Source organism: Citrobacter sp. Cpo032 (assembly GCF_030332975.1).
In the GTDB taxonomy this organism is placed as follows: domain Bacteria; phylum Pseudomonadota; class Gammaproteobacteria; order Enterobacterales; family Enterobacteriaceae; genus Citrobacter; species Citrobacter portucalensis.
Genome location: NZ_JAOWGU010000050.1, coordinates 88,731 through 139,698, shown reverse-complemented (window position 1 = coordinate 139,698; position 50,968 = coordinate 88,731). Strand labels below are relative to the sequence as shown.

Genomic DNA, 50,968 nt, shown 5'->3' with positions numbered 1-50,968 from the left:
TTCTTTAAGGTAAGGAGGTGATCCAACCGCAGGTTCCCCTACGGTTACCTTGTTACGACTTCACCCCAGTCATGAATCACAAAGTGGTAAGCGCCCTCCCGAAGGTTAAGCTACCTACTTCTTTTGCAACCCACTCCCATGGTGTGACGGGCGGTGTGTACAAGGCCCGGGAACGTATTCACCGTGGCATTCTGATCCACGATTACTAGCGATTCCGACTTCATGGAGTCGAGTTGCAGACTCCAATCCGGACTACGACATACTTTATGAGGTCCGCTTGCTCTCGCGAGGTCGCTTCTCTTTGTATATGCCATTGTAGCACGTGTGTAGCCCTACTCGTAAGGGCCATGATGACTTGACGTCATCCCCACCTTCCTCCAGTTTATCACTGGCAGTCTCCTTTGAGTTCCCGGCCTAACCGCTGGCAACAAAGGATAAGGGTTGCGCTCGTTGCGGGACTTAACCCAACATTTCACAACACGAGCTGACGACAGCCATGCAGCACCTGTCTCAGAGTTCCCGAAGGCACCAAAGCATCTCTGCTAAGTTCTCTGGATGTCAAGAGTAGGTAAGGTTCTTCGCGTTGCATCGAATTAAACCACATGCTCCACCGCTTGTGCGGGCCCCCGTCAATTCATTTGAGTTTTAACCTTGCGGCCGTACTCCCCAGGCGGTCGACTTAACGCGTTAGCTCCGGAAGCCACGCCTCAAGGGCACAACCTCCAAGTCGACATCGTTTACGGCGTGGACTACCAGGGTATCTAATCCTGTTTGCTCCCCACGCTTTCGCACCTGAGCGTCAGTCTTTGTCCAGGGGGCCGCCTTCGCCACCGGTATTCCTCCAGATCTCTACGCATTTCACCGCTACACCTGGAATTCTACCCCCCTCTACAAGACTCTAGCCTGCCAGTTTCGGATGCAGTTCCCAGGTTGAGCCCGGGGATTTCACATCCGACTTGACAGACCGCCTGCGTGCGCTTTACGCCCAGTAATTCCGATTAACGCTTGCACCCTCCGTATTACCGCGGCTGCTGGCACGGAGTTAGCCGGTGCTTCTTCTGCGAGTAACGTCAATCGCTGCGGTTATTAACCACAACGCCTTCCTCCTCGCTGAAAGTACTTTACAACCCGAAGGCCTTCTTCATACACGCGGCATGGCTGCATCAGGCTTGCGCCCATTGTGCAATATTCCCCACTGCTGCCTCCCGTAGGAGTCTGGACCGTGTCTCAGTTCCAGTGTGGCTGGTCATCCTCTCAGACCAGCTAGGGATCGTCGCCTAGGTGAGCCGTTACCCCACCTACTAGCTAATCCCATCTGGGCACATCCGATGGCAAGAGGCCCGAAGGTCCCCCTCTTTGGTCTTGCGACGTTATGCGGTATTAGCTACCGTTTCCAGTAGTTATCCCCCTCCATCGGGCAGTTTCCCAGACATTACTCACCCGTCCGCCACTCGTCACCCAAGGAGCAAGCTCCTCTGTGCTACCGTTCGACTTGCATGTGTTAGGCCTGCCGCCAGCGTTCAATCTGAGCCATGATCAAACTCTTCAATTTAAAAGTTTGATGCTCAATGAATTAAACTTCGTAATGAATTACGTGTTCACTCGTTGAGACTTGGTATTCATTTTTCGTCTTGCGACGTTAAGAATCCGTATCTTCGAGTGCCCACACAGATTGTCTGATAAATTGTTAAAGAGCAGTGCCGCTTCGCTTTTTCTCAGCGGCGCGGGGTGTGCATATTACGCCATCCCGCTACGAAGTCAAGCATTTAATTTCGCTTTCTTCGCCGGAGTTCTCAGTGGAACCCCGCTGACCCGGCGGCTTGTAATCCGTTGTTCCGTGTCAGTGGAGGCGCATTATAGGGAGTTATTTCAGGCTGACAAGTTAAAAATATAAAAAACTTATCAAGCGATTACTTTTCAATCAACACATCCATTTCTGCCTGGATTTTAAACAAAAACGAGCCCCGCAGGGCCCGTTTATTGTTGTTTTGTGACTTACTGCACTGCCACTATGCGATCGTCATTCACTTCCAGACGAATCGTTTTGCCTGGAATCAGTTCACCAGACAGAATTTGCTGCGCCAGCGGGTTTTCGATCTGCTGCTGGATAGCTCGTTTCAATGGACGCGCGCCATACACCGGATCGTAACCATTCGCGCTCAGCAGTTTAAGCGCCTCGTCAGAAATATGTATTTCATAGCCACGCTCTTCCAGACGTTTGTACAGACGCTGCAACTGGATCTGAGCAATAGAAGCAATGTGCTGCTCACCCAGCGGATGGAATACGACAACCTCATCTATACGGTTGATGAATTCCGGGCGGAAGTTATGGCTCACGACGCCCAGCACCATATCTTTCATGTGACCGTAATCCAACTCACCGAAGCGTTCCTGGATCAGATCGGACCCCAGGTTCGAGGTCATGATGACAACCGTATTACGGAAGTCGACCGTTCTCCCCTGTCCGTCAGTCAGACGACCATCATCAAGCACCTGCAGCAGAATGTTGAACACATCCGGATGCGCTTTCTCCACTTCATCCAACAAGATGACGGAGTAAGGACGACGACGTACTGCTTCCGTCAGATACCCACCTTCTTCATAACCGACATATCCCGGAGGTGCCCCGACCAAACGAGACACGGAGTGTTTCTCCATAAACTCGGACATATCGATACGCACCATTGCATCGTCACTGTCGAACATAAAGTTTGCCAGCGCTTTGCACAGTTCGGTTTTACCGACACCGGTTGGACCAAGGAACAGGAATGAACCAATCGGACGATTCGGATCGGACAAGCCCGCGCGGCTACGACGAATGGCATTAGAAACGGCTTCCACCGCTTCGTTCTGACCAATCACGCGGCTGTGCAGCTCCTGCTCCATACGCAACAGTTTTTCTCGTTCGCCTTCCAGCATGCGAGCAACAGGGATCCCCGTCCAGCGCGCCAGTACCTCAGCAATTTCCGCATCCGTAACTTTATTACGCAGCAGACGCATGGTTTTGCCTTCAGACTGGGTGGCTGCTTCCAGCTGTTTTTCCAGTTCAGGAATTTTGCCGTACTGCAGTTCAGACATCCGCGCCAGGTCGCCAACGCGGCGCGCCTGTTCGATGGCGATTTTTGCCTGCTCCAGCTCAGCCTTGATAGTTTGCGTTCCCGAGAGGGAAGCTTTTTCAGCTTTCCACTCTTCCTCTAACTCAGAATACTGGCGTTCTTTGTCGTCCAGCTCTTCGTTGAGCATATCGAGACGTTTTTTACTTGCCTCATCAGACTCTTTCATTAATGCCTGCTGTTCCAGTTTGAGCTGGATAATACGGCGGTCGAGTCTGTCGAGTTCCTCCGGCTTGGAGTCAATCTGCATACGAATGCTGGATGCCGCTTCGTCAATAAGGTCGATAGCTTTATCCGGCAACTGACGATCGGCAATATAGCGATGAGACAGCGTAGCAGCCGCAACAATCGCCGGGTCAGTAATTTGCACATGATGGTGCAGTTCATAACGTTCTTTCAGGCCACGCAAGATTGCGATGGTGTCTTCCACTGAAGGTTCAGCCACAAACACTTTCTGGAAACGACGTTCCAGCGCCGCATCTTTTTCGATGTACTGGCGATACTCATCAAGCGTTGTTGCGCCTACGCAGTGCAGTTCCCCGCGAGCCAGTGCTGGTTTCAGCATGTTCCCGGCGTCCATTGCGCCATCGGCTTTACCCGCCCCAACCATGGTATGCAATTCGTCGATAAACAGAATGACGTTGCCTTCCTGTTTCGAGAGATCGTTCAGCACACCTTTTAAACGTTCTTCGAACTCACCACGATATTTGGCCCCAGCCACCAGCGCGCCCATATCCAGCGCCAGTACACGACGGCCTTTTAAGCCTTCCGGCACTTCACCATTGATGATGCGTTGGGCCAGCCCTTCAACGATGGCGGTTTTACCGACACCGGGTTCACCGATTAACACCGGGTTATTTTTAGTACGACGTTGCAGCACCTGAATGGTACGGCGAATTTCTTCATCACGGCCGATGACCGGATCGAGTTTGCCCTGTTCGGCACGTTCAGTCAGATCGACGGTATATTTTTTCAAGGCCTGACGTTGGTCTTCAGCCCCCTGGTCATTCACGCTTTCACCTCCACGCATTTGTTCAATTGCCTGAGTGATATTGGCGGTCGTCGCGCCTGCTGATTTTAATAAGTCGGTCAGCGTACCGCGTGACTCAAGCGCCGCCAGAACGAACAGTTCTGACGAAATAAAGTTGTCCCCACGTTTTTGCGCCAGCTTGTCGCAAAGATTCAGTACACGCACCAGTTCCTGAGAAGGCTGCACATCGCCACCGGTACCTTCTACCTGTGGCAAACGGCTCAAAGCCTGGTCAATGGCTGTACGTAACTGGCCAGCATTAATGCCAGCAGACGTTAATAAAGGACGTACCGATCCCCCTTCCTGATTCAGCAAGGCGCTCATTAGATGAAGTGGTTCGATGAATTGATTGTCGTGCCCCAATGCGAGTGACTGGGCATCGGCAAGAGCAAGCTGGAATTTATTAGTAAGACGATCCAGACGCATAACTCCTCCCATAACAGGTCAAAATTGCTACTGGAGATTAAATGAGGTCATCCCTCAATTATTCAAGGTGAATGACCTGAATTATGTGAAAAGAAAATTACACGTACCGGATCGTCTTGATTCTTTAGGTTATATCAGCCAAATAAAACTTGCCATACGACCCGTGGTATTGTCGCGACGATAAGAGAAGAACGTCTCACTTTCGCTGAAGGTGCAACGGTCGCCGCCGTGGATGTTCTCGACTCCGACACTGGAAAGACGCTGGCGCGCAAGCTGGTAGATATCCGCCAGATACTTATCGCCGCGCGGTACAAATGCAAGGTCCGCTTGCGGATCTTTCGTCATGAACGCCTCGCGGACTTCTGGTCCAACTTCAAACGCGTTTGGACCTATCGCCGGGCCTAGCCAGGCAATAATGTTTTCAGGTTTGTCGGCAAAACACGCCACCGTCTCTTCCAGCACGCCGGCGCATAATCCGCGCCAACCCGCATGGGCCGCAGCAACTTCCGTTCCGGCACGATTGCAAAACAACACCGGCAAACAATCAGCGGTCATCACCGCACACACGGTGCCCGGCGTGTTGCTGTACGACGCATCTGCGCGTTTGCAGGCGTAAGGCTCGCCGGTCAGTTTCAGGACATCCTTACCGTGGACCTGCTCCAACCAGACTGGCTTTGACGGCAGATTGCCCGCAGCAAACAGTCGTTTGCGGTTCTCTTCAACATGCTCCGGGTTATCGCCGCAATGGGCGCCCAGATTCAGCGAATCGTAAGGCGGCATACTGACTCCGCCAATACGGGTAGAACTACACGCCGCGACACCTTGCGGTATCGGCCACTGCGGGACAATTAGCTTACTCATAGCCAGGCAATATCATCCTTATGTTCTTCGAAATCAGCGCGCATCACTTCAATCAACTGCACCATATCTTGTGGGATCGGCGCATGCCATTCCATTTCGATACCGGAAATCGGGTGATACAAACGCAGCATGGTCGCGTGCAGCGCTTGACGGTCGAACTTACGCAGTACGGAGATAAATTCGTCAGAAGCGCCTTTCGGTGGACGTGGACGACCGCCGTAAACCTGATCGCCCACCAGCGGATGAGTGATATGTGCCATGTGCACGCGGATCTGGTGCGTACGTCCGGTTTCCAGACGCAACCGCAGACGCGTGTGCACACGGAAGTGTTCCATAATGCGATAGTGCGTTACCGCCGGTTTCCCCATTGGGTGTACCGCCATATGCGTACGCTTGGTCGGGTGACGGCTAATCGGTTCCTCAACGGTTCCGCCAGCAGTCATGTGACCAATTGCCACGGCTTCGTACTCACGGGTAATTTCGCGCAGCTGCAACGACTCCACCAAACGTGTTTGCGCCGGAACCGTTTTTGCCACCACCATTAATCCGGTCGTGTCTTTATCCAGACGGTGCACGATACCTGCACGAGGAACATCCGCGATTGGCGGGTAGTAATGCAGTAACGCATTCAATACCGTACCATCGGGATTCCCGGCGCCCGGATGCACTACAAGGTCACGGGGTTTGTTGATGACAAGAATATCGTCATCTTCATAAACGATATCCAGTGGGATATCCTGAGGTTCAAAACGAACCTCTTCATCAATTTCTGCATTGATGGAGACACGCTCTCCACCCAACACTTTTTCTTTCGGTTTATCGCAAAGTTGGTCATTTACCAGTACGCGCTGGTCGAGGATCCATTCTTTTATGCGCGATCGCGAATAATCAGGGAACAATTCGGCCAAAGCCTGATCTAAGCGTTGACCGAGCTGATTTTCGGAGACTGTTGCGGTGAGTTCTACTCGTTGTGCCATAAACTGCTTCTTCGTTTAACGTTGGGTTTTACGGCTTTGCCGTTTAATATAGTGTGCTATTGTAGCTGGTCTTAACCGGGAGCAGGAACAGAGAATCTCCCGTATTACATTTTGAGGAAAGTCAAAACGTCATGACGCGCATGAAATATCTGGTGGCAGCAGCCACGTTGAGCCTGTTTTTGGCGGGTTGCTCTGGTTCAAAGGAAGAGGTGCCCGATAATCCGCCAAATGAAATCTACGCGACTGCTCAGCAAAAGCTGCAGGACGGTAACTGGAAACAGGCAATAACGCAATTGGAAGCGTTGGATAACCGTTATCCATTTGGACCGTATTCTCAGCAGGTGCAATTAGATCTCATCTACGCCTACTACAAAAACGCCGATCTGCCACTTGCTCAGGCTGCCATCGATCGTTTTATCCGTCTTAACCCGACACACCCTAACATTGATTATGTCATGTATATGCGTGGCCTGACCAATATGGCGTTGGATGATAGCGCACTGCAAGGATTCTTTGGTGTTGATCGTAGCGATCGCGATCCGCAACATGCCCGAGCTGCGTTTAATGACTTTTCCAAACTGGTGCGTGGGTATCCGAATAGCCAGTACACCACTGACGCCACCAAACGTCTGGTGTTCCTGAAAGACCGCCTGGCGAAGTATGAATACTCCGTTGCAGAATACTACACTGCCCGCGGCGCATGGGTTGCCGTGGTAAACCGTGTGGAAGGCATGCTGCGCGACTACCCGGATACTCAGGCAACACGTAATGCCCTGCCGTTGATGGAAAACGCTTATCGCCAGATGCAGATGAATGCGCAGGCTGAAAAAGTCGCGAAAATCATTGCCGCCAACAGCAGCAATACCTGATTTGCCTCAGAATGCAAAACGGCAGCCCAAGGGCTGCCGTTTTTTTATCCGTTAACGCCACAACTGAAGCGGTTTAGCTCCGACGCATCCCATCAAATATGGCCTGCTTTCAGGTATTCCTCAAGTAAAAAATCGCCTGTTCCTGCGGTGCCTCACAAAAAGGTTTTCTTGACAAAAAGCGACAAAATAATGTGATTTAGATCACACATTTTGACATTAGGAACGGTATGCTGGAATCACCAAGACGGGAAAGACAAGAGGTAAAATTTATGACAATGAACATTACCAGTAAACAAATGGAAATTACTCCGGCAATTCGCCAGCATGTCGCAGACCGTCTCGCCAAACTAGAAAAATGGCAAACTCATCTGATTAATCCACATATCATTCTGTCTAAGGAGCCACAGGGTTTCATTGCTGATGCCACCATCAATACACCGAACGGACATCTGGTCGCCAGCGCAAAACACGAGGATATGTACACAGCAATTAACGATTTGATCAACAAGCTGGAACGGCAGCTCAATAAAGTGCAGCACAAAGGCGAAGCCCGTCGTGCAACAACTTCAGTTAAAGACGCCAACTTCGTCGAAGCAGAAGAAGAGTAGTCCCTTACATTGAGTGTATCGCCAACGCGCCTTCGGGCGCGTTTTTTGTTGACAGGGTGAAAACAGTACGGGTACTTTACTGACGTAGCCAAAGGAAAATTACATGAAACTTGTCCCGTTCTTCTTCGCATTCTTTTTTACCTTCCCCTGAATGGGAGGCGTTTCGTCGTGTGATAAAGAATGCGAAGACGAACAATAAGGCCTCCCACAACGGGAGGCCTTTTTTATTGATAACAAGAAAGGCAACACTATGACATCGGAAAACCCATTGCTGGCGCTGCGCGATAAGATCAGCACGCTGGATGAAAAATTACTGGCCCTGCTGGCTGAGCGACGTGGACTGGCCGTAGAAGTTGGTAAAGCCAAACTGCTTTCGCATCGTCCGGTTCGTGATATCGACCGTGAACGTGACCTTTTGGACCGACTCATTCAGCTTGGCAAAGCACATCATCTTGATGCTCACTACATTACTCGCCTGTTCCAGCTCATAATCGAAGACTCCGTCCTGACTCAACAGGCACTGCTCCAGCAGCACCTGAACAAAATTAACCCACACTCCGCGCGCGTGGCCTTCCTTGGGCCAAAAGGGTCATATTCTCACCTCGCAGCACGTCAATACGCTGCCCGCCATTTTGAACAATTTATTGAAAGCGGCTGCGCAAAATTTGCCGATATCTTTAATCAGGTCGAAACCGGACAGGCTGACTATGCTGTGGTACCGATTGAAAACACCAGCTCCGGTGGGATTAACGACGTTTACGACCTGCTGCAGCACACCAGCCTGTCTATCGTTGGCGAGATGACCATTACGATAGACCACTGTGTACTGGTGTCTGGCACGACGGATCTTGAGACCATTGAAACGGTATATAGCCATCCGCAGCCGTTCCAGCAGTGCAGCAAGTTCCTGAATCGCTACCCGCACTGGAAGATTGAGTACACTGAAAGCACCTCTGCGGCGATGGAAAAAGTTGCGCAGGCTAACTCACCGCGTGTGGCTGCACTGGGGAGCGAAGCCGGAGGCGTACTGTATGGATTGCAGGTTCTCGAGCATATTGAGGCTAACCAGTCGCAAAACATCACCCGCTTCGTGGTGCTGGCACGCAAAGCAATCAATGTTTCCGATCAGGTTCCGGCAAAAACAACCCTGTTGATGGCAACAGGACAACAGGCCGGTGCGCTGGTTGAGGCGCTGCTGGTACTGCGTAACCATAATCTGATTATGACTAAACTGGAGTCACGCCCGATTCACGGCAATCCGTGGGAAGAGATGTTTTATCTTGATATCCAGGCCAACCTGGAATCGCCCCAGATGCAAAAAGCATTGAAAGAGCTGGGTGAGATTACGCGTTCGATGAAAGTACTGGGATGCTATCCAAGTGAGAACGTGGTGCCAGTCGATCCGAGCTAACGTTTGACAATGCCGGATGGCGCTACGCTTATCCGGCCTACGATTCATACGATTTTTGAAGGCCGGATAAGGCGAAGCCGCCATCCGGCATCTTAATTAAGGACGGCTATCATTCGCCTGGCGTAACAAAGTACGGCTTTCACTCTGGAAGCGTTTCGCATAATCGCCAAACCAATGCTCCACCTTACGGAAACTGTCGATAAACGCTTGCTTATCGCCCTGCTCCAGTAAACCGATCGCCTCGCCAAAACGTTGGTAGTAGCGTTTAATCAGCGCAAGGTTGCTCTCAGACGACATAATAATATCGGCATAGAGCTGCGGATCCTGGGCAAACAGACGGCCAACCATCGCCAGTTCAAGGCGGTAAATCGGCGAAGAGAGCGCCAGCAGCTGCTCCAGTTGAACGTTCTCTTCCGCTAAATGCAGACCGTAAGCAAAGGTCGCAAAGTGACGCAGTGCCTGAATAAACGCCATGTTCTGGTCATGTTCAACGGCGCTAATCCGATGTAGTCGCGCACCCCATACCTGAATCTGTTCCAGAAACCACTGATAAGCTTCCGGCTGACGTCCGTCACACCAAACGACGACCTGCTTGGCCAGACTGCCGCTGTCCGGACCAAACATTGGGTGTAACCCCACCACCGGGCCATCATGTGCAGCCAGCATCGCCTGTAAAGGACCATTTTTCACCGAAGCCAGATCCACCAGGATGCAGTCAGACGGCAGACGCGGTAGTTTGGCGATCACCTGCTCGGTGACGTGGATCGGCACGCTGACGATCACCATGCCGGCATCAGAGACGATCTCCGGCGCGCGATCCCAGTCCTGCTGTTCCAGGATCCGCACCTGGTAACCTGACAGGGTGAGCATTTTTTCGAACAGACGCCCCATCTGACCGCCGCCGCCGACAATCACCACCGGCCGCAGAGAAGGACAAAGCGTTTTAAACCCTTTGTCGTTCTCACTGGAGTAGGACTCACGCATAACGCGGCGTAGCACATCTTCAATCAGGTCCGGCGGCACGCCAAGGGCTTCCGCTTCCGCGCGACGAGAGGCCAGCATAGAGGCTTCCCGCTCCGGCACGTAGATCGGCAGCCCAAAGCGGCTTTTTACTTCACCTACTTCGGCAACCAGCTCCAGGCGGCGTGCCAGTAAATCCAGCAACGCCTTGTCGACTTCATCAATTTGATCGCGTAATGCGGTCAATTCAGCAACCATAACCAACCTCTTATGCTACACGCGCCGACAGCTGGCCGCTTAAATCCTGGCTAATTTCACGCAGCAGCGCATCCGTCATTTCCCAGCTAATGCAGGCGTCAGTTACGGATACGCCGTATTTCATTTCGCTGCGCGGCTGTTCGGAAGACTGGTTGCCTTCGTGAATATTACTTTCAATCATCAAGCCAATGATCGAGCGATTGCCATCTTTGATTTGTGCAATCACGGATTCAGCCACGGCAGGCTGACGGCGGTAATCTTTATTTGAATTACCATGACTGCAATCTACCATCAGAGAAGGTCGTAGTCCCGCCTGCTCCATCTCTTTTTCGCACTGGGCGACATCTGCCGGGCTGTAGTTCGGCGCTTTACCCCCGCGCAAGATCACGTGACCGTCCGGATTCCCCTGTGTTTGCAGCAGTGCAACCTGCCCGGCCTGGTTAATACCGACAAAGCGGTGCGACTGCGCAGCCGCACGCATGGCGTTAATGGCGGTCGCCAGGCTACCGTCGGTACCATTCTTAAAGCCAACCGGCATCGAAAGACCGGAAGCCATTTCACGGTGAGTCTGCGATTCCGTAGTACGGGCACCGATTGCGGACCAGCTAAACAGATCGCCCAGGTATTGCGGGCTATTTGGATCCAGCGCTTCAGTTGCCAGCGGCAGTCCCATATTTACCAGTTCAAGCAGCAGCTGACGCGCAATTTTCAGACCTGCTTCAACATCAAAAGAGCCATCCATATGAGGATCGTTAATTAACCCTTTCCAGCCGACAGTGGTACGGGGTTTTTCAAAATAGACGCGCATCACCAGGTAGAGGCTATCGCTGACCTCTGCGGCAAGGGCTTTAAATCGACGAGCATACTCAATAGCCATTTCAGGATCGTGAATGGAGCATGGGCCACATACGACCAGCAGGCGCGGATCGCGACCGGAGATAATATCTGAGATGGTTTTACGCGACTGGGCGATTTGCGCCTCTTGCTCATGGCTCAGCGGAAATTCAGCTTTCAGCTGCTCCGGAGTCATCAGAACCTGTTCGTCGGTAATATGTACGTTGTTCAGCGCGTCTTTTTGCATGATGGTGATCCTGTTTAGCTCGTTTGCGATAGTTGATCCTCAGCGAGGAGGAAATAACGATATCACAACAGGTAAAGATTTCAATCCACAATCCGTAAATTTTAATTTACATGATGTTATTTCAAGGCAAAAACAGCCCTTGCAAATGTACATTTAAATTTACACCACCGAATTTTCAGATCCACTATGCTTAAAAAAACGAAGGAGCACAGGCAATGAAGCAACTCATCAGCATCTTGTTTCTATTACTTCTTAGCGGATGTCAGATAGACCCCTACACCCATGCCCCTACCTGGACTGGTACCGACTGGTACGACGCCGGGATACAAGATGCCATTTCGGGTTATGCCGTTAAAGATAATGAAACGCTTGCCGACAACTACAATGACCCCGACGTCGATCGTACGGAATACCTTAAGGGTTACGCCGAGGGACAACGTAAAACCTGCCAGCAGGATTTTGTTTATGCCAGAGGCCTGACCGGGAAAACTTTTCCGCCCAGTTGCGATACTGTCGAAAATGTTGACCAGTTACACAGCGCCTGGCAGCAAGGGGCAAACGAGGGTGCTGCCTCGATAAGGTTAAATTAAACAATGGCTTATATTTTATAAACCATTAGGATTTAACTTAAATCACCAATAGCATTATTCCAGGAATAATGACGGCTTAGGAAAATAATGTTATTTTGTTGCAAACAATCTTGAATGTATTTCGACGTTTTACAGCAAACGCTGGTAGGTAACTATTCATGAGCTATTCTTACCGACTCATACTTCTACTGGCACTGCTCCTGACCGGATTACCGCTGTATGCCCAAAGCGTTACGGAAGAAGCAAAATCGGTACGCGCTATGGTTTCCGGCATCGTCAGTTATACACGCTGGCCTGCACTTTCCGGGCCCCCAAAACTGTGTATTTTCTCTTCATCGCGTTTTTCCAGTGTCCTGAAAGATACCAGTGCAGGCGCATTACCCTATCTTCCCGTCATCATCCGTACGGAACAAGAAATATTAGTTTCGCAGTGTGACGGTTTTTATTTTGGAAAAGAATCCCCTACTTATCAGGTGGAATTAAAGAATAAATATCCGACTAAGGCATTGTTATTAATTGCTGAACAGAACCCCGAATGCGTTATTGGCAGCGCCTTTTGCCTCATAATTAAAGACGAAGATGTGAGATTTTCCGTAAATATGGATTCCCTTTCACGCAGCGGCGTAAGGGTCAGTCCAGACGTATTGATGCTTGCACGGAATAATAAGCATGGATAAGGGCCATTCTCCCATAGCACGCCCGACGTTTAAGCGAACATTACGGCGTATCAGCATAATCAGCGTTCTGGTAACCATGATGCTGATCTGGCTGCTGCTCAGCATTTCTTCCGTGCTGGCATTAAGACAGTATGCGCAAAAGAATCTGGATCTGACTGCCGCTACCATGACCCGTACGCTCGAAGCTGCATTAGTCTTTTCTGATAGTGTTGCAGCAACTGAAACGCTGGCGGCACTGGGTCAGCAGGGGCAATTTTCCGTTGCAGAAGTTCGTAATAAAAACCAGAAGGTGATCGCCACCTGGCGCTATAACGCGCAGGATACCACTGAAAAGATCAGCGGGATGATCAGCCACTGGCTGTTCCCACAACCGGTCACTCAGCCGATTTTGCACAATGGCAACGTCATCGGTGAAGTACGATTGACTGCGCGCGATAGCGTTATCAGTCATTTCATCTATTTGTCGCTGGCCGTCCTTACCGGGTGCATTCTGTTGGCATCCGGAATTGCATTAATGCTCACTCGCTATTTACACAATGGCGTTGTGGATGCACTGCAAAACATTACCGAGGTGGTACATGATGTTCGTACCAACCGTAACTTTTCACGGCGCGTATCAGAGGAACGCATTGAAGAGTTTCATCTCTTCGCCCTGGACTTTAATAGTTTGCTGGACGAGATGGAGGAGTGGCAACTTAAACTGCAGGCAAAAAACGCTCAGCTGTTGCGTACTGCACTACATGATCCTCTGACGGGTCTGGCAAATCGCGCCGCATTTCGCAGCAGCATAAATGCCCTAATGAATGATGATGCCGCCCACAGCAGCTCGGCATTATTATTCCTTGATGGCGACAATTTTAAATTTATTAATGATACCTGGGGCCACGCAGCGGGGGATCGGGTCCTGATTGAAGTCGCAAAAAGGTTATCCGAGTTTGGGGGGAGTCGCCATTACCCATACAGACTTGGCGGCGATGAGTTCGCTATGGTGCTGTACAGCGTTCATTCTGAATATGAGGTTCAGCGGATCTGCGCGGCACTGTCACAAGAGTTTAACCGACCTTTTGACCTGCATAATGGTCATCTGGCAAGCATGACGCTCAGTATTGGGTTTGCGCTGACGTGGGAACATGCCTCTGCCGAAAAATTACAAGAACTTGCCGATCAAAATATGTATCAGGCTAAACATTTGCGTTCTGAACGCATTATTAAAAAATAAGGAATTACACACATGCTAAAACGTTTATTATCCCCGTTTCTTCTGCTTTTACTGATTCTGGCTGGCTGTCAGGCACCTCAGGGAAAATTTACCCCAGAGCAAATTGCAGCCATGAAATCATACGGATTTACTGAAGCATCAGGAGACTGGTCTCTCGGCCTGTCTGACACTATCCTGTTTGACAAAAATGACTATAAACTCCGTCCTGAAAGTGAAAAACAGATCAAGGAAATGGCATCCAAACTGGCAGCTACCGGGCTAAATCATGCTCGCCTGGATGGTCATACTGATAACTACGGTGAAGACAGCTATAATGAAGCTCTGTCACTCAAACGCGCTAATGTCGTTGCCGATGCCTGGGCGCAGGGCGCTAATATTCCCCGCACCAACCTGACTACTCAGGGACTCGGGAAGAAATATCCCATTGCCAGCAACCAGACATCAAAAGGTCGCGCTGAAAACCGCCGCGTGGCGGTCGTGATCACGACACCATAATCGTCCCCCAACTGGCTGCGCGCCGCGCAGTCATTCCATTGCCATAAAGAATAAAAGAAGTAAACGTCGGGATAAAAAAAGGGCCAGCCTTTCGGCCAGCCCTTTTCTAACAGGATGTCGCTTGCGCGAATCTTAGTTAAGACGCTTTTAACCCACCACATTGATAAATATACATTTTTATTATAAACAGTTAGTTATATGTATCTCTGGTGCAGCCAAATGCGTTCAAAAACATGCTGCGTGGGCAGATTATGGACAAAAATCTCAGTGCATAAAATAGTTTTTGCACGGTCTATTTTCCTGTACCAAGTTTACCTATTGCAGCCTCTATGATTCTGGTCAATGAGTCCAACTCATTCTTATCCATTTTTCTTGACTCAAGTAACTCTGTTGATTGGCCAGACTCCAACTTACCAACTTGAGAGCTGAAGTTTATTTTTTCAAGAACATTGCTCAAATCTGACTCTTTGCCGATAGTTAGATATAGTTTAATCACCGTCAACATCTCTTCACGAGATCGTTTTATTGCCTCATAATATCTGAATTCATCCATCGTCACTCGGTATTGCTTTAAAAAGAAAAATGAAATCAATTCAATAAAAAACAAAACACCAAAATTTGGGAGCAATGATATTATTTGTCGGGTTATATCGTATTCTGGATTGAGAGTGTGAGCCTGCATGTAAAAAAATGATAGACCACAAATTGAAAATACAATTCCTAGAAAAAGATAAAGGCTTCCTCGAGAAAGAATTGTATTTGAAAGACGCTCAGATCCTTTTATTAATTTTTTCAAGTAGTTCTCAAAGGTTTCCTCTTCAGCCTCCTTCTCATCTTCAACAGCGACAGAAAGACTTACCCGACCTTTTCTCCCTTCCTCCTGTTTATCATCATAACCAAATATTTTTAAAATTATTTTTTGTAAGGGTGATATGCCATAAATTATGGTATAGGCCACATCGAGTGATGTAGCAAATAAAACCTGTATGCCAACAGGCATTCTATTAGAATCACTACCACGCGAGGGTAAAATGAAGTTAATAGTTGAGTCCAGCCAACCAAACCCGCATACCACACTAAAGACAACGAACACAAAACATATTTCTACGAAATTTAACCATCCCCTTTTGAACTTAAAGTAGCGTATATAATCTTCTTTTGTTAACTCTATCTCGTGCCCTTTAGAAGTCATAGTTCAGTCTCATAATAGTTTGAAATAGGATTTAATAACGCAGCTTCTTCAAGATGATCAGGAGCAAAATGTGCGTATCGCATCGTCTCTCTTATGTTTGCATGGCCAAGAATCCGTTGGAGTACCAAGATATTACCTCCATTCATCATAAAATGACTCGCAAAAGTATGACGTAGCACGTGCGTCTTCTGCCCTTCAGCCAACACAATATCGGTCAGTGCGAGCATTTTCTTGAACTCCTGATAGCAGGGATGGAACATTTTCCCCTGCAAAGGAGCTAGCTCGTCATACAGCCACCGAGGGATCAGCACCGTGCGATTCTTCTTACCTTTAGTTTTCGTGAAGGTCAGCTTGTGGGGTAAAAGATGTGAACGAATCAGACGTTTGGCTTCACCCCATCTAGTACGCCTCACGAGACGATACTTTTAAGAACACTTTTTCTTAGAGCGACTAATACTACCATCATTACAAACAAATTTTCCGTCAGCGGTGCAATGCGATACTCCACCTTTAGATTTAGAACATGGGTAGTTTTTTGCAGATACAGTAGAAGATGAAATTGAGAGCAGTATTATTATTAGAAAAGAAAAGCATACTTTCATTAGTATTATCCTTTAAATAGAGAACATCAAATATTACTCATGATTTTTATTGTTGCTGCCTGACATTCCTCGCACGCTTTAGCACCAGTTAGGTACTAAAATCCTTATCGAGCACTAGCCAGTTACAGGACCAAACCCAGCATAATCACCCAAACAATAATCTTGGTAAATATAGAAGCATTGGGTTTCGCAATTACAGACCACATACTATCAAAACAATGTTTACCGTTTGTGATCCGTTTCTAATATGTCGTAAAAACAAGGCGATGCAACCATATCAATATAATTATTTTTATTATAATCACCATCAACATGTAATCAACTGCACTGCATCCACCATTACAACCGTAACAACAATAAACATTGCTTTCTGAACTTCAGTTCCCGCCAAAATATCGGATAATTTATTTATTAACCATACCCCACAATATTTCGACATATTATGGGCAGCATCAATAAAAAAAGGGCCAGCCTTTCGGCCAGCCCTTTTCTAACAGGATGTCGCTTGCGCGAATCTTAGTTAAGACGCTCTTTGATACGAGCAGACTTACCAGTGCGCTCACGCAGGTAGTACAGTTTAGCTTTACGAACAGCACCACGACGTTTAACAGCAATGCTGTCAACTACCGGAGAGTGAGTCTGGAAGACACGCTCAACGCCTTCGCCGTTGGAAATTTTACGAACAGTGAATGCAGAGTGCAGACCGCGGTTACGAATAGCGATAACCACGCCCTCGAATGCCTGCAGACGTTTTTTGGAACCTTCAACAACCCATACTTTCACTTCCACGGTATCACCCGGACGGAAGGAAGGTACGTCCTGCTTCATCTGTTCTTGTTCAAGTTGCTTAATAATGTTGCTCATAATTTAATCTCTTATCCTGGGTAAACTGATATTGGGGGCTTACGCCTGCCCATCATGTTTATGTTGCTGTTGTGCGTGTTCCTTTTTGAACTCCGCCAGCAACCTTGCTTGCTCTTCAGTCAGAGCCAGGTTTTCCAGAAGTTCAGGTCTTCTAAGCCAGGTCCGGCCCAGCGACTGCTTCAAACGCCAGCGACGTATCTCAGCGTGGTTCCCCGACAGTAACACCGCCGGTACTTCCATCTGCTCTAACACTTCAGGTCGGGTATAGTGCGGGCAATCCAGCAACCCATCAGCAAACGAATCTTCGATTGCCGAAGCCTCATGACCCAGAACTCCCGGAATAAACCGGGACACGGAGTCGATCAGCGTCATTGCCGGTAACTCACCACCGCTGAGTACGTAATCGCCGATTGACCATTCTTCGTCAATTTCGGTTTGAATCACGCGCTCATCTATTCCTTCATAGCGACCACATACCAGAATCAGCTTTTGATTCGTGGCCAGTTCGCTAACGCCCGCTTGATCAAGCTTGCGTCCCTGAGGTGACAGATAAATCACCTTTGCGCCTTCACCAGCCGCAGCTTTTGCTGCATGAATGGCGTCCCGTAAAGGTTGCACCATCATTAACATCCCCGGTCCGCCGCCGTAAGGACGATCGTCCACGGTACGGTGCCGGTCATGAGTAAAGTCACGAGGACTCCAACTCTGGATGTTCAGCAGGCCATTTTTTACTGCCCGGCCAGTTACCCCGTAATCGGTAATTGCGCGGAACATTTCTGGAAACAGGCTAACGATACCTATAAACACAAGCCAATCCCCATAACGCCGACTTTTACCGTTTATCCGGTGGTTTAAAAACCAGGATCCCAATCTACTTCGATAGTACGAGTAGCGAGATCGACTTTCTTGATAACCTGCCCATCGAGGAACGGCACAAGACGTTCCTTGATACCAAACGCATCTTTCAGGTTTGCCTTGATGACGATGACGTCATTCGAACCGGTTTCCATCATATCGACGACTTTACCGAGATCGTAGCCTTCAGTAGTCACTACCTGGCAGCCCATAAGGTCTTTCCAGTAGTAGGAACCATCTTCCAGCGCTGGCAACTGCGAGGAATCCACGACAATTTCGCAATTAGTCAGTAGATTCGCCGAATCACGATCGTCAACGCCTTTCAGCTTGATGATCAGATCCTGATTGTGGTGCTTCCAGCTTTCCAGCTGTACTTGCTGCCACTGACCCGCCTTCTGGATAAACCAGGGCTGATAGTCAAAAATGCTTTCGGCGTCTTCAGTGGAAGAAAACACTCTGAGCCAACCACGGATACCGTAAGAAGACCCCATTTTCCCCAAAACGATGGGGTCCACAGGAGCCTGTGCGGCGAGTTGCTTGCTCATCATGACCACCGTGACAGATTAAGCTGCTTTGTTTGCTGCTTTGATCAGCGTAGCTACGCGATCAGAAATAGTCGCGCCCTGGCCAACCCAGTGAGCGATGCGATCCAGATCCAGGCGAGTGCCTTCTTCTTTTTCGCTAGCGATTGGGTTAAAGAAGCCAACGCGCTCGATGAAGCGACCGTTGCGTGCATTACGGCTGTCGGTAACAACAACCTGGTAGAACGGACGCTTTTTAGCGCCGTGACGAGCTAAACGAATAGTAACCATAACATCCTCTTGTGTGAATAAAACACCCAGGCCCCATCGAGGAACGGAGCCCGGGTGTCATATTAAAAGCCCGAAAATTTTACTGATTTCTGGGGAAAATGCAATCAGCAGTTGATAACTCTGCTATAAAAGGCCGTTGGCGGTGCCGAAATGGCAAACAAGCCAGGCCGATTAGCGGCCTGGGAATCCTGGGGGCATCATCCCCTTCATACCACGCATCATCTTCGCCATTCCTCCCTTCTTCATTTTCTTCATCATGCGCTGCATGTCGTCGAACTGTTTCAGAAGGCGGTTTACGTCCTGTACCTGCATACCGCAACCGGCAGCGATACGGCGTTTGCGGGAACCTTTGATAATTTCCGGCTTAGCGCGTTCTTTCATCGTCATCGAGTTGATGATGGCTTCCATACGCACCAGCACTTTATCGTCCATCTGCGATTTCACATTGTCAGGGATCTGACCCATGCCCGGCAGCTTGCCCATCAGGCTTGCCATACCGCCCATGTTTTTCATCTGGTTGAGCTGTTCAAGGAAATCGTTGAGATCGAAGCCATCGCCTTTTTTCAGCTTGCTGGCTAATTTTTCTGCCTGCGCACGGTCAACCTTGCTTTCGATATCTTCGATCAGCGACAGCACGTCACCCATGCCGAGAATGCGCGAAGCAATCCTGTCCGGATGGAACGGCTCCAGTGCTTCGGTTTTCTCGCCGACGCCGAGGAATTTAATCGGCTTACCGGTAATATGACGAATAGAGAGCGCCGCACCGCCACGGGCATCACCATCAACTTTTGTCAGCACTACGCCGGTTAACGGCAGCGCTTCGTTAAAGGCTTTTGCGGTATTTGCGGCATCCTGACCGGTCATGGCGTCGACCACAAACAGCGTTTCTACCGGCTTGATAGAAGCGTGGACCTGTTTGATTTCGTCCATCATCGCTTCGTCAACGTGCAGACGACCGGCGGTATCCACCAGCAGCACGTCGTAGAATTTGAGTTTGGCTTCTTTCAGCGCGGCGTTAACGATATCGACCGGCTTCTGGCCGACATCCGACGGGAAGAAGTCGACACCGACCTGCTCGGCCAGCGTTTCCAGCTGTTTGATCGCCGCCGGGCGATAAACGTCCGCAGAGACCACCAGCACTTTCTTCTTGTGCTTCTCGCGCAGGAATTTACCCAACTTACCGACGCTGGTCGTTTTACCCGCACCCTGCAGGCCCGCCATCAGCACCACGGCTGGCGGCTGTGCAGCCAGATTCAGGGTCTGGTTTTCTTCGCCCATTGCCGCAACCAGTTCGTTACGGACAATCTTGACGAACTCCTGACCCGGCGTCAGGCTTTTGTTAACTTCATGACCAACCGCTTTCTCTTTTACGCGATTGATAAACTCACGCACTACCGGCAGCGCTACGTCAGCCTCCAGCAGCGCCATGCGCACTTCGCGCAGCGTCTCTTTAACGTTGTCTTCAGTAAGGCGTCCACGGCCACTGATATTGCGCAGCGTGCGCGACAAACGATCGGTTAAATTATCAAACATTGTCTCTCGCCTGGGGTGGAAACGGTCGGTCGCGACAGCGACACATCAACAGAAATTTGTCGCAGTATAACATGAAGCCGCCTTTGTTGTTATGCAACGGTTGGAGCAGCGGTCACGTAACGCTATACTGCTTTTCTTTATCACTGGCCAACTGTCGACACCTATATGCCCGTTTTTGCTCTGCTCGCCCTTGTCGCCTACTCAGTCAGCCTCGCGCTGATTATTCCCGCTCTGCTGCAAAAAAACAGCGGCTGGCGGCGTATGGCTATTCTCTCTGCGGTCGTTGCGCTGGTAAGCCATGCTATCGCCCTGGAAGCGCGTATCCTACCCGGCGGTGAAAGCGGACAAAACCTGAGTCTGTTGAACGTCGGCTCGCTGGTAAGCCTGATGATCTGTACGGTAATGACCATCGTCGCGTCCCGCAATCGTGGCTGGCTATTGCTGCCCATTGTCTACGCCTTTGCGCTGATAAACCTGGCCTTCGCCACGTTTATGCCTAACGAGTTCATCACCCATCTCGAAGCTACGCCAGGCATGATGATTCACATCGGGCTATCACTGTTCGCTTACGCCACGCTGATTATCGCCGCGCTCTACGCGCTACAGTTGGCATGGATCGATTACCAACTGAAAAACAAAAAACTGGCCTTCAGCAATGAGATGCCGCCACTGATGAGTATTGAGCGGAAGATGTTTCATATCACCCAAATTGGCGTGGTTCTGCTGACGCTCACCCTGTGCACTGGCCTGTTTTACATGCATAACCTGTTCAGTACCGAGAACATTGATAAAGCCGTTCTCTCTATCGTGGCATGGTTTGTCTATATCGTTCTGTTGTGGGGGCATTACCATGAAGGTTGGCGCGGACGTCGCGTCGTATGGTTTAACGTCGCAGGCGCTGGCATTCTGACGCTGGCCTATTTCGGCAGCCGTATCCTGCAGCAGTTCGTGAGTTAAATCTTTAAGGAACCCTACGTGGAACACATCTCCACCACCACGCTCATTATCACGCTCCTCATCATGGTGGTCATTTCCGCCTATTTTTCCGGTTCTGAAACCGGAATGATGACCCTGAATCGCTACCGCCTACGCCATCGGGCCAAACAGGGAAATCGTCAGGCAAAACGGGTTGAAAAGTTACTTCGCAAGCCGGATCGCCTGATAAGTCTGGTGCTCATCGGTAATAATCTGGTGAATATCCTGGCCTCCGCACTCGGCACCATTGTCGGTATGCGCCTGTATGGCGATGCTGGCGTCGCCATTGCCACCGGGGTACTGACGTTTGTGGTGCTGGTTTTTGCCGAAGTGCTGCCAAAGACGATTGCCGCACTATATCCGGAAAAAGTTGCCTATCCGAGCAGCGTCCTGCTGGCTCCGCTGCAGATTCTGATGATGCCGTTAGTATGGCTACTCAACACCATCACGCGGCTTCTGATGCGCATGATGGGCATCAAAACAGATATCGTAGTGAGCGGTTCGCTGAGTAAAGATGAACTGCGAACGCTGGTGAATGAATCGCGCTCGCAAATCTCACGCCGTAACCAGGATATGCTGCTGTCAGTGCTGGATCTGGAAAAAGTCAGCGTCGATGACATCATGATCCCGCGTAATGAAATTATCGGCATTGATATTAACGATGACTGGAAATCAATCGTGCGTCAGCTTTCGCACTCCCCGCACGGTCGTATTGTGCTGTATCGCGACTCGCTCGACGATGCCATCAGTATGCTGCGCGTACGTGAAGCCTGGCGATTGATGGCCGAGAAAAAAGAGTTCACCAAAGAGACCATGTTACGCGCCGCCGACGAAATTTATTACGTTCCGGAAGGCACACCACTCAGCACCCAGCTCATTAAATTTCAGCGCAATAAGAAGAAAGTGGGCCTGGTCGTTAATGAATATGGCGATATTCAAGGACTGGTTACGGTCGAGGATATTCTGGAAGAGATTGTTGGTGACTTCACGACCTCAATGTCACCGACGCTTGCCGAAGAAGTCACACCGCAGAATGACGGTTCGGTGATCATTGACGGTAGCGCCAACGTTCGTGAAATCAATAAGGCGTTTAACTGGCACCTGCCGGAAGATGACGCACGTACCGTGAACGGTATTATTCTTGAAGCGCTGGAAGAGATCCCGGTTGCCGGCACACGTGTGCGTATTGGGCAGTACGATATCGATATTCTCGACGTGCAGGACAATATGATTAAACAGGTGCAGGTGTTGCCCGTCAAACCGCTGCGGGAAAGCGTATCGGACCAGTGAGAGTAATCCAGACCGGGTAGCGCATCAGCATTACCCGGTCTGAGGCTAATTAGCCTTTGGCTTTCGCCACAGAGACCATCGCCGCACGGATGGTACGTCCGTTCAGGGTATAGCCTTTCTGCATAACCATCAGCACATTACCGGCAGCAACGTCATCAGACTCTACCATTGCAATCGCCTGGTGCACGTTCGGGTCCATCGGCACGTCGATATCCGCAACCACCTGTACGCCAAACTTCGCCACAACATCCAGCATTGACTTACGGGTCAGCTCAATACCTTCGACCATAGCCGCCATAGCGTCATTGTCTTTGTCCGCAACTTCCAGCGCACGGTCCAGGCTATCCAGCACCGGCAGCAGTTCGTTGACGAATTTTTCCAGTGCAAACTTATGCGCTTTTTCTACGTCCAGTTCGGTACGACGACGCAGGTTTTCCATTTCCGCTTTGATACGCAACACGCTGTCGCGCTCGCGCGTTTCGGCTTCAGCAAGCTGAGCTTCCAGATTCGCAATTTTTTCATCGCGCGGATCCACCTGCTCAGCAGAAGCGTCTGGTTCAACCGCCTCAACTTCTTCGTGCTGATCCATGATAATTTCTTCCGGGGCTTGCCCCTCAGGCGTTTTCTGTTCTTTACTACTCATGAATTTCTCCGCGTTTTTTTCGCATTCATCTCGCTAACTTGGCTTATTATGGGGATCAGATTCAGGGATTCAAGGGAAGTACTCACATTGTCACTAATCTTCGTTACAAGGACCTCGAGAAAATGAACAAACATTTCAAGTGTATTGGCATTGTGGGGCATCCACGTCACCCCACTGCACTGACCACACATGAAATGCTCTACCGTTGGCTGTGCGCCAAAGGTTATGAGGTTATCGTTGAGCAACAAATCGCCCACGAGCTGCAGCTGAAAAATGTGAAAACCGGTACGCTCGCAGAGATTGGCCAGCAGGCAGACCTCGCCGTGGTTGTCGGCGGCGACGGCAATATGCTGGGCGCCGCACGCACCCTGGCACGTTATGATATCAAGGTTATTGGCATTAACCGCGGTAATCTTGGTTTTCTGACCGACCTTGACCCAGACAATGCTCAACAACAGTTAGCTGACGTGCTGGAAGGCCACTACATCAGCGAAAAGCGCTTTTTACTTGAAGCCCAGGTGTGCCAACAGGATTGCCAAAAGCGTATTAGCACTGCGATCAATGAAGTTGTGTTGCACCCCGGAAAAGTGGCGCACATGATTGAATTTGAAGTCTATATCGATGAAATTTTTGCCTTCTCCCAGCGTTCGGACGGCTTGATTATTTCCACACCGACCGGCTCTACCGCCTATTCGCTCTCTGCCGGAGGTCCGATCCTGACGCCTTCGCTGGATGCTATTACGCTGGTCCCGATGTTCCCGCATACACTTTCCGCACGACCGCTGGTGATCAACAGTAGCAGCACCATTCGCCTGCGCTTCTCTCATCGCCGTAACGATCTGGAAATCAGTTGCGACAGCCAGATCGCCCTGCCTATACAGGAAGGTGAAGACGTATTAATTCGCCGCTGTGATTATCATCTGAACCTGATACACCCAAAAGATTACAGCTATTTCAACACATTAAGCACTAAACTAGGCTGGTCAAAAAAATTATTCTAATTTAACGCCAACCTCTTTACTGTATAAAAAACCAGTTTATACTGTATTTAATTACAGTTATGGTTTTTCATACAGGAAAACAGCTATGTTGGCACAACTGACCATCAGCAATTTTGCTATCGTTCGTGAACTTGAGATCGATTTCCAGAACGGAATGACCGTTATTACCGGTGAAACCGGTGCGGGTAAGTCCATTGCCATTGATGCTCTCGGTTTGTGCCTGGGCGGACGCGCAGACGCCGACATGGTACGTGCAGGCGCCACGCGAGCCGACCTCTGCGCGCGATTCGCCTTAAAAGACACCCCCGCGGCTCTGCGCTGGCTGGAAGAAAACCAGCTTGAGGAAGGCCGTGAATGTTTGCTGCGTCGTGTTATCAGCAGCGATGGACGTTCACGCGGCTTCATTAACGGCACTGCCGTACCGTTGTCACAGCTGCGCGAGCTGGGCCAGTTGCTTATTCAAATCCACGGTCAGCATGCGCATCAGCTCCTGACAAAATCAGAACACCAAAAGTCTCTGCTGGATGGTTACGCCAATGAAGCGTCCCTGACTCAGGAAATGGCTGCGCGCTACCAGCTGTGGCACCAAAGCTGCCGTGACCTGGCGCATCATCAACAACAGAGTCAGGAACGCGCAGCCCGGGCGGAACTGTTGCAATACCAGTTAAAAGAACTGAACGAATTCAACCCGCAGCCGGGTGAATTTGAGCAAATTGATGAAGAGTACAAGCGTCTGGCTAACAGCGGGCAATTGCTCACCACCAGCCAACAGGCGCTGGCTATCCTGGCGGATGGCGAAGACATCAACCTGCAAAGCCAGCTGTACACTGCAAAGCAGCTGGTCACTGAACTGGCAGGCATGGACGGCAGACTTTCCGGTATCCTGGATATGCTGGAAGAGGCCACGATCCAACTCAGCGAAGCCAGCGACGAGCTGCGCCACTATTGCGATCGTCTGGATTTGGATCCTAACCGTTTGTTTGAACTTGAACAGCGTATTTCCAAACAAATCTCATTGGCCCGCAAGCATCATGTTGCCCCTGAAGCGCTGCCACAGTTCTATCAGTCATTACTGGATGAACAACAGCAGTTAGACGATCAGGCCGACTCGCTCGAAACCTTAACCCTGGCGGTGAACAATCACCACCAGCAGGCTCTGGAAACGGCAAAAATGCTGCACCAACAGCGCCAGCATTATGCTCAGGAGCTGGGACAACTGATTACAGAGAGCATGCATACTCTCTCAATGCCGCACGGTGTCTTTTGCATTGATGTGAAATTTGAGGAACATCATTTGAGCGCAGACGGTGCCGATCGCGTAGAGTTTAAAGTGACCACTAACCCAGGCCAGCCGTTGCAGCCGATTGCGAAAGTGGCTTCAGGTGGGGAACTGTCGCGCATTGCGCTGGCTATTCAGGTTATTACCGCACGCAAAATGGAAACACCGGCGCTGATTTTCGATGAAGTGGATGTCGGTATCAGCGGCCCGACTGCTGCGGTAGTGGGAAAAATGCTGCGTCAGTTGGGCGAGTCAACTCAGGTAATGTGCGTTACTCACTTGCCGCAGGTTGCTGGCTGTGGTCATCAACACTTCTACGTCAGCAAAGAAACGGATGGCGCGATGACCGAAACACACATGCAGCCGCTTGATAAACGCGCTCGCCTGCAGGAATTAGCCCGCCTGCTTGGCGGTAGCGAAGTGACGCGCAATACCCTCGCAAATGCAAAAGAACTGCTGGCGGCATAAACTTTTTTACCTTGTTAAGGTCTGAGTTCAACATAAAATCGCCGACCGACCCGACAGCAAAAGGTTTTAAAGTGGTGAAAGGTCTATTATCATCGGCATATTACATATGAGCCGCGTACTGCTCGGGCCCGAAAAGGAATCAAATCACTATGCGCTGTAAAACGCTGACTGCTGCTGCAGCAGTACTACTGATGTTGACTGCAGGCTGTTCCACTCTGGAGCGAGTGGTTTACCGCCCTGACATCAACCAGGGAAATTATCTGACACCTACCGATGTCGCCAAAGTGCGCACGGGTATGACGCAACAGCAGGTTGCTTATGCTCTGGGTACACCAATGATGTCCGATCCTTTTGGCACTAACACCTGGTTTTATGTGTTCCGTCAGCAACCTGGTCATGAAGGCGTAACCCAGCAAACACTGACGCTGACCTTTAACAGCAGCGGCATTTTGACGAACATTGATAACAAACCTGCTTTGACCGACAACAAGTAGGATTAACAGATCAAAAAAAGGTGCTCAATGAGCACCTTTTTTATTGTCTGCTATTTTTTAGCGGATTTCTCTGCTCGCTGTCTGCGCAGCTCTTTCGGATCGGCAATCAGTGGCCGGTAAATTTCCACCCTATCACCGTCCTGGAGAACATCAGCAAGCTTTACCGGACGGCTGTAAATGCCCACTTTATTTTTGCTGAGATCGATATCGGTACGCAATTCCAGCAGCCCGGAAGCGCGGATAGCCTCTTCCACCGTAGCGCCCTGTTGCAGCGTCACACGCTGTAGATACTGTTTCTCGGGTAGCGCATACGCCACTTCAACGACAATTTTAGCTGACGCTGACACTGTAAACCTCTTTCGCGCGGACCGTGAAGGCCTGCACCATGTTCGAAGCCAGCTCTTTAAAGATACGACCAAATGCCAGCTCGATTAACTTATTGGTAAACTCAAAATCGAGATGAAATTCAATGCGGCACGCTTCATGACTCAGTGGCGTAAACTTCCATCCGCCAATGAGTTTCTTGAACGGTCCGTCGACCAGATGCATCAGGATGCTCTGGTTACTGGTCAATTGATTGCGCGTGGTGAACGTTTTGCTAATCCCTGCTTTCGAGACATCCACCGCCGCGGTCATCTGTCCCGGAGTCGACTCCAGCACACGGCTACCGGTGCATCCCGGTAAAAACTGGGGATAGGATTTAACATCATTCACTAGCTGATACATCTGTTCCGCACTGTAAGGTACTAAAGCGGTCCGGCTAATCTGAGGCATAACAATTTCCATCAATATCAATCACACAAATAATACCATTTATCCCCCGCTAAAAAAAACGCTATAGCCTAACTCGTGCTAAGATAGCGCCTTGCGCCCCGCTGGATGAAATGGGGTGTTTTTCGATTCCAGATTACCTATACTGAGCGGCATTATGACGAAGAAAAAAGCACACAAACCTGGCTCAGCCACAATCGCGCTTAACAAGCGCGCACGACACGAATACTTTATTGAAGAAGAGTTCGAAGCAGGACTCGCTCTGCAAGGTTGGGAAGTCAAATCCCTGCGCGCGGGTAAAGCTAACATCGGCGACAGCTACGTCATCCTTAAAGACGGCGAAGCATTCCTGTTTGGCGCCAACTTCACGCCAATGGCTGTTGCCTCAACGCATGTGGTATGTGATCCCACCCGTACCCGCAAGCTGTTGTTAAACCAACGTGAGCTCGACTCCCTGTATGGTCGAATGAATCGTGACGGTTATACCGTTGTTGCGCTTTCACTGTACTGGAAAAATGCCTGGTGCAAAGTGAAAATTGGCGTCGCGAAAGGTAAGAAACAGCACGACAAGCGCTCCGATGTGAAAGAACGCGAATGGCAGTTAGATAAAGCGCGTATTATGAAAAATGCTGGTCGCTAAACGCTATTCTCCTGTGACCAGTCTCTGATCCTGAGACTGGTTCTTATTTTTTAGTTATTGAAATCCACTCAATACATTCATCAGGTTTATGGTTTATTTGTGCTGAATCGTTCAGGTATGAAATAAACTCCCCTGGCATTACCGTAGCGCCCCATAGTCTAATAAAATAAAACTTCAAGACCATGCCACCTATATTCAAACTTATTTAATAACACTATTATTACTGTTGTTTATTATATCACCTCTCATTTCAATTAAAATACAAAATCTTTAAATACAACAAGTTAACCAAAAACAAATCATTAAATACACACCGGAAAGTATACTTTTCAATTAACCAAATATATTTTTAATATGGATAAGTTGCAGAATACATTCTTTCTGACTATATCATCTAATACGAAAGAACTATTCAGCTCACAGGGCCCGAACGTATTTGATAAGTAAATGAACCTCTGCATGACCTAATCAATGTAATTACATGTGTAAATTCATCTTTATGGTGAACGGGGCCCCTGTCTGCTCATTTTCCCAGCGCGCTGTTGCGGATTAATACTCCCGACATGCCATCAGGAGTGAACATATGCGTCTACTCGCCGTTGTATCAAAATTAACTGGCGTTTCCACAAATGTTGAATCCTCTGAAGTTACGCTCAGTTCGCCTTCTATCGTGAAACTGTCGGTGTCACGTGAGGAGGTAAGTCAACTGACTCGCGTGAATCAGGATCTGGTTGTCACACTCCGCTCAGGTGAAACCATCACCATTAAGAACTTCTATGTCGGAAAAGGTGATGCGCAAAACCAGCTTGTTCTGGAAGACAGTAATGGCGCGCTGTGGTGGGTTCAGGATACTGATGGGGCATTCCATTTCCAGCATCTGGACGATCTCACTCCGCTAATGACTGCTGAGGGAAGCCATGAAGGCGGCGCCGTCTGGCCGTGGGTTCTTGGTGGGATCGCGGTAGCAGGCGGAATTGGCCTCGCGGCGGGTGGTGGAGGTGGCGGCGGTGGTGGTGGCGGGAGTGATAATAATACCGGCAACGGAAATGGCGGAAATGGCAACGGTGGTAATGGGGATGGTGGTTCACCGCCAACAACAACCCCTAACATGCCTGACGTACCCGTTATCACCAGCGTAATCGATAACCAGGAGCTGATTACTGGCCCTGTTAATCAGCTGGAATCCACCAACGATAATACGCCCACTCTTCAGGGCACCGGCCCCGCAAATGCCACATTGCATATTTTTGATAACGGCGTCGAAATAGGCCAGGTCACTATCGATGCCAACGGCAACTGGTCGTTTACGCCATCCTCTCCACTCGCAGACGGTACCCACAAGTTTACCGTCAGTGCATCAGACGGTACGGGCAGCAGCGACATGTCGGACAGTTGGGAGATTATTGTCGATACGCTTGCCCCCGACGCCCCTGTGGTCACAGAAGTAACTGACGATTCAGGTTCCATTAAAGGCTTGATAGGTAATAACGGTGTAACCGACGATGCCACGCCAACACTCACAGGCACTGGTGAAGCGGGCTCTTACATCAGCATTTCTGATAATGGCATTCTGATTGGCATGGTTCAGGTGGATGACAATGGTAACTGGACGTTTACACCTGACACACCGCTTAGCGACGGTGTTCACAATCTGACGCTGACGCAAACTGACGATGCGGGTAACGTGAGCACGGAAACGAGTGTACCGACATTCACCGTTGATACCACCCCGCCTGAAGGCGCGGTCATTTCCTCCGTAAACCTGCAAGGCACCGCGGTAACCGGTAGTGCAGAGGTGGGAAGCCAGGTCATTATCATCGGTAGTAATAATCAGGTTTTGGGTTCAACTACCGTTGATCAAACCGGCAATTTCGTCATCTCGATTTCACCTTCACAGACGCACGGTGAAGCGCTGATCGCGAAGATTCAGGACCAGGCAGGCAACGTCGGGCCAGACACGTCCTTCAATGCCACCAACTCTGGCTACCCGGGCGTGCCTGTTATCATCAGCATTGTGGATGATGTTACCCCCTCAACTGGACCATTGAACAATAATCAGGCCACCAACGACCCAACGCCTACGATCTCGGGTACCGCAGACGCCAACAGCACGGTTAACATTTATAACAACGGCGCGCTTGTTGTAAGCGTGCTTGCCGATTCCAGCGGCAACTGGACCTGGACCTCCAACACCAACTTGCAGGACGACTCATACTCCTTCACCACCACAGCAACCAACCACCTGGGCACGGGAGGAACGTCAGCGGCATTCAATATCACTATCGATACTCAGCCACCGTCAGCTCCGGACGATCTGAACGTATCTGCCGACGGCTCTGTCGTCACCGGTACAGCCGAACCAGGAAGTACCGTGACCATCAATAATAATAACGGTCTTCAGATCGGCAGCGGCGTCGCCGGAACGGATGGCTCATTTACCATCACCATTAACCCGCCTCAGACCAATGGTGAAACCATTACCGCTATCGCCACCGATCCTGCCGGGAACCCAAGCCTACCGGAAACCGCGCTCGCGCCAGACATCACGGCCCCGCTGCCGCCAGCTAATCTGGTGATTAATCCTACAGGCGATCAGGTTACCGGCATGGCGGAACCCAACAGTACGGTACATATTCTGGATCCTGGTGGCGCGATAATTGGAACAGCAACCGCTGGTTCGAACGGAGAATTCACCGCCACGCTGGTTCCGCCGCAGACCAACGGAGAACATCTTGTCGCCAACGCGACGGATGCGGCTGGCAATACCAGCGGCAACAGCGCGATTACCGCCCCGGATACCACGGCGCCTGACGCGCCAACCGGCGTCACCGTCGCCGGGGACGGTGGTTCTGTAAGCGGACATGCTGAAGCGGGAAGCACCGTCACCGTAAAAGACAGCAATGGTAATCAGATCGGCACAGGCCAGGCAGACAGCGGCGGCAACTTCACGGTGTCGATTACGCCGTCGAAAATGAACGGCGAAACGGTAAAAGTTACCGCAACGGACAGTAGCAATAACGAGAGTCAGCCAACTTCCGCGGTGGCTCCGGATATTACCGCCCCTGGAACGCCCATCATCACCGCCGTGACGGATGACCAGCCCATGTACCAGGGCCCTCTCGATAACGGCGACGTCACTAACGACAGCAAACCTAAACTGGAAGGCACCGCCGAAGCAGGTTCTCAGGTCAAAATTTACGATAACGGCACCCTGCTGACGACCGTTGTCGCTGATATCAACGGTAACTGGAACTATACGCCAGCCTCGGCGCTGAGCGAGGGTGCTCACATCTTCACGGTGACCTCCACAGACGCCGCGAATAACACCAGCAGCGCGGCAAGCTGGAAAATAATTGTCGATACAATTGCGCCAACTGTTCCAGTGATAACGTTGGTTAACGATGACGTTGGCAGCATTACGGGCAGCGTTGCAAATAACGGTTGGGTCACCAACGACAATACGCCAACCATCTCGGGTACCGGTGAGCCTGGTTCACTGGTAAACCTGTACGATGGCATTCAGTTATTGACGGTTATTCTTGTCGACAGCTCGGGTACCTGGAGTTATACCGTTCCGGGGAATCAGGTGCTCAGCGATCGCACCCATCAGTTTACGGTATCGGCAACTGATGCCGCCGGTAATGTCATCACCTCACCCACAGTGGTCAGCGTTACCGTAGATACCCAACCGCCAGGCGCTCCTGTCATTTTGGCTGCTACCGACGACGTTGGGAATGCACCGATCGATCTGCCTACCGGAAGCCGTTCAAACGATACCTTGCCAGAGCTGAAAGGAACCGGAACAGACGGTTCTAAGATCACTCTTTATGATGGAGCTACGCCAATTGGAAGCACGACTGTTTTGCCCGGAGGCACCTGGAGTATTCAACTCGACCAACCGCTCAGTGAAGGCACACACAATTTATCCGCTATTGCCACGGACGTTGCAGGCAACGCCAGCAATGCCGGAAACTTTACGCTAACGATTGATACCACTCCACCAGCAGCCCCGGTTATCAGCTCCGCAGAAGGTCTGATTGGGACAAACCTACAAACGCTGAATAATGGCAGCAGTACCAAGAGCTCGAATCCCGAACTCTCCGGAACCGGCGAGCCCGGCGCGAAGATTACGATTTATGATAATGGTGGTCCTATTGGCACCGTCACCGTACAACCAGACGGCACCTGGACATTTACCCCAACCTCACTCGCCGACGGGTCGCATAAATTCACCGCCACGGCGACCGACGTCGCGGGCAACACGGGGATCCCATCAGCCGGCTTTACCCTGACGGTAGACAATACGCCTCCCGCACAACCAGCCGCGCCAATCATTACCGACAATGTGGCTCCGGTAACGGGTGTGGTCACTAACGGCAACACCAACGATACCACGCCAACCTTTAGCGGCACGGGGAATGTCGGGGATTTGATTACCGTTTATCTGAACGGCACTCCCCCTTTACAGGGAACCGCAACAGTAGGTGCAGACGGAACCTGGAGCTTTACTCCGCCAGCACCAGTTGCTCCAGGTGCTTACCAGGTAACCCTTACCGCAACCGATCCGGCGGGCAACGTCAGCCAGCCGTCGAATGCCATCACACTGAACATCGACACGACGCCGTCTGCGCCGCCGGTGATTATCGCCGCCAACGATAATGTCGGCGATGTCATGGGCGACCTTGCGCCCAACGCCGTGACCGATGACACCACGCCAACCATTCGCGGTACAGGTATCGATGGGGACATCATCACTCTGTATAACGGCGGTACGGTGATCGGTACTGCAACGGTGGCTGGCGGCACCTGGAGTATTACTCCCGGGACTGCACTAGCAAACGGGAACTACACATTAAGCGCTACCGCAACAGACCCCGCAGGTAACGTCAGCAACAATTCAAACAGCATTTCGTTTACGGTTAACAACACGAAGTTAACGTTGCCGCAGGTCACGGATATCCAGGATAACGTTGGCGTCTTTACCGGTTCGCTAACCAGCGGCAGCGTCACGGACGATACAACGCCAACCATTAGCGGTACCGGCACACCGGGCAGTACGGTTTTGATTTTCGATGGTAACAATCCCATCGCCATTGCGACAGCTACCGTTGCTGCTAACGGCAGTTGGAGTGTGGATGTCCCCCTCACGCCCAATATCACTCACACACTGACTTTCGGCGCCGTGGATGACGCAGGTAACTCACTGGCAGCAGATAACCCGCTGACGTTGATTGTCGATACCCTGCCGCCTGCAACGCCTACGGTTACCAGCGTAGACCCGAACGGTACGCTGGTTAGCGGCTCTGCCGATCCAGGCAGTACCGTCATCATTCGCAGCGGTACTTCGATCCTCGGCCAAGGGATCGCTGACGATTCAGGTAACTTCGCTGTCACAATTTCGCCAGCGCAAACAACCGGTCAGGCGCTCAACGCCATCGCTCAGGATCCCGCCGGAAATCAAAGCGACCCGACAACGTTTAGCGCTGCTACCTCCAGCGTTCCTCATCCACCAACGCTTGAGATCGTTGATGACATCGCGCCCATCATGGGGGTGATTGGCAACGGTAAAACCACCAATGACACCTTACCACTGCTGCAAGGGACTGCCACTGCAGGAGCGACTGTTAATATTTATGTAAATGGTGTTTTGCAAGTTCCATCGGTAATAGCCGACGTTGTTTCTGGCGCATGGAGTTATCAGTTACCCGCCCCACTAACTAACGGTGCAACTTATAACTTCACTGTGTCGCAAACCGTCGGTGGCATACCCAGCGGTCAGTCCCCCAACTACGCTATCACCATCGACACGACGGCACCGCAAGCGCCAACGATCACCAGCATTATCGACGATGTTGCCCCCGGCACTGGATCGTTGGATAAAGGGCAAATTACAAATGATTCACGTCCGACGCTCAACGGAACTGGCGAACCCGGGGCAACCATTACCCTCTACGATAACGGTGTCGCTTATGCCACAACGACCGTAAACAGTAACGGATTCTGGAGCTTTACCCCGACAGCGCCGCTGGGAGAAGGCGATCATCTCTTTACCGCCCGCGCAACGGACGCCGCTGGCAACCAGGGAGATTCATCCAGTGATTTCCGGATCATTGTCGATACCCTGGTACCGAATGCGCCATCTATTGTGACGGTCACGGACAACGTTGGTACGATCCAGCCCCTGACCTCCGGGCAGTTGACCAATGATAATACCCCAACGCTTGCTGGCGTTACCGAGGCGGATTCGGTTGTTACCATCCGCGATAATGGCACGGTAATCGGCACAACCACCAGCGACGAAAATGGCAACTGGAGCTTTACGCCTGCCCCTGCTCTCGGAGAAGGAAGCCACTCGCTGACTGCCAGCGTTACAGATAACGCGGGTAACATTAGCCCGACAACGCCACCATTTGTGGTCGTCGTCGACACGCTGGCGCCAGCCGCACCGAGCATTACCTCAGTAATTGACGATCAGCCCGGCAATACCGCTCTGACCAACGGACAGCTTACAAACGATGCGCAGCCTACCCTGAACGGCAAAGGCGAGATTGGCGCCATCATCACGATCCGTGATAACGGCGCTGAAATAGGTACAACTCAGGTGGACGAGTCAGGTAACTGGAGCTTCACTCCGGATGCTCCGCTGGGACAGGGGCAACATAATTTCACCGTCGTTGCCACAGATCAGGCGGGAAACACAGGCGGAGTATCATCATCGTTTACTATTGAGCTGGACTCTATTGCCCCGTCAATACCGGTCATCAGTTCGGTGCAGGACAATACTGCGCCGACAACCGGGCCTATCTCCAACGGGCAAATCAGCAACGAAAGTCGCCCGGCGCTCAGCGGTACCGGTGAAATTGGCGCGACCATTACCGTGCTGAGCGATGGTCAGCCGATTGGCACCACCATCGTCGGCGCAGGCGGAAGCTGGAGTTTTACACCCTCCGCGGCATTGGGTAACGGCCAGCATACTCTGACCGTCACGGCTACAGATAGCGCAGGCAATACCAGTCTGCCTTCTGGTGGCTTTACCTACACCGTCGATACTATGGCACCGACAGCACCAGTGATTACTCAGGTTGCGGATGATGTCGGCCCGCTGATCGGTAATCTGAACAACGGTCAGGCCACGAACGATCCACTCCCGACGCTTAGCGGTACGGCTGAAGCCAATTCCACGGTGAGAATTTACGATAACGGATCGTTTATCGGCTTTACCACAGCGGATGGTACGGGCACCTGGACCTTCACACCGGGAACCCAACTTGGCAACGGTAACCACGCGCTGACGGTAACAGCCACCGACGCGGCTGGAAACGTCAGCCCGACGTCTGCGGGATTTAACATCGTTGTTGATACCGTCGCCCCGCTTGCGCCAACGATTATCCAGGCGTTTGATGACGTGCAGCCGGGAACCGGAACGCTATCGAACGGAGCCTTTACCAACGACACCCGTCCCGTACTCAGCGGTTCAGCGGAAGCCGGTGCCCGGGTAGCCATCTACGATAATGGCGCGCTGCTGGCAACGGTGACTGCGACGATAGACGGCACCTGGGAATATCTGACCACCACACTTGGCAACGGTCAGCATGTGTTTACCGCCATCGCCACCGACGCCGCCGGGAACGTGAGTCCTGTCTCAGGTGGGTTTACGATTAATGTCGACACCATTGCACCATCCATCCCGCTGCTGGTCTCTGTGGTGGATGATATCGCAGGCGGCGTGTTCAATGCAGCGCTCAGCAACGGACAGCTGACCAACGATGCACGCCCGACGCTGAACGGCACCGCCGAGGCAGGCAGCACCATCAGCATCTATGACGGAAGCACCCTGTTGGGTACCGCGCTGGTGCAAAGCAATAACAGTTGGTCGTTTACCCCAACCACACCGCTGGCTAATGGATCGCACACCTTCACAGTCACCGCCACTGATGCGGCGGGCAACACCAGCGGCGCGACGGCAGGCTTTAGCGTGGTGGTTGACACCACGGCGCCGACGCAGCCTTCAATCAGCAGCATTATTGACGATGTCGGGCCAAACACCGGGCCGATTGGCAGCAATCAGCCGACCAACGACGCGCGCCCAACGTTAAACGGCATCACGGAAGCCAACGCGCGAGTTGATATTTATGATAACGGCAGCTTTGTCACCAGCGTAACGGCGGACGGCAGCGGCAACTGGAGCTACACCCCGACTACCGCGTTGGCACAAGGTACCCACTCGTTTACCATCACTGCAACGGACAGTGCGGGTAATACCAGTGGCATATCGTCTGCGGCAGCGATCGTGGTCGATACCGTTGCCCCGGGTATCCCAACCGGGCTGGCGGTAAACGCCAACGGCACCGCGCTCACCGGCGTTGCCGAACCAAACAGCACGGTCATTATTAGCTCCAGCGGCGGAACGGTGCTCGGCACGGCAACCGCCAACGCCTCCGGTAATTTCACCTTCACTCTGAACCCACCGCAAATCAGTGGGCAAACTCTGCTGGTCAGCGCACAGGATGCCGCAGGCAACATCGGTACAGCGGGTAACGTGCTGGCACCGTTTACCGGCGTACCACCTGCGCCTGTTATTTCCAGCGTGCTCGATGACGTCGGCACTATCATGGGACCCGTCGCTCCCGGTAAAACCACCAATGACACCCTGCCAACGCTCAGAGGAACGGCGCAGGCTAACGCCGTCATCAATCTGTACAACAACGGCGTGCTAATGGGCTTCACGACCGCAGACGGTAACGGGATCTGGAGCTTTACCCCATCCGGTGCACTCAGCGAAGGTAACCATGCGTTTACCGCCACGGCAACCAACGCCAACGGCGCAAGTGGGTTGTCCGGTTCGTTCAGCGTGATTGTGGACACCACGCCACCGACCGCGCCAACGCTCCTGATCAGCGCCGATGGCGGTACCGTCAGCGGCGTCGCCGAAGCGGGAAGCACGGTCACCATTTCTCTGCCCGGCGGCACCAGCGTGACGGCAATCGCCAACAGCAGCGGTGTCTACAGCGTCAACCTGCCGGTTCGCCAGATTGAAGGGCAGTCGCTGTCCGCCACGGCGACCGATGCGGCGGGAAATACCTCATCGCCGACAAACGCTCTCGCACCAGTATTGCCGCTACTGGCTGAAGACAATGTCACCAGCCTGCCGCTACAAACCGATGTCACCGTCAGCACCGAGCATCAAAGCGATTATGGTTTCCTGTTGGTCAATGCGCTGGGAAATGTCGCCAACGTGCTGGGGAACGATACGGCAAGCGTGAATTTCAGCATCGCTTCTGGCGGCAGCGGATCCATTACAATCAATGCCGCAGCGACCGGCGTAGTGCTGTCGCTGTTAAACACACTTGAAGTCGTCATCCAGCGCTTTGACACCGCGCTGAATGCCTGGGTGACGGTGGTGGATACCGGAAAACCAGACTTTGCCAGCCTCCTCACTCTGGGCGCCTCAGGCGTAACGCTCAATTACAGCGGACTGACTGGTGGTGATTACCGCGTGGTCAGCTACAACACCAACCTGCTGGCGACCGGGGCATACACCAGCCTTGATGTCTCAGTGGTAAAAGCCAGCGCAGGAACTATCACCGGCGGTACTACCGAGTCTGGCAATATCATCACCGATACCGATCCCGCCAACGGGCAGGATAATGCCCCTTCCGGCACGCTGGTCACCGCCATCACCGACGGTAACGGCAACGTCGTGAACATCCCGGCGGGCGGCATTGATGTGCAGGGGAAATACGGGATCCTGCATATCAATCAGAACGGTAGTTACACCTATACCCTGACCAATACGTCAATCTCGGTGTATGGCCGTTCCGAAAGTTTCACCTACACGCTGACGCATGGCAGCGATCACTCCTCGGCAAAACTGGTGGTAACGCTCGGTCAGGCACCCACTACCAGTACGGTAACCGCGGCAGACGATGTGGCTGCGCTGACTTACGGGACGCAGGTCATCGCGGTTGATCATGGCACATCACAGCAAACCGGCTTCACCCTCGCCAACGTCGGACTGGGCAATGTGCTGGATGTCAGTCTGGTTAACGGTTTAACCAATCCGATCAAATTTAATGTGGATGATGGCGCAACCCGCACGCTGACCGTCAAGGCCAGCGTTCTCGGCGTCACGGTTGGCGGTTTTGATCTCTATGTTTATCGCTTCAACGAGTCCATTCAGCAGTATGAGCAGTTCCGCGTGAAGCCCAACTGGGTCACGGCGCTGCTAGGAGGTAGCTCAACGGATTACACCATCACCCTGCCTGGCGGTGACTATCTGTTCCTGCTTAACGCCTCCGGCGGTCTGACGCTGCTGACCAGCTATACCCTGAATATCCAGGCCGATCACACCTACGCGGTCGACAGCCTGAGTGCGACAACCAATGGAAACCTGCTGGTCAACGACTCGGCTCCGGCCAATACCGTTATCACCGAAGTTAACGGTGTCACCGTAAACGGAACGGGTACAACCACCATTAACGGGCAGTACGGCACGCTGACTATTGATGCGAAAGGGAACTACACCTACACGCTGAGAAGCGGACTGGGCGCAGACGGTATCAATACGCCGGACAGTTTCGTGTATAAGGTCAAAGCGCCAAACGGCGATACCGGCAGTGCATCGCTGAATATCAAACCAACCCCACAGGCGCTGGATGCAGTAAATGACGTCAGCAGCACGATGGCGGTTAGTACCCAGGCGGATACTTCCCGGTCGTTTACCGACGACAGCGTCGGGAACGCCAGCTGGAGTGCCCAACTCCTTTCACCCACCTCAAAAAGTGGTACTGGCGTCATTGAAATCGCTACGGGAACGGCGGTGCAAAACGCCATACTGCATTTTAACGTCGCGTCAGGTCTGACGCTGGGCGGGCTGACCGTCACCTGGGCGCTGTATGACAGCAACAACATCAAGATTGCCGGTAACTCTTTCAATGGCGGATTGCTGGTTGGCGGCAATATCGATATAGCCTTGAGCGGGATCGTACTGCACCCCGGCAACTATCGCCTCGACTATACCGGAAGCGTCGGGGGGCTGGGGCTGGGGAATATCACCATCACCCCCAGCGTGAAAGGTACGATAATCGACCTGCAAAACTTCGAGACTTCCACAGCGAACAGCGTCACCGGCAATATTTATGACGGAGACCATATTGCCAGCGTGCATACCTTGCTGACGGTGAACGGCACGGGCGGCAGTACCGCCACGCTTGATCCGCTGAGTAGCACGACCAGCGCCATCATTAACGGGTTGTACGGCAAACTGACCATTGGCATTGATGGTCATTACACCTATGCCCTCAACAGCGATGTCTCGCTCTCCACCATTGTCACCAAAGAGACATTTACCTACACCCTTAACGACCAGAATGGCCATACCGATACCGCTACGCTGACCATCAATATGAATCCGCAAGTGGTAAGTACCGTCGATGCCGATCGCCTGACTGGCAGCGCCTACGGCGATACGCTGATTTATCACCTGCTCAACGCCAACGACGCTACCGGCGGCAACATTAGCAATGGTGCTACCGACACCTGGACCAACTTCTCACTGGCCCAGGGTGACAAAATCGATATCGGCGACCTGCTGGTGGGCTGGAACGGGCAGAACGCTACGCTCGGCAACTACCTCACCGTAACCACCAGCGGTAACAACACGGTGATTGCCATCGACCGCGACGGTACGGGCAACACATATCACTCAACCAATCTCATAACGCTGGAGAACGTACACACCACGCTCGATGAGCTGGTGCAACAAAATCACATCGTGCCCTGACGTTAACGCAATGCGTTAAAGCGCCATAACTACAGCCCCGGATGCCATGACGTCCGGGGCAATAACAGTCGTCGCTGCCGTATTTTGTAAGGGATAAACTATGAGAAATGTCGCGCCTGTTGCATTACTTCTGGCATTAACGCTCTGTACCCTGCGGGTGAATGCCGAAGATGAACCGCAAATTATTACGCCGGAAGGACTGGCCACCAGCCAGATGCTTCCCTCGCTGGACGGCGCGGTTGCCGATCTGCCGCTGAGCGCTGCCGCACCCGGCAACCTGATGCTCAACGACGCGGTAAGTCGTGCCGTGAGCTGGCATCCTTCTATTCGTGAATCGATCGGCAAACTGCTTTCGCAAAACGAACAGATCGACGTGGCGAAATCGAAATATTACCCGCAGGTTTCTGCCGGAATGAATAACGGTTACAGCAATACCTATACCGACCACGGCTTTAGCCCGGCGCTGGTTATTTCGGTGTCACAAATGCTGTACGACTTCGGCAAAGTGGCAAGCCAGGTCCGCGCCGAGACCGCCGGAGCCGCACAACAGCAGGCGAATGTGTTACTCAGTATTGATACCATCGCCCACGCAACCGCCAACGCGATAGTCCAGGTGCAGACGTGGCAGCAAATGGTGGACGCCGCCGAAGAACAGCTCACCGCCTTAAACGACATTGGTCGACTGACCCGACAACGCAATGATGAAGGGGCAACCTCGCTGTCCGACGTGGTGCAAACCGATGCGCGTATCGAGTCTGCACGTTCTCAGCTGGCGCAGTATCAGGCCAATCTCGACAGTAGTAAGGCCACATTGATGAGTTACCTCGGCTGGAACTCACTTAACGGCATCAGCAACGAATTCCCGGCCAAACTGGACAGCAGCTGCGATGTGGTCAAACCGGAAGATAAACTGGTTCCCGCGGTTCTGGCGGCCTGGGCGCAAGCGAATGTGGCACAGGCAAATCTCGATTACGCCAACGCGCAGATGACGCCCACCATCTCTTTGGAACCGTCGGTTCAGCATTATCTCAACGACAAATACCCCAGCCATGAGGTGCTCGACAAAACCCAGTACTCCACGTGGGTAAAAGTTGAGATGCCGCTGTATCAGGGGGGCGGACTCACCGCCAGGCGCAACGCCGCCAGCCATGCGGTAGAGTCTGCACAATACTCCATCCAGCGCACCCGACTCGAAGTACGACAAAAATTACTGGAGTCCCGCAGCCAGGCAATTAGCCTCGCCACCGCCCTGCAGATTCTGCGCCGCCAGCAGCGACTGAGTGAACAAACGCGCGAGCTTTATCAACAGCAGTATCTGGACCTCGGTTCGCGCCCGCTGCTCGACGTGCTTAACGCCGAGCAAGAGGTGTATCAGGCCCGTTTTGCCGAACTCCAGACTCAAAACCAGCTGCGCCAGCTCCAGCTGAACTGCCTCTATAACACTGGCTCGCTTCGCCAGGCGTTCGCCTTAAATAATCGCAGCATTCAATCGGTGGAGATCAAGCTATGAGCGACCTCGATTCACATGCAGAAGATGCGATTAGCGAACACGCTCTTAGCCAGTGGGCGCAGGCGATGACGCATATTGCCAACCATTATCGCGTGGCCTGTTCTCCCGGCGCAATCCAGGCCAACGCCCCGTGGTTTGCGGGAAAAAGCCGGGCAACGGCCCTGTCGCAACTGGCGCGTCAGGCTGGACTGTCATTTCATGCGCTGGATACCGCCACGCAGGCGTTCGGTCAGTGGCGTCTGCCGGTGGTGGCGGAACTGCGCGACGGCCAGCTAATGGTGATAGAACATTTCAACGGCGAAGATGCACTGGATGTGTTTATCATCGCCGAAGAGGGCCAGCGTAACCGGCTCACGGTCGCAGAGCTTCTGCCGGAGATCGTGAGTATTACCGCGATGCGCCCGCTGTCGGCGCTGAAGGACAGTCGGGTAGACCGCTATATTTCGCGCTTCAAGCCCGACTGGATGCGCGAACTGGTGTTAAAAGACATTAGTCCTTATCTGCCGGTCATGATTGCTGCCTTCCTGATTAACGTCCTGTCGCTCGCCGGAATTATCTTTTCTATGCAGGTTTATGACCGGGTGATCCCCGCCCAGTCTTATCCAACGCTGTATGTTCTCTCCACTGGCGTTCTGGTGGCAGTGCTGTTTGGCTTTTTGCTGCGTGAAGCGCGTACCCACATCATGGATCTGCTCGGCAAACGCGCCGATATGCGCATTTCCGATCGCGTATTCAGCCATGCATTGCGCCTGCGTAACAGCGCCGTACCCCGCTCGACGGGGAGCTTTATTTCTCAACTGCGCGAGCTGGAACAGGTTCGCGAGATGATCACCTCCTCGACCATGTCGACCATTGTCGATCTGCCGTTTTTCTTTTTGTTTATCGTAGTGCTGGCTTTTATCGCCCCGCCGCTGGCATGGATAGCGCCCGTCGCAGCCCTGCTGATGATCCTGCCCGGTTTGCTGTTACAGAAGAAGCTGGCGGTGCTCGCCAACCAGGCTGCCCATGAATCCACCCTGCGCAACGCGGTGCTGGTCGAGAGCGTTCAGGGGCTGGAAGACATCAAGCTGATGCAGGCGGAAAACCGCTTTTTACAGCAGTGGAACAGCTACATCCGCATTACCGGAGAGTCCGGGCTGCGCACGCGCAGGCTGACTCAGGGGCTGATTGGCTGGGGCATGTCGGTACAAAGCCTGGTCTACGCCGCGATCATTATGTTCGGCGCGCCGATGGTCATTGAAGGCACGATGACCACCGGCGCCGTGGTGGCCGCTTCGATGCTCGGTTCCAGAATGATTGCCCCAATGGCAAATCTGTGCGGCGTGCTGGCCCGCTGGCAACAGGTCAAGGCGGCGAAGATGGGGTTAGACAGCATCATGCAGCTTCCCACCGAAACGCAGTACGACGAAGACCGGGTGCATCAGGAGATTTTTCACGGCCATTATCTGTTTGAGAACGCACACTTTCGCTACCACAGCGACGATCAGCGCGTTCCGCTGCGCATCTCGCGCCTGGAGGTCATGCCCGGCGAGCGCGTGGCAATCCTCGGGCGTAACGGTGCCGGGAAATCAACCCTGCTGCAGGCCATGGCGGGTGGTGTGGAGATTATCCAGGGCGATGTCCGGCTCGACAACCTGAGTCTGGCGCAGATCGATATGGCTGATTTACGCCGCAACATCGGTTTTCTTAGCCAGAACGCGCGGCTGTTTTTCGGCACCCTGCGCGAGAACCTGACCCTCGGCGCACCGCATGCCAGCGACGCGCAGATCTTCGAAGCGCTGGAGGTCAGCGGCGCGGCAGCTTTCGTTAAACAGCTCGCCAAAGGGCTGGCGCATCCCATTATGGAGGGCGGCAACGGTTTGTCCGGTGGACAACGGCAGTCGATCCTGCTGGCAAGAATGCTGCTGCGATCGCCCAATATCGTGCTGCTCGACGAACCCAGCGCCTCGCTGGATGAACATACCGAGCGGGAGTTTATTCAGCGCCTGAACCAGTGGCTGGGCAACCGCACATTGATTGTCGCCACCCATCGCGTACCGGTTCTGGAGCTGGTCGAGCGCGTGGTGGTATTAAAAGAAGGCCAACTGGTCATGGATGCCCCGAAAGCGCAGGCATTAAATGCGAGCCGGGCACCCGCCCCAACTCACGGTCGGGAGTGGAAAAATGAAAACCAATCCGCATGATGCCGCCATGGACGACCTCGATATCCGCCGCGAGCACCGTTTTTCCGGGGCCAGCCGCATTATTCTGCTCAGCACCCTGCTGTTTGCCGTCCTGGGTATCTGGGCATATTTCGGCAAGCTGGATGAAGTCTCAACCGGCAGCGGAAAAGTGATCCCCAGCTCGCGAGAGCAAGTCTTGCAGTCGCTGGATGGCTGCATTCTCGCCGAGCTTACTGTACGCGAGGGAGATAAAGTGCAGGCCAATCAAATAGTCGCCCGCCTCGACCCCACCCGTTCTGAGTCCAATGTTGGGGAGAGCGCCGCCCGTTATCGCGCCTCATTGGCTTCCAGCGCAAGGCTTAATGCCGAAGTTAACGATCTGCCGCTGGTCTTTCCCGATTCACTGCGCGCCTGGCCGGACCTCATCGCCTCCGAAACTCGCCTGTATAAAAGCCGCCGCGCGCAGCTTGCGGATTCAATGGCAGAACTGCAAGATGCACTGGTCTCAGTAAATAAAGAACTGGCCATCACCCAACGGCTGGAGAAAAGCGGTGCCGCCAGCCACGTAGAAGTGCTGCGCCTGCAACGACAAAAAAGCGATCTGGGATTAAAAATCACCGACCTGCGCTCGCAATATTTCGTGCAGGCGCGGGAAGCGCTGTCAAAAGCTAACGCCGAAGTGGATATGCTGGCGGCTATTTTAAAAGGACGCGAGGATTCCGTCACCCGCCTGACCGTACGCGCGCCGATGCGCGGTATTGTGAAAAACATCCAGGTCACCACCATCGGCGGCGTTATCCCGCCCAACGGCGAGATGATGGAGATTGTGCCGCTGGACGATCATCTGCTGATAGAAACCCGCCTGTCGCCGCGTGATATCGCTTTCATCCATCCCGGCCAGCGGGCGCTGGTGAAGATTACCGCCTATGACTACGCCATTTACGGCGGTCTGGAAGGCGTAGTCGAAACCATCTCTCCGGACACCATTCAGGACAAAGTGAAACCGGAAATCTTCTATTACCGCGTGTTTATCCGCACGCATCAGGACTTCTTACAGAACAAACTGGGACGCCATTTCTCCATCGTACCAGGCATGATTGCCACAGTGGATATAAAAACAGGTGAAAAAAACATCGTCGACTATTTAATCAAACCGTTTAATCGCGCAAAAGAAGCGCTGCGCGAGCGCTAAATCCTTGAGGATTAGGGGTTGCGGGGGCTGGTCACGCGTGTCACAAGTCTGTTATACTTGCTCTAACACATTGGGGCTGATTCTGGATTCGACGGGATTCGCGAAACCCAAGGTGCATGCCGAGGGGCGGTTGGCCTCGTAAAAAGCCGCAAAAAAATAGTCGCAAACGACGAAAACTACGCTTTAGCAGCTTAATAACCTGCTCTGAGCCCTCTCTCCCTAGCTTCCGCTCTTAAGACGGGGATCAAAGAGAGGTCAAACCCAAAAGAGATCGCGTGGAGGCCCTGCCTGGGGTTGAAGCGTTAAAACTAATCAGGCTAGTCTGGTAGTGGCGTGTCTGTCCGCAGGTGCCAGGCGAATGTAAAGACTGACTAAGCATGTAGTGCCGAGGATGTAGGAATTTCGGACGCGGGTTCAACTCCCGCCAGCTCCACCAATTTTTGATATATTGAAGTTCAGTGAAGTCTATCAAGCCCGCATGGAACCAGCCTTGCGGGCTTTTTTACGTCTATAGTAGTCTACCAAGAATTGCTAGAATCTACTCGTTATGGCACCCTTTTTGGGACCCAACACAAAGGGTCCAAAACATGAGGGTCCCAAACATGGCAAAAATCGCTAAGAAGCTCACTGACACTGAAATCAAAAGCACCAAACCTGCCGAGAAAGAGGTTAACCTTTTTGACGGCGATGGTTTGCTCCTGCGAATCGCCCCCTTGGCGAAGGGAGGAAAGAAAAATTGGTATTTCAGATATGCAGTGCCTGTGACCAAAAAGCGAACTAAGGTGAGCTTAGGAACCTATCCTCACCTTACACTTGCGAAGGCACGAGCTTTACGTGATGAGTATTTGTCGTTGCTTGCAAATGGTATAGACCCACAAGTTCATAACACCCACAAAGCCAATGCCCTTAAGGATGCCACGGAACATACATTTCAAGCAGTAGCCAAGAAGTGGCTTGATGAGAAAGTCAAAACGTCAGGCATCTCCCAGGATCATGCTAACGACATCTGGCGAAGCCTAGAGAGAAATATCTTTCCAACGTTGGGTGATACCCCCATTAAGGAGATTCGCCCTAAAATGCTTAAACAGCATTTAGAACCTATAGAAAAACGAGGTGTCCTTGAAACACTTCGCCGCATCATATCCCGCCTGAATGAAATTTTCCGCTATGCAGCAACAGAAGAACTCATAGAATTCAATCCGGCTGACAACCTGGGGCAACGGTTCAGCAAGCCAAAAAAACAGAATATGCCAGCATTATCCCCTTCCGAACTCCCCCGCTTCCTGGTTGCTCTAAACAATGCTTCTGTCCGTTTAGAAACAAGGCTACTGATTGAGTGGCAACTTCTCACATGGGTTCGCCCTGGTGAAGCTGTTCGCACAAGATGGTCAGATATTGATATAGAAACCGGCATGTGGAACATCCCGGCGGAGTTTATGAAAATGAAGAAACCTCACAAAGTTCCACTGAGCAAAGAAGCTTTGCGAGTCTTGGATTCAATGAAAGCCATCAGCGGGCATAGAGAGTGGGTTTTTCCCAGTATCAAAGCTCCACTCAATCACATGCATGAACAAACAGCTAATGCGGCTATAATCCGTATGGGCTTCGGAGGTGAGCTTGTAGCTCATGGTATGCGATCAATCGCCAGAACGGCTGCTGAGGAGTGTGGCAAGTTTAGAACTGATGTCTTAGAAGCCGCCCTTGCCCACTCGAAAAAAGATGAAATAATTGCAGCCTACAATCGTGCAGAGTATCTCACAGAACGTGTGGTTCTCATGCAATGGTGGAGTGACTATGTTTCGTCTCAAAAATACAAAGTTATTGCCGCATAACTCTTCGATGATGGGTTAACTATCTTGATTTATTTGAAGAATTAATGATCACACCATTAACCTATGTGGACTAAGCATAGCCATTTACAAATGGTTACCTTGAGGCCAAATAACAAAAGCTGTCGGTCATATCAACTAAATAATTCACATCTCTTCTCGATTATCATACACCTCGAAGATCTACCAAATTCGCTCTAATCAATGATAAAACAGTTGAATTCGGTTAAAATTTGATCAATTTTATCCTCTACATTGTATTGAATCATCCATGAGGTTTCGTGCATGGCTAGAGAAAATGATAAAAATCATAGAGTTAGGGTCGCACAGTACTTGAGGATGTCTACCGACCATCAGCAATATTCTTTACATAATCAGTCCGAATATATCAAAGATTATGCTGAAAAGAACAATATGGAAATCGCTTATACCTACGATGATGCAGGTAAGAGCGGAGTCAGTATCGTAGGCAGGCATTCTTTGCAGCAGTTACTTAGCGATGTAGAACAAAAGAAAATAGATATTCAGGCTGTATTATTTTATGATGTGAGCCGTTTTGGTCGTTTTCAAAATAGTGATGAAGCTGCATATTATTCCTTTCTATTTGAGAGAAATGGTGTAGATCTTATATATTGTTCCGAACCTATACCCACTAAAGATTTCCCTTTAGAGTCCTCTGTTATACTGAATATAAAAAGATCTAGTGCTGCATATCACAGCAGGAATTTATCTGAAAAGGTATTTATAGGGCAAGTAAATTTAATAAAGCTTGGTTATCATCAAGGCGGTATGGCTGGTTATGGGCTGAGACGTCTTTTAGTAGACGAAAATGGCATAGCTAAAGAAATATTGAGTTTCCGCAAAAGAAAGAGTATTCAAACAGATAGGGTAATATTAATTCCGGGACCAAAAAATGAAATAAAAATTGTAAATAGAATCTATGATCTCTTTATAGATAATAATGTGCCAGAATTTATTATTGCTGAGAGATTAAATGAACAGAACATACCTGCAGAAAATGGAACATTATGGACTCGTGCAAAAATACATCAAATTTTGACAAATGAAAAATATATTGGAAACAATATATATAACAAAACCTCATCTAAACTAAAAAGTAGGCTTGTAAAAAACCCCAAACATGAATGGGTTAGATGTGACAAGGCATATAAACCTATTATTTCAAAGAAAAAATATAATAAAGCTCAAGAAATAATTCAGCTCCGATCCATTCATTTGACTAATGAAGATCTATTAGAAAAACTAAAACAAAAATTAGAATCTAATGGAAAACTATCAGGCTTTATCATTGATGAAGATGATACAGGCCCTTCATCTTCTGTTTATAGAACCCGATTTGGTGGTCTTTTAAGAGCATATACTTTGATTGGTTATAAGCCAGATCATGATTACAGCTATCTCAAAATAAATGAAGCACTAAGATCATTTTACTCAGAGATAATTGAGGATTTTAAGGGTGAAATTTTAAAAAGTAACTGTCATATAGACGAGTATAAATATGCCCCAATGCTTTACATCAATGATGAGTTTTTAATTTCCGTCCTTGTTACTAAATGCATACATATGAAATCAGGTAAACTTAGATGGAAAGTCCGGTTTGATAACTCACAGAAAGCAGACATAACAATTGTTATACGAATGAATTCACAAAATATTTCACCTCTTGATTTTTATATCATACCAAAGATTGAAAACGAATATAGTAAAATGTGCATGACGGAAACAAACAACATTCGATTAGATCTCTATAGATTTGATAATCTTGATAAACTTCTACAAATTATTACTCGCATGAAAGTGAGGGAACTATATGCTGCCTGAAAAAAATGAATTCCCAATAATTCAAATTGAGATTGCAAAAATAAAATTTCTTAACCCACGGACAAGAAATAAGGTAGTGCATGAAGAAATAAAGGAAAGCATAAAAAAAAGAGGGTTAAGCAAGCCTATAAGCGTAAGAGCTATTGATGAAGACGATTTCAAATATGCTTTAATTTGTGGTCAAGGGAGAATAGAGGCTCTCGTTGCATTAGGTGAAACTATTATTCCAGCAATTGTAAGAGATGTATCAGAAGAAGATGCTTACGTTATGAGTTTAGTTGAAAACATTGCAAGGAGAAGACCACGTTCTAATGAGTTATTACAGGTGATTAAAGACATGAAAATCAGAGGGCTTTCAGACTCCGAAATAAGTGAGATTACTGGATATTCATCGAACTGGGTAAGCAGTATTAATATGCTACTTGATAAGGGAGAGCATAAACTTCTCTCAGCAGTCGAACGGGGTAATTTGCCTCTGTATCTTGCAGTGCAATTTGCAAGATGTGAAACTGAGGAAGCACAAGATATTCTTACCGAAGCATATGATAAAAAATTAATAAAAAGTCGGGACATTATAAAGATAAAACACATTCTAAATCAAAGAACAGTTGGGAATAAAGGTGCAAAAGCAGCCGGATTTTATTATCACAAACCATCAAAAAGGATGACTGCAGAGGAGTTGATTGAGCTTTATGAAAATAGTATCGCTGAACATAAATCTGTTTATAACAACTCAAAATTCATAAAAACCAATCTACTAATAGTAAATGAGATTTTTAACATCATAATGATGAATAAAAGCTTTCAACATATACTTGAACAAGAGAATCTTTCAGAACTACCATCTCAGATATTAAACCCAGTAAACAAAGAGGTATCAAAATGATTCAGATACGTTTTGGCGATAATTTTATTTACCTGGAAACTAATAAGTTAATTCCATCTAAGGAATTATTAGAAAACGTAAAGCGAAGCCATAAATACCATCAAATAGTTACCTCCATCGAAAGCTTAGGTATTATTGAACCAATAATAGTGTTCTATGACAAAGATAAAGATGTCACTAAGATACTTGATGGCCATTTAAGGGTTGAGGCTTTAAAAGACTTAGGTATAGAAAAAGCTCCATGTATACTTTCGAGCATAGATGATGCTTTCACTCCTAACAAACAAGTGAATCATATAAATGTAGTTGAAGAACATAGAATGATAATTAAGTCTCTGGCAAAAGTATCAATTGAAAAACTTAGTGCTGCTTTGGGCATATCTGTTGATGCCATAAAAGATAAAGCTAATGTGATGAACGGCATAGATCCAAGTGTAATTGCGAAACTTTCTGATAAACCTATACCTAAGGCTACATTTGACGTTTTGAGGAAAATGAAGCCAATTCGCCAAATTGAAGCAGTCGGTACAATGATTAATTTTGATAATTATAGTAAAAAATTTGCAATGAGCATCTTGGATGCAACACCGGCATCGATGATAGTAAATAAAGGGAAAAACACTCCCTATAAAAAGGATATAAAAAAAACCATACTTCGTCTGGAACAAGAAATGGCAACAACTTCGGAAGAAACGAAAAAGCTTCAAACCGAGTATGGTTCAGATATGTTGAAATTCGTTATAATCCAGTCATATATTAATAAATTACTTGGCAACTCTAAAGTTCTTCATTGGTTCTTAGAAAACGAGGTTGATTATCTTAATGAGTTAAAAAGAATTTCTAGAATAAATTCTTTGGATGATAAGACTCTTACTGAAAACAGCAAATCATAGTCATGGTTTTATATAGCCTAAATAAACCAAGAAATATACTTACACAACGACCTTCACGCCGGAGAAGCTGTCAGATACGCCAGCAACCAAAGCATTACGTTTAAGTGTCAGTCATTTATACGAAGGGATAACTGCGCCGGACATTGAGTCGAATAAAGGCTGGTAGAGAGGGACAGTTCTGTGTCACCGGGAGATTAGTCAGAAACATCAGCGGCAGAACATATGAACCAGCAATTGGTAGTGCACAGAAAACTCTCCAGTATTTAATTATTCAACTTAACACTAAAAAATTCACATAGTTAATATCATAATTTTTCTTTGGTCTACGTATGCGAGAGACATTGTGGCTTTAACCAGGTATTAGGAGTCGTTTCAGATAAAAGATGTTCTTCGATTCGACTGGACTTGGTAATAGCAATAAGAAATCGTTAATATTGAAGGACGAAAGGCTACTTCAAAACAAAGTAACCTTTCCAATATCCCAATATATGGGACAAGTGGTACATTAACTGCACATAGTGCAGGATACATATGACATAAAACTTTTTATTTATGGCATACATTATAAATAACTTGTATTTTATGAATGTCAATAGGTTCTTTAAAATAATTAAATTGATTGTTTTTATTATAGCTTCGCTTGTATAAGCGAAGATCCTATTGTTCTTGAATGAATAATGCAAATTATAAGAGAAGCAAGGGCTAACTCTGCGAAGCCGCTGCGCTTGCTTCTTCGAGCTCCCCTTGCTTTTCTGCCCTTCGGTTAGAAAAGAAACCAAACCGCTACCAACCTTGAACGGTAATGACTCCAACTTATTGATAGTGTTTTATGGTCAGATAATGCCCGATGACTTTGTCATGCAGCTCCACCGATTTTG

Annotated in this window: 38 protein-coding genes, 1 rRNA gene, 1 other RNA gene, 1 pseudogene and 1 other annotated feature; of the genes and pseudogenes, 23 read left to right on the top strand and 18 right to left on the bottom strand. The window is 50.4% G+C overall.

The window, feature by feature from the left end; all coding sequences use genetic code 11:
- Positions 1-10 precede the first annotated feature (10 nt).
- From OGY33_RS21405 to rluD, 4 genes are all read right to left on the bottom strand, one after another.
- A 16S ribosomal RNA gene (locus OGY33_RS21405) occupies positions 11-1,552 on the bottom strand.
- Between the two features lie 443 nt (positions 1,553-1,995).
- On the bottom strand, positions 1,996-4,569 hold the full coding sequence (gene clpB, locus OGY33_RS21400; protein ID WP_020996274.1) for an ATP-dependent chaperone ClpB: 2,574 nt from the start codon (positions 4,567-4,569) through the stop codon (positions 1,996-1,998).
- Positions 4,570-4,698: 129 nt separating this feature from the next.
- Positions 4,699-5,430, bottom strand: coding sequence for a purine nucleoside phosphorylase YfiH (yfiH, locus tag OGY33_RS21395; protein WP_008785512.1), 732 nt, complete (start codon positions 5,428-5,430; stop codon positions 4,699-4,701).
- Complete coding sequence (rluD, locus tag OGY33_RS21390) at positions 5,427-6,407, bottom strand: 23S rRNA pseudouridine(1911/1915/1917) synthase RluD (RefSeq protein WP_003826464.1); 981 nt, start codon at positions 6,405-6,407, stop codon at positions 5,427-5,429. Before rluD ends, yfiH begins: the two co-directional genes overlap by 4 nt.
- Before the next feature lie 131 nt (positions 6,408-6,538).
- On the opposite strand from rluD, the gene bamD reads away from it, so the two are divergent.
- From bamD to pheA, 4 genes are all read left to right on the top strand, one after another.
- Positions 6,539-7,276 carry an outer membrane protein assembly factor BamD gene (gene bamD / locus OGY33_RS21385; protein ID WP_003826460.1) on the top strand — a complete coding sequence of 246 codons (738 nt, stop codon included), beginning with the start codon at positions 6,539-6,541 and terminating at the stop codon, positions 7,274-7,276.
- A gap of 269 nt (positions 7,277-7,545) precedes the next feature.
- Positions 7,546-7,884 (top strand): ribosome-associated translation inhibitor RaiA, encoded by a 339-nt coding sequence (gene raiA / locus OGY33_RS21380; protein WP_003031244.1) that lies wholly within the window; start codon positions 7,546-7,548, stop codon positions 7,882-7,884.
- Between the two features lie 102 nt (positions 7,885-7,986).
- Positions 7,987-8,112: a sequence feature (Phe leader region), on the top strand.
- Positions 7,988-8,035, top strand: a complete 48-nt coding sequence (gene pheL / locus OGY33_RS21375) for a pheA operon leader peptide PheL (RefSeq protein WP_100250063.1) — start codon at positions 7,988-7,990, stop codon at positions 8,033-8,035. Its footprint overlaps the feature before it by 48 nt.
- 22 nt (positions 8,113-8,134) lie before the next feature.
- A complete protein-coding gene (pheA, locus tag OGY33_RS21370; RefSeq protein WP_003826458.1) occupies positions 8,135-9,295 on the top strand; it encodes a bifunctional chorismate mutase/prephenate dehydratase in 1,161 nt (386 codons plus the stop codon).
- A 96-nt stretch (positions 9,296-9,391) separates the two neighbouring features.
- On the opposite strand, the gene tyrA is transcribed toward pheA, so the two are convergent.
- Positions 9,392-10,513: a bifunctional chorismate mutase/prephenate dehydrogenase gene (gene tyrA, locus OGY33_RS21365; RefSeq protein ID WP_003826456.1), complete on the bottom strand. Its 1,122-nt coding sequence runs from the start codon at positions 10,511-10,513 to the stop codon at positions 9,392-9,394.
- A gap of 10 nt (positions 10,514-10,523) precedes the next feature.
- Positions 10,524-11,594 carry a 3-deoxy-7-phosphoheptulonate synthase AroF gene (aroF, locus tag OGY33_RS21360; RefSeq protein ID WP_048215755.1) on the bottom strand — a complete coding sequence of 357 codons (1,071 nt, stop codon included), beginning with the start codon at positions 11,592-11,594 and terminating at the stop codon, positions 10,524-10,526.
- Between the two features lie 215 nt (positions 11,595-11,809).
- On the opposite strand from aroF, the gene OGY33_RS21355 reads away from it, so the two are divergent.
- The 4 genes from OGY33_RS21355 to OGY33_RS21340 all read left to right on the top strand — a co-directional run bounded on the left by OGY33_RS21355 (position 11,810) and on the right by OGY33_RS21340 (position 14,575).
- Positions 11,810-12,184, top strand: a complete 375-nt coding sequence (locus tag OGY33_RS21355) for a DUF2799 domain-containing protein (RefSeq protein ID WP_008785516.1) — start codon at positions 11,810-11,812, stop codon at positions 12,182-12,184.
- A gap of 158 nt (positions 12,185-12,342) precedes the next feature.
- Complete coding sequence (gene yfiR, locus OGY33_RS21350; RefSeq protein WP_003826451.1) at positions 12,343-12,861, top strand: regulatory sequestration protein YfiR; 519 nt, start codon at positions 12,343-12,345, stop codon at positions 12,859-12,861.
- The gene (gene dgcN / locus OGY33_RS21345; protein ID WP_003826449.1) at positions 12,854-14,080 is read left to right on the top strand and encodes a diguanylate cyclase DgcN/YfiN; all 1,227 of its coding nucleotides are present in this window, start codon (positions 12,854-12,856) and stop codon (positions 14,078-14,080) included. Before yfiR ends, dgcN begins: the two co-directional genes overlap by 8 nt.
- A gap of 12 nt (positions 14,081-14,092) precedes the next feature.
- A complete protein-coding gene (locus tag OGY33_RS21340; RefSeq protein WP_003826447.1) occupies positions 14,093-14,575 on the top strand; it encodes an OmpA family protein in 483 nt (160 codons plus the stop codon).
- A 292-nt stretch (positions 14,576-14,867) separates the two neighbouring features.
- On the opposite strand, the gene OGY33_RS21335 is transcribed toward OGY33_RS21340, so the two are convergent.
- The 8 genes and pseudogenes from OGY33_RS21335 to ffh form a co-directional block, all read right to left on the bottom strand.
- Entirely contained in the window at positions 14,868-15,767 is a 900-nt protein-coding gene (locus OGY33_RS21335; protein WP_223123729.1) for a hypothetical protein, read from the bottom strand.
- A pseudogene (locus OGY33_RS21330) lies at positions 15,764-16,174 on the bottom strand (tyrosine-type recombinase/integrase); the annotation flags it as partial. The pseudogene OGY33_RS21330 and the gene OGY33_RS21335, both read right to left, overlap by 4 nt.
- Before the next feature lie 18 nt (positions 16,175-16,192).
- Positions 16,193-16,369, bottom strand: coding sequence for a YdcA family protein (locus OGY33_RS24620; RefSeq protein ID WP_458573879.1), 177 nt, complete (start codon positions 16,367-16,369; stop codon positions 16,193-16,195).
- A 516-nt stretch (positions 16,370-16,885) separates the two neighbouring features.
- Positions 16,886-17,233: a 50S ribosomal protein L19 gene (gene rplS, locus OGY33_RS21325; protein ID WP_002914145.1), complete on the bottom strand. Its 348-nt coding sequence runs from the start codon at positions 17,231-17,233 to the stop codon at positions 16,886-16,888.
- A gap of 39 nt (positions 17,234-17,272) precedes the next feature.
- Complete coding sequence (trmD, locus tag OGY33_RS21320) at positions 17,273-18,040, bottom strand: tRNA (guanosine(37)-N1)-methyltransferase TrmD (RefSeq protein WP_003031232.1); 768 nt, start codon at positions 18,038-18,040, stop codon at positions 17,273-17,275.
- A 44-nt stretch (positions 18,041-18,084) separates the two neighbouring features.
- A complete protein-coding gene (gene rimM / locus OGY33_RS21315; RefSeq protein WP_191239006.1) occupies positions 18,085-18,633 on the bottom strand; it encodes a ribosome maturation factor RimM in 549 nt (182 codons plus the stop codon).
- An 18-nt stretch (positions 18,634-18,651) separates the two neighbouring features.
- Complete coding sequence (gene rpsP, locus OGY33_RS21310; protein WP_003031228.1) at positions 18,652-18,900, bottom strand: 30S ribosomal protein S16; 249 nt, start codon at positions 18,898-18,900, stop codon at positions 18,652-18,654.
- A 171-nt stretch (positions 18,901-19,071) separates the two neighbouring features.
- Positions 19,072-20,433: a signal recognition particle protein gene (gene ffh, locus OGY33_RS21305; protein WP_003031226.1), complete on the bottom strand. Its 1,362-nt coding sequence runs from the start codon at positions 20,431-20,433 to the stop codon at positions 19,072-19,074.
- 165 nt (positions 20,434-20,598) lie between these two features.
- Between ffh and OGY33_RS21300 the strand changes: the two genes are divergently transcribed.
- Together OGY33_RS21300 and OGY33_RS21295 are read left to right on the top strand one after the other, a co-directional pair.
- Positions 20,599-21,390, top strand: coding sequence for a cytochrome C assembly family protein (locus OGY33_RS21300; RefSeq protein ID WP_003031224.1), 792 nt, complete (start codon positions 20,599-20,601; stop codon positions 21,388-21,390).
- Positions 21,391-21,408: 18 nt separating this feature from the next.
- Positions 21,409-22,698: an HlyC/CorC family transporter gene (locus tag OGY33_RS21295; RefSeq protein WP_008785520.1), complete on the top strand. Its 1,290-nt coding sequence runs from the start codon at positions 21,409-21,411 to the stop codon at positions 22,696-22,698.
- Positions 22,699-22,747: 49 nt separating this feature from the next.
- On the opposite strand, the gene grpE is transcribed toward OGY33_RS21295, so the two are convergent.
- Positions 22,748-23,341 carry a nucleotide exchange factor GrpE gene (gene grpE / locus OGY33_RS21290; RefSeq protein ID WP_003826408.1) on the bottom strand — a complete coding sequence of 198 codons (594 nt, stop codon included), beginning with the start codon at positions 23,339-23,341 and terminating at the stop codon, positions 22,748-22,750.
- A gap of 122 nt (positions 23,342-23,463) precedes the next feature.
- On the opposite strand from grpE, the gene nadK reads away from it, so the two are divergent.
- The 3 genes from nadK (at position 23,464) to bamE (ending at position 26,583) form a co-directional block, all read left to right on the top strand.
- Entirely contained in the window at positions 23,464-24,342 is an 879-nt protein-coding gene (gene nadK / locus OGY33_RS21285; protein ID WP_032944608.1) for an NAD(+) kinase, read from the top strand.
- Positions 24,343-24,427: 85 nt separating this feature from the next.
- On the top strand, positions 24,428-26,089 hold the full coding sequence (gene recN / locus OGY33_RS21280) for a DNA repair protein RecN (RefSeq protein WP_191238223.1): 1,662 nt from the start codon (positions 24,428-24,430) through the stop codon (positions 26,087-26,089).
- A 149-nt stretch (positions 26,090-26,238) separates the two neighbouring features.
- Positions 26,239-26,583: an outer membrane protein assembly factor BamE gene (bamE, locus tag OGY33_RS21275; protein WP_008785524.1), complete on the top strand. Its 345-nt coding sequence runs from the start codon at positions 26,239-26,241 to the stop codon at positions 26,581-26,583.
- A gap of 50 nt (positions 26,584-26,633) precedes the next feature.
- On the opposite strand, the gene OGY33_RS21270 is transcribed toward bamE, so the two are convergent.
- Positions 26,634-26,930, bottom strand: coding sequence for an RnfH family protein (locus tag OGY33_RS21270; RefSeq protein ID WP_008785525.1), 297 nt, complete (start codon positions 26,928-26,930; stop codon positions 26,634-26,636).
- Positions 26,914-27,357: a type II toxin-antitoxin system toxin RatA gene (gene ratA / locus OGY33_RS21265; RefSeq protein WP_003826396.1), complete on the bottom strand. Its 444-nt coding sequence runs from the start codon at positions 27,355-27,357 to the stop codon at positions 26,914-26,916. Before ratA ends, OGY33_RS21270 begins: the two co-directional genes overlap by 17 nt.
- A 154-nt stretch (positions 27,358-27,511) precedes the next feature.
- Here ratA and smpB point away from each other — a divergent pair, with 154 nt between their 5' ends.
- The 10 genes from smpB to OGY33_RS21215 all read left to right on the top strand — a co-directional run bounded on the left by smpB (position 27,512) and on the right by OGY33_RS21215 (position 50,090).
- Positions 27,512-27,994, top strand: a complete 483-nt coding sequence (gene smpB, locus OGY33_RS21260) for an SsrA-binding protein SmpB (RefSeq protein ID WP_003031211.1) — start codon at positions 27,512-27,514, stop codon at positions 27,992-27,994.
- A 583-nt stretch (positions 27,995-28,577) separates the two neighbouring features.
- On the top strand, positions 28,578-39,776 hold the full coding sequence (locus tag OGY33_RS21255) for a BapA/Bap/LapF family large adhesin (RefSeq protein WP_191238222.1): 11,199 nt from the start codon (positions 28,578-28,580) through the stop codon (positions 39,774-39,776).
- Positions 39,777-39,876: 100 nt separating this feature from the next.
- The gene (locus OGY33_RS21250; RefSeq protein ID WP_048225125.1) at positions 39,877-41,286 is read left to right on the top strand and encodes a TolC family outer membrane protein; all 1,410 of its coding nucleotides are present in this window, start codon (positions 39,877-39,879) and stop codon (positions 41,284-41,286) included.
- Positions 41,283-43,469 (top strand): type I secretion system permease/ATPase, encoded by a 2,187-nt coding sequence (locus OGY33_RS21245; protein WP_212025072.1) that lies wholly within the window; start codon positions 41,283-41,285, stop codon positions 43,467-43,469. Before OGY33_RS21250 ends, OGY33_RS21245 begins: the two co-directional genes overlap by 4 nt.
- Before the next feature lie 7 nt (positions 43,470-43,476).
- On the top strand, positions 43,477-44,640 hold the full coding sequence (locus OGY33_RS21240) for a beta-barrel domain-containing protein (protein WP_191239005.1): 1,164 nt from the start codon (positions 43,477-43,479) through the stop codon (positions 44,638-44,640).
- 72 nt (positions 44,641-44,712) lie between these two features.
- Positions 44,713-45,076, top strand: a transfer-messenger RNA (tmRNA) gene (ssrA, locus tag OGY33_RS21235).
- A 166-nt stretch (positions 45,077-45,242) separates the two neighbouring features.
- Positions 45,243-46,472: an integrase domain-containing protein gene (locus OGY33_RS21230; RefSeq protein ID WP_023337654.1), complete on the top strand. Its 1,230-nt coding sequence runs from the start codon at positions 45,243-45,245 to the stop codon at positions 46,470-46,472.
- A 282-nt stretch (positions 46,473-46,754) separates the two neighbouring features.
- A complete protein-coding gene (locus OGY33_RS21225) occupies positions 46,755-48,311 on the top strand; it encodes a recombinase family protein (protein ID WP_047743978.1) in 1,557 nt (518 codons plus the stop codon).
- Positions 48,301-49,197 carry a ParB/RepB/Spo0J family partition protein gene (locus OGY33_RS21220; RefSeq protein ID WP_023337657.1) on the top strand — a complete coding sequence of 299 codons (897 nt, stop codon included), beginning with the start codon at positions 48,301-48,303 and terminating at the stop codon, positions 49,195-49,197. Before OGY33_RS21225 ends, OGY33_RS21220 begins: the two co-directional genes overlap by 11 nt.
- Entirely contained in the window at positions 49,194-50,090 is an 897-nt protein-coding gene (locus OGY33_RS21215; protein ID WP_000614783.1) for a ParB/RepB/Spo0J family partition protein, read from the top strand. The genes OGY33_RS21220 and OGY33_RS21215 overlap by 4 nt, the downstream gene beginning before the upstream one ends.
- Positions 50,091-50,903: 813 nt before the next feature.
- Here the strand turns inward: OGY33_RS21215 and OGY33_RS24510 are convergent.
- On the bottom strand, positions 50,904-50,968 hold a 65-nt coding region (locus tag OGY33_RS24510), incomplete at its 5' end, for an IS1 family transposase (protein ID WP_072190463.1).

What these genes read in the sequence shown, in the direction of transcription:
- OGY33_RS21225 (WP_047743978.1), top strand. Translation starts at nt 46,755, where the DNA reads ATGGCTAGAGAAAATGATAAAAATCATAGAGTTAGGGTCGCACAGTAC.
- rplS (WP_002914145.1), bottom strand. Translation starts at nt 17,233, where the DNA reads ATGAGCAACATTATTAAGCAACTTGAACAAGAACAGATGAAGCAGGAC.
- OGY33_RS21240 (WP_191239005.1), top strand. Translation starts at nt 43,477, where the DNA reads ATGGACGACCTCGATATCCGCCGCGAGCACCGTTTTTCCGGGGCCAGC.
- bamD (WP_003826460.1), top strand. Translation starts at nt 6,539, where the DNA reads ATGACGCGCATGAAATATCTGGTGGCAGCAGCCACGTTGAGCCTGTTT.
- nadK (WP_032944608.1), top strand. Translation starts at nt 23,464, where the DNA reads ATGAACAAACATTTCAAGTGTATTGGCATTGTGGGGCATCCACGTCAC.
- rpsP (WP_003031228.1), bottom strand. Translation starts at nt 18,900, where the DNA reads ATGGTTACTATTCGTTTAGCTCGTCACGGCGCTAAAAAGCGTCCGTTC.
- bamE (WP_008785524.1), top strand. Translation starts at nt 26,239, where the DNA reads ATGCGCTGTAAAACGCTGACTGCTGCTGCAGCAGTACTACTGATGTTG.
- OGY33_RS21340 (WP_003826447.1), top strand. Translation starts at nt 14,093, where the DNA reads ATGCTAAAACGTTTATTATCCCCGTTTCTTCTGCTTTTACTGATTCTG.
- tyrA (WP_003826456.1), bottom strand. Translation starts at nt 10,513, where the DNA reads ATGGTTGCTGAATTGACCGCATTACGCGATCAAATTGATGAAGTCGAC.
- OGY33_RS21245 (WP_212025072.1), top strand. Translation starts at nt 41,283, where the DNA reads ATGAGCGACCTCGATTCACATGCAGAAGATGCGATTAGCGAACACGCT.
- OGY33_RS21255 (WP_191238222.1), top strand. Translation starts at nt 28,578, where the DNA reads ATGCGTCTACTCGCCGTTGTATCAAAATTAACTGGCGTTTCCACAAAT.
- rimM (WP_191239006.1), bottom strand. Translation starts at nt 18,633, where the DNA reads ATGAGCAAGCAACTCGCCGCACAGGCTCCTGTGGACCCCATCGTTTTG.
- OGY33_RS21250 (WP_048225125.1), top strand. Translation starts at nt 39,877, where the DNA reads ATGAGAAATGTCGCGCCTGTTGCATTACTTCTGGCATTAACGCTCTGT.
- smpB (WP_003031211.1), top strand. Translation starts at nt 27,512, where the DNA reads ATGACGAAGAAAAAAGCACACAAACCTGGCTCAGCCACAATCGCGCTT.
- OGY33_RS21220 (WP_023337657.1), top strand. Translation starts at nt 48,301, where the DNA reads ATGCTGCCTGAAAAAAATGAATTCCCAATAATTCAAATTGAGATTGCA.
- OGY33_RS21335 (WP_223123729.1), bottom strand. Translation starts at nt 15,767, where the DNA reads ATGACTTCTAAAGGGCACGAGATAGAGTTAACAAAAGAAGATTATATA.
- pheA (WP_003826458.1), top strand. Translation starts at nt 8,135, where the DNA reads ATGACATCGGAAAACCCATTGCTGGCGCTGCGCGATAAGATCAGCACG.
- ffh (WP_003031226.1), bottom strand. Translation starts at nt 20,433, where the DNA reads ATGTTTGATAATTTAACCGATCGTTTGTCGCGCACGCTGCGCAATATC.
- dgcN (WP_003826449.1), top strand. Translation starts at nt 12,854, where the DNA reads ATGGATAAGGGCCATTCTCCCATAGCACGCCCGACGTTTAAGCGAACA.
- yfiR (WP_003826451.1), top strand. Translation starts at nt 12,343, where the DNA reads ATGAGCTATTCTTACCGACTCATACTTCTACTGGCACTGCTCCTGACC.
- clpB (WP_020996274.1), bottom strand. Translation starts at nt 4,569, where the DNA reads ATGCGTCTGGATCGTCTTACTAATAAATTCCAGCTTGCTCTTGCCGAT.
- OGY33_RS24620 (WP_458573879.1), bottom strand. Translation starts at nt 16,369, where the DNA reads ATGAAAGTATGCTTTTCTTTTCTAATAATAATACTGCTCTCAATTTCA.
- raiA (WP_003031244.1), top strand. Translation starts at nt 7,546, where the DNA reads ATGACAATGAACATTACCAGTAAACAAATGGAAATTACTCCGGCAATT.
- OGY33_RS21215 (WP_000614783.1), top strand. Translation starts at nt 49,194, where the DNA reads ATGATTCAGATACGTTTTGGCGATAATTTTATTTACCTGGAAACTAAT.
- yfiH (WP_008785512.1), bottom strand. Translation starts at nt 5,430, where the DNA reads ATGAGTAAGCTAATTGTCCCGCAGTGGCCGATACCGCAAGGTGTCGCG.
- ratA (WP_003826396.1), bottom strand. Translation starts at nt 27,357, where the DNA reads ATGCCTCAGATTAGCCGGACCGCTTTAGTACCTTACAGTGCGGAACAG.
- OGY33_RS21230 (WP_023337654.1), top strand. Translation starts at nt 45,243, where the DNA reads ATGGCAAAAATCGCTAAGAAGCTCACTGACACTGAAATCAAAAGCACC.
- OGY33_RS21300 (WP_003031224.1), top strand. Translation starts at nt 20,599, where the DNA reads ATGCCCGTTTTTGCTCTGCTCGCCCTTGTCGCCTACTCAGTCAGCCTC.
- recN (WP_191238223.1), top strand. Translation starts at nt 24,428, where the DNA reads ATGTTGGCACAACTGACCATCAGCAATTTTGCTATCGTTCGTGAACTT.
- grpE (WP_003826408.1), bottom strand. Translation starts at nt 23,341, where the DNA reads ATGAGTAGTAAAGAACAGAAAACGCCTGAGGGGCAAGCCCCGGAAGAA.
- OGY33_RS21355 (WP_008785516.1), top strand. Translation starts at nt 11,810, where the DNA reads ATGAAGCAACTCATCAGCATCTTGTTTCTATTACTTCTTAGCGGATGT.
- rluD (WP_003826464.1), bottom strand. Translation starts at nt 6,407, where the DNA reads ATGGCACAACGAGTAGAACTCACCGCAACAGTCTCCGAAAATCAGCTC.
- aroF (WP_048215755.1), bottom strand. Translation starts at nt 11,594, where the DNA reads ATGCAAAAAGACGCGCTGAACAACGTACATATTACCGACGAACAGGTT.